Below are 43,990 nucleotides of genomic sequence, written 5' to 3' on the forward strand. Positions count from 1 at the left end.
CCTCTCTGGACGAATTGGATAGTTTGGTAAAAGGCGCGCTGGCATCGGTAAAAGGGCTGGACCTGCATGAAGAACCAGTGCCTGTCTCCCTGGAGCAACTGCTTGAAGAACTGGCCGAGGCGCTTAGCTTGCAAGGGGGGGAGGTCAAGATTGAGCGCCAGAGTGCCGTCAACATCGAGCCGATTGTTGCCAAGCCTCTAGCGCTAAAGCGTTGCCTGGCCAATTTGCTTGAGAACGCGATTTTTTACGGTAAGCAGGCGGATATCTATCTGTTTGATGAGGAGGAAAGCGTCACCTTACAGATACGCGATTACGGCCCGGGCATTCCTGAAAAGCAGCTAGAACGCGTGTTTTCGCCCTTTGTAAGGCTGGAACCCTCTCGCAGCCGCCATACCGGTGGTAGCGGCTTGGGGTTAGGCATTGCCAAGCATATCGTCCGGGCACACGGTGGCAATATTCAGCTTGCCAACCATGCCGAACAAGGCCTAATCGTGACCCTTACGCTACCGCGTCAGGAAACTATTACGGGTTTGTAATAAACCTCCAACACTATGCAGCACTCGGTAACTCACGTTGCTGCTTTTCCTGGAGTAACCTTCTAAAGGCCGACCGTCCGAGAGGACAATAACAATATCAGGAGCGACGCAATGCCGATGTTTAAGAAAACCACCCTCGCACTCGCCTTAGCCGGGGCTACACTTGCCGCGACAGCTCACGCCGATGACGTCGAAGTACTTCACTGGTGGACCTCCGGCGGTGAAGCCCGCGCTGCCAACGTGCTTAAAGAGCTGATGGAAGCGGAAGGTTATGGCTGGCAGGATTTTGCTGTCGCCGGGGGCGGTGGTGAAACGGCGATGACCGTGCTCAAGTCGCGTGCCATGTCTGGGAATCCTCCTTCAGCGGCTCAAATCAAGGGGCCTGAAATCCAGGAGTGGGGCGAGCTGGGTCTGTTAGGTAATCTTGATGATGTCGCAGACGCCGAAGGCTGGAATGAACTGCTGCCTGAGGTTGTCGCCAATATCATGCGCTATGACGGTCAGTATGTGGCGGTACCTGCTAACGTCCACCGGGTGAACTGGCTTTGGGCCAACCCTGAAGTACTGGACGCTGCTGGGGTTGAAATGCCAACGACCCTGGACGAGCTGTTTGTCGCGGGAGAGGCCATTCGCGAAGCGGGCTTTGTGCCGCTGGCGCACGGTGGCCAAGCCTGGCAAGACGCTACGGTATTTGAAAGCGTGTTATTAGGTGGTCAAGGCAGTGAGTTTTACCAAGCGGCGTTGGTGGATTTAGATCCGGAAGCGCTGGGCGGCGATCAAATGATCGAGTCGCTGGAAGACTTTAAGCGTCTGCGTGAGCTAATGGACGAAGGTATGCCTGGGCGTGACTGGAACATTGCCACTGCGATGGTGATTGAAGGCGTGGCAGGTATGCAGTTGATGGGCGACTGGGCCAAAGGTGAGTTTACCGCGGCGGGACTGACAGCCGGTGAAGAGTATCTGTGTGCAGCGGCACCCGGCACTGAAGACGCATTTACCTTCAACATTGATAGTCTAGCCATGTTCCGGGTGACGGATGACGGCGAGCGTGAGGCACAACAGGCATTGGCACGTTTGGTACTTGAACCTACTTTCCAGGAAGCCTTCAACCTGGCGAAAGGCTCAATCCCAGCGCGTCCTGATCTGGAGATGAGCGAGTTCGATAGCTGTGCCCAGCAGTCGCTGGCCGATTTTCAGCGCACCGCTGAAGAGGGCGGTTTAGTGCCCAGTATGGCGCACGGTATGGCCGTTCGTGCGGATGTACAAGGGGCTATTTTTGACGTAGTAACTAACTACTTCAATAGCGCTGACATGACCGCTGAAGAAGCCGCTGAACGTATGGTAAGCGCAGCGCAAGCGGCTTCATTCTAACGCACTTTTCGCTTGGCTTAGCCTGACCCAGATAGGGGGCAGGCAATGCCGCCAGGAAATGCTGTAGGGCGCCGCCGCAACGGCGGCGCTTGAGTTTACGGGTAAGCCACTTCTTTTTATAAGAGTTACCTCCCCATGAAAAATACCTCTGCGCTGCGCTTAGGGCCTGGTGCCAAGCGGTCAACATCTTCTGGTGGTTTGCAGGCGTGGCTTCCGCGCCTGGTGTTGGCGCCGTCGGTAGCAATTTCGCTGTTTTTTGTTTACGGCTTTATGCTGTGGACCTTCGTGCTCTCGTTGACCAGCTCGCGCATGCTGCCCAGCTACGATTTTGTAGGCTTTGGTCAATATGCCCGTTTAATGGCGAACGATCGCTGGTGGGTTGCCTCCACTAACTTGATGATATTTGGCGTGCTGTTTGTGGCCATTTGTCTGGTGATCGGTGCGTTTTTGGCCATTTTGCTGGATCAAAAAATTCGCCAGGAAGGCGCACTGCGCACCATTTATCTCTACCCTATGGCGCTGTCATTCATCGTCACTGGCGTGGTGTGGAAGTGGTTGCTTAACCCACAGCTGGGTATTCAAGCGATGGTGCAGAGCTGGGGTTTTGAGTCCTTTCGCTTTGACTGGATTATTGACCCGGATATGGCGATCTACACGCTGGTCATTGCTGCCGTATGGCAGGCATCCGGGTTTGTCATGGCGCTGTTTCTGGCCGGGCTGCGCGGCATCGACGACAGCATTGTCAAAGCGGCTCAGTTAGATGGTGCAAGCCTGCCGCGCATTTACTGGCGTGTGGTAATGCCCTGCCTGCGCCCGGTGGTATTTAGTGCCGTAATGATTTTGGCGCATATTGCGATCAAAAGTTTTGACCTGGTAATTGCACTCACTGGCGGCGGGCCTGGGTACGCGACTGATTTACCGGCCACCTTTATGTATGCCCACGCGTTTAATCGCGCCCAGATTGGCTTGGGGTCTGCGAGTGCCATGCTCATGCTCGGGGGCGTGCTGGCGATTTTGATTCCTTATCTCTACTCCGAATTAAGGAGCCGTAAGCATGGATAATGTCATTCGTCGCCAAACCTTCGCGGCACGCTTGGGCCGGGGTGTGCTGTATGGCGTGCTGATTCTTGCTGCGCTGTTTTATATCCTGCCGCTTATCGTGATGTTGATGACCTCGGTGAAGCCGCTTAGTGAAATCAGCGCCGGGACACTTTTATCGTGGCCACAAAATCCGACCCTCGCGCCCTGGACAAAAGCCTGGGGAGAAGCCTGTACCGGCATGCGTTGCGATGGCGTCGGCGGTTATTTCTGGAACTCCTTTGCGATCGTTATACCCGCGGTATTGATCTCAACCACCATCGGCGCCCTTAACGGCTACGCGCTCACCAAATGGCGCTTTAAGGGGTCCGAATTGGTGTTTGCGTTAATGCTGTTCGGCTGCTTCATTCCCTTTCAGGTGGTGTTGCTGCCCATGGCGCAAACCCTGGGTTGGCTGGGCATTTCCAGCTCACGTGCTGGCTTGATACTGGTGCATGTGGTGTTTGGGATTGCGTTTACCACGCTCTTCTTCCGTAACTTTTATGTGGGTATTCCCAACGAGCTTGTGTCGGCTGCGAAGTTGGACGGCGCCGGATTCTTCCGCATTTTCTGGCGAATCCTGCTGCCGGTTTCTGCACCGATCATCGTCGTCTCGGTGATTTGGCAGTTCACTCAAATCTGGAATGACTTTTTGTTTGGCGTGGCCTTTTCGGCCCACAACACTCAGCCCGTGACCGTGGCACTTAATAATCTTGTCAACACTTCCACCGGCGTACGTGAATATAACGTCGATATGGCAGCGGCGATGATCGCAGCGCTACCCACCCTGGTGGTGTACGTACTGGCAGGCAAATACTTCGTGCGTGGGTTAACCGCCGGTTCCGTCAAAGGCTAGTTCTGAGAAGAGCCTGATAACAAAACAGGGTGTTTTTTATGTCGACATTAGAAATTCGCAACGTTCGTAAAGAGTTTGGCAGCGAGCGAGTGCTGAAAGACGTCAGTATTTCGATTAATTCCGGTGATTTTTTGATTCTGGTCGGGCCTTCTGGCTGCGGCAAGTCCACGCTAATGAACGCGATTGCCGGGCTTGAGCCGGTGACCAGCGGCCATATTTTGATTGATGGCGAAGACGTCACCTTTAACACGCCTGCCGAGCGCGATATCGCCATGGTGTTTCAGTCCTATGCGCTTTATCCCAGCATGACCGTGCGCCAGAACATTAGCTTCGGGTTAGAGATGCGTAAAGTGCCCAAAGCCGAACGCGAAGCCTCGGTAGAGCGCGTGGCAGATTTACTGCAAATCACTCACTTGCTGGAGCGCAAGCCTGCCCAGCTTTCCGGGGGGCAGCGCCAGCGGGTGGCGATGGGGCGGGCGCTGGCGCGGGAGCCCAAGGTCTATCTGTTCGATGAGCCGCTTTCTAACCTGGATGCCAAGCTGCGCGTTGATATGCGCACCGAAATCAAAAAGCTCCACCAGCGCCTAGGCACTACGATTGTTTACGTTACTCATGACCAGGTAGAAGCAATGACGCTGGCCGACTGCATTGCCGTCATGCGTGATGGCAATATCCTGCAGCTTGGCAGCCCTGATGAGGTTTATAACAATCCGGTCGATATGTTCGTGGCGGGCTTTATGGGGTCGCCCTCCATGAACTTTATTCGCGCGATGCTGGAAAAAGAGAACGGCCGCTACCAGCTGCGAATTACAACGCCAGGTGAGATGGATCTGCTGCTTCCCTGGCCTGAAAGCCGTGCGACGCCCGGTATGGATGAGCGTCTTAATCAACCGGTCATTCTTGGCCTGCGCCCAGAACACTTTAGCGAAGAGGATGTGCGTCTAACGGCGCAGGCTGAGGGCACGCTGCTGAACGCACATATCAGCGTGGTAGAGCCGACCGGCGCGGATATCCTGCTGCGGTTGCCGCTGGGCGAGCAGGAAGTTACTGCCCGCGTTGGTCCTAAATGCCCGGTTGTCGCCGGAACGCGCCTGGCGCTGCGTATTGATATGGAACAAGCCATTCTGTTTGATGCGGTGAGCGAGCAGCGAATCGCTTAGCCAGTGACTACTCCCTGGCCCGTGTGGCCGGGGCAGGCTCTTTATCCAACCGTTTGATCTGACGCCAGAGGTCCTGGCGCAGGTCGGCCATTCTGGGTTGCTCTTCGGGTATAAAGGCTACCGGGCGGCAGAGGCGTTGGGCGCGTAGCCCCAAACGGGCGCTGAGCAGCCCGGTGGCCAGGCCTTGGCTTGCGCGAGTGGAAATTCGGCCAGCCAGGTGCAGCGAGAGCATATCCATACTGGCATCGGCGGCGAGTTCGCTTACGCCTGCAAACGCCATGTTGCGCAACACATTTCTAAACAGACGTAAGCGGCTGGCGTAACCAAGTTCCAGGCCGTAAAGCCGGCATAACCTGTCGACCATGGCGAGACTGCGCCAGGCTACCAGCGCCATATCCACCAGCGTAAGGGGGCTGATTGCCACCATAATGGCGGTTTCCCCCGACATACGGGTTATCAGACGCTGCGCCTCACGATCGCGGGGTGCCAACAAGTGGTGGCGCAGCAGCGCCTGAACTTCCTCTCCGTTATGATGCGGCTCACAGGCGCGCTCAAACGCTTGCCAGTGGGGATCGTCCGCTGAAAGCTTTAATTGCTGGCGAAGCGCTTCGGCCATTTTCTTTGCCTGATGGGGCGAGCGTTGGGGCAGTTCAGCTAAATCGCTACGCAGTCGATCATGGCGTTTCAGACGCCTTAATCGGCCGAGTTCTCTGATCAGTGACATGCCCCCTAAGCCAATCAGACTGATGCCAAACAGCTGCCACGCCAAATTCATCCACGCTGACTGGGAAAGCGCATCGGGAATGCCGGTGGCCAGTTCGATGATGCCCAGCGTGGCTCCACCTGCCAAGGCAAACATTAACCCCCAGCGGCGTTTGCGTGGGGCGCCCAGGCTGGTAGCGGGCAACGCCTGTTCCTCGGCCGCCGTTATAAGGGGCTGGTCATCGTCGGTTGCTTCAAAGCGCTGCTGCTGGCGTAGGCGGGTTTCCTGCTCGGTAACCGTGTCGGGCGTATCGTGCAGGCGAAAATTACGCCGTGGCTGTGGGTCGGTCATGCGAGTTTATCTCCAATCAGCCAATCAATGGCGGCGTCCATTCGAATATGTGTCAGTGCATCCGATGTCGATGGCATGGGTCGAAAGCTGGGGAAGTCAAAGCCCTGGTGCTGCCAGAAGTTGGCATTGGGCAGGCGGGTCGGGACATCGCCTGGGTAAACCAGCACGTCTTCGCCCTCAAGCGTCGTGCCGCGTAGCGCCGAGGAGCGTTTTCCATCTTGCAATACTTCGCGTGCCTCGGTGGCCCGAATAGCAGCAAGCGACAGTGCTTTTACCGGCACGTTGGCAAAGCGTAAATCCTTCAGCGGTTCGGCTAGCAGCGCTTCCAGTAACTGTACAACATGGCCGTGCTGGTCTGGCGTTACGTGATCCGCTTTGGTGGCGGCGATGGCCAAACGGTCAATTTTGGGTGCGAACAGACGCGATAGCAGGCTGCGTTTGCCGTAGTCGAAGCTTTGCATTAATTGACGCAGCGCACGGGAAAGGTCCTCAAACCGTTCTGGCCCGGCGTTCAGTGCACCCAGTACATCGACCAGTACAATCTGGCGATCAAAACGCCTGAAATGATCACGATAGAAGGGCTTCACCACCTGTTGCTGATAGTAGCGAAAACGGGCAGCAAGCGTGGCGTAAAGGCTGCTTTGGGGCAGGTTGTTGAGCATTTCCCTGGAAGCATCAAGATGGGGCAGGGGGAAAAACTGCAGCACCGGGGCGCCCGCCAGCTCACCGGGAAGCAAAAAACGCCCTGGTTGAAGGTCCGAAAAGCCCGCTGCCTTGGCACGACGAAGCCCTTGCGCATAGGCATCAGCCAAGTGCGCCAGTTGCGCTTCGTCCGCTTCAGCAGCGGGGTCTAAAGCTTTCACCGCGTCTAACCACTCGCTGAAGAGTGCGCGCCGCTGCTCGCCTTCCAACAAGGGCTGGGCCTGGCACCAGCTGTAAAAATCGTGCTGCAGCAGCGGTAAATCGAGCAGCCATTCGCCCGGGTAATCAAACAGGTCCAGAGTTAAATGGGCGATATCCGGTGACAGCCAGCCGTTTTGCGCAGGCCGATAGCGCAACTGCAGGCGTAATTCGCTGATGCCCCGTGTCGGTTCGGGCCAGCGCGGCGGCGTATCGCGCAGTGCTGCCATGCCCGGGTCGTAGGGGAAGCGGGGGACGCCAAGATCGGGTTGATTAAGCCGCTGTGCGCCCAGTAAGCGGCCATCTCGGGCGGCGGGCAGTAAATCCAGCCTTGCCTCGACGCCCGCATGACGTAGCTGGTTCACCAACGAGGTTAAAAACGCCGTTTTGCCCGCTTGTGATAGCCCTGTTACCGCTAAGCGCAGCTGACGGTCTCGGCCTCGTTCCAGTAAGTTACTCAGTTCGCGGCTTAACGGCTGGCGCATCCTGGCGTTCCTTTTGTTAATCCTGAATTCAGAAGTCATGGGGCCGTGGCCGTAAGCGGCTCACGTAGTGAGCGAACATTAGTGGCTGGCGGCGTTGCAAACGTAATGGCTAATTTGGTTGCTAGCATAGTGAATAGCATAGCCAAGGGTTGATGAACCGTGCATTAACCGCGACTTAGCGTTGTCCCCAGCAGGTGCTGGGCGCCTGGTACCAGCCACACCGGGTCAAGGCGCGTGTTGGCGGCTTCAATGCACAAAAAATGGCGCGCGGCGTCAGCAGGTGTGTCGCCGGGAGGGTTCGCACCGGGGTGCCACACCACGGTTGAATCACTTGACTGCTTGGCAACGCGCAAGCGGCGCACGCCATCATCTAGAAGCACGGCTTCATTGCTGTGATAAATTCGGTCGATGCCGCCACGGATAGCCAGCGTGCCTTGTTGCTCGGACTCCGCAAAATCACGCAGTTTGTCCAGGTAACGGGCGCCCGCAAGACCTTCCACACGACACTGATGCACGTCATCAACGGCTAAATAGGTGTGCAGTGCACCGCTGGTTTTAACCGGCGCATCGCCGATATTTTCACTGATAAGCTCAACATTTAAGCGCTGCGCGTTGGCCTGAACCACCACGCGTGCGGTGAGTTGGTTGTGCAGAGGGTGCTCGGGAGAAAGGTGCACCTCAATTCCCTCTGCGTGCTCATCAACGGCGTCCAGCCGCCAACTGGCTTGGCGAGCCAAACCGTGGAATGGGCCGTCGCGCTCAGGACTTTCGTCGGCGTAGCGCTCGTCTGCAAACCAGGGCCAGCATAATGGGATGCCGCCGCGTATAACGTCGGGCATTGCGGGCGGTGTCGGTGTTACCCAAAGCCAGCCGGTATCATTGGCAGGTTTGAAGTGAAGCACTTGAGCACCTTGTAGGCTAATGGCAAGTTCGCCCCAGGGCATATTGAAAAGAGCGACATTGCGTCCTTCCCACGTCGCTATTTGCTGGCCGTCTACGCTAGCCATAAGAGTTACGAGTGAATCAGGGGTCATGAGCGTTCCTTAAAAGGGTGTGTATCAAATCAGGCAGGATTGTCGCGCTGTGTGCTATGGTAGGACAAGCATAATGAGTAGGTAAAACGCCTAGGTTGGCAGGTAAGAGACATAGGTAAAACCCTGAAAAGTGGATATCAAGGAGGCACTATGGGCTTTATTGCGTGGTTAATTATTGGTGGTTTGGCTGGCTGGATCGCTGGCAATATCATGCGCGGCGGCGGTTTCGGCATCCTGGGCAATATCGGTGTGGGTATCGTTGGGGCCGTGTTAGGTGGCTTTTTGTTTAGTTTGCTAGGCTTGCAGGCGGGCGGCTTTATTGGCTCGCTAGTGACCGCTACGGTAGGGGCTGTCGTACTGCTGTGGGTTATTAGTAAAGTGCGAAGTGCGTAGCGTTAAATAAAAGACGCCGTGCTTAAGCGGCGCACTGGTTCGATATCATTTGCTGCCCGGCCTTGTGTCGGGCAGTGTCGTTTTGCACCAATCGGTCAGTTTAGCTATCGGTCTTGCCACCACTTTCCGTTACACTAAGGCGCTTTGCTCTAGCGCACTGCTGGTAGATTTTTTGTTTCGAGGTGTCTCTTGGTCGACGCGTTAAACGCTTGGTGGGCCCAACAGCTGGTGCTGTGTGATTGGGCATTTACCCCGCATCCGCTCTCGGTGGATACGCAAGCTGCTGAGCAGCGTTTGCTGCAACTGGGTATTACCAGCCGTAACGAGCTGGCCGAACAGCTTTTTCATGCGTTAGGCGCTTCGACAGGAGAAGCGGACCGCTTATTGGGTGCGCTTGAGTGGTCGGCGTTGGCCGGGGCAGCAGGGTGGTTAAATGCCGATCAGGCTCATGCCTGGGCGCACCATGTTATCCGCCGTATTACCGCTGACTACAGCGATTTACGCGGCTGGCTTTCAGAGCTGCGCCGGGTGCTGGGCGCCAAGGGCTGGGAAACCGGCGCGGATGATCGTTTTATTGACGCCTGCCAGGCACTCTCAGCACTGGAAAGCGAAGACGAAGGGATTACCTGGCAAAGGCTTGAACATACGCTGGCACAGTTGCCCGCACCGGCGCCGTTATGGCCCCAGGCGACAGAAGCGCAGGTGTGGCGTTTATGTGCGCTGTTTCGCCCCATTATTAGCTACCCCGCAAACCGAGCCGATTGGCCGGAAGCCGACCACTGGCTTGAGCGCATTTGGCAGATCAATGACCGCGAGCAGCTACTCGAAGTGGCGCTATGGTTGAGCGCTCAGGGAGAGCGTCAGCGCTGGGATATTGAAGCTCGTGAGCTGCTGGGGATGGATAACGCCCAACGGCTTGCTTGGCAGCAGGATGAAATAGAAGACTCGCCCTACGCGGGTGTCCTCAACGCGTTTGTAAGCCAAGGCGAGCCGCTTGAGTGGGCCGCGTGGGACTGGCTGCGGCTGGTGGAGATTGCCTGGGCCGGTGCTTGCTGTGGTTGGTTAAGCCAGGCAGAAGCGGATGATCTTGCATGCCACGCAGCGGACCTAATGAATCATCGCTACCACGACTGGCGCGCTATTCTAAAAGCCTATATGCGCGGTCAGAGCCTTTTTGAGGGTGTCGACCGACGCGATATGACGCCTAATCCTCATCACGTCTTACTGCTCAACGCCGCACATAGCCCATGGGCCTGCCCGCCCTCTACGCTGTTGAATGAGACGAGTCGCCAAGCATCACAACAGCGTGTCAAAGCGTGGCGCAATACGTCCCATCACTGGCTGCTGGCGTTAGCGGGGGTACGTGAACCCGATGTCATGCTGCGCCAGCTAAACCCCGGCGCACCCATTGCCGAACAGCGCCGAGCAGATGCCGCGCTTTACCTTCAAGAGTCACTTGGCCTGCATGCGGATGAGGGCCCTGCTGTTCTAGCCCGTTACTGGCTGCCTGCCCAGGCACATCATCTTAATCAGTTAGCGGCCGATGCGGTGCACGGCGTGTTGCCACCATCACACACGCTGTTTGGTCAGCCCACGTCAGACGAGTTGAAGCAGCGTAATGCGGTGAAGGGTGTCAGCCGTCATGCGGCCACTATCCATATGGCGGAAAAGTTTGCCTTCTATTTGCACATGTCGCTGGATAGCGGTTTATTCGAGCGTGAGCCGCTGCTTGCTTATGCCCGTGAACTACGTAGCTGCTTGTGCCGTTTTTACCCTAACCCCAAGCGGTTGCTGGAAGCCTGGTTTGCCTGGGAAAGCTGCTTGCCGGAGCCTGAGCATACCTCGTTAATTAACGAGATCGCTTGGCACCTGGATGATCCAGGGAGCCTCTTTTACTGGCTGGACTGGCGCCCCGATGTCTGGTGCGAGCCAGGCGGGCGGCCAACGCTTACCCATTTTACGGCCATGTCACTGGTTGGGCCGCTTAATAGCGCCGTGTGGAGTGAGCCTCAGCCAGAAAGTGCGCGCGAGTGCGCGGACATTAAAGAGTGGGTGGAGAGTCACTATCACTTGAGTAGTGCCGCCGATATGCAAGAGTTTCTAACCTTTATGTTGGAGGCTGGCGACCGCCAGGAGTATCAGATCAACTATGCCCCCTATACGCTGAACCCGGAGCGTCTAGAGGCGGAAATCGCGATTCTGGAATCGGGTGACTGTGCCGAAGAAGATCGCCACCATCTGCTTCGCCTACGGCGTGTGCAGGGTAATGAAGATAGCTGTAATGATGTTGACATGGCCGCATGGGATATTGCTCAGCTTGTCGATTTGGCGATCGCTGCCCGGCAGTTGGGTTGGCTGGAAAGCCAGGCATTTGCCGAGGTGCTGGACCGTGCGCACCATTTGGCGGCTAATCACTATGCTGGCTGGCAAGAGTATGCCGCAGGAATGTATGCTGGATTCTCGTTTTTTATGGGTGAAACACCCGAACGTGACAGCTTTTTAGCCGGATTTCGTCAAGCCATGGTGGCTTGGGTGTGCGGTGCACCGATCCTTGCGGGCCCTTGGGCAAGCCTCGATTTTCCGGGTAATAAACCGCGCCATTTTGCGCCGCTGCATATCGACACCTTACCCGGTGATTCACGAACATTACATTGAGACTCGCCAACCATGCATTGTCTAGCTTATAGTTTAACGCGTGTTAATTACCCTACCTTCACCATAATAGTACGAGGTTAATCGCATGGTTGCGTTGCCACACCCCGCTGTGACCGCTGTCCGTGTTGTAAGTGTTTGTGTTGTCATTGCTTTTCTGACTGGCTGTGCAGGCTCTTCGCATCAATCTATCGAGCCGCCCGAGGACTATTTCTCGATGACGCTGCCAGGAATGGCGAAAGGCGTTAGTCCTCAGATGTCACCCGTCAGTAATTCATTAGACCAGCTACGTAGTTTTCAGACACCACCACCGACTCTGGTGCGCCAGGCACTACTGGAACAGCACCAGCGATGGTCGGGGACGCCTTACCGCATCGGCGGGACGTCAGAGCGAGGAATCGACTGTTCGGCGCTGGTACGTAATGTTTATCGCGATACGTTTAATTTAGAACTACCCCGTTCCACTTCGGGCCAGATACATGAGGGACGCTCGATCGACCGCCAAGAGCTGCAGGCGGGCGATCTGGTTTTCTTCCGTCCGCCAGGGCGTTATAACCATGTGGGTATCTATGTCGGAGATGGCTACTTTTTACATGCCTCTACCTCACAAGGCGTCATCATTTCCAGTTTGGATAACAGCTACTGGCAGCGTTATTACTGGCAGTCACGTCGGGCGCTGGAACCCACCAACCTTGCTTATTTAGGCAGTAACTTCACGCCGTGAAGGGGCAGGGCTGTTGGCGTTTCGCTTCCAGCCCCGCAAGTTGTCTACTCCTGGGAATGGCATGATTGAAGCCAAAACACGCGCTTGGTGGCGAGCAACAGTGGCCCTGTGTTTAGGGTCATTTCTGGTATTTATTAATCTGTATGTTCCTCAACCGTTACTGCCCGAGCTTAAAACGGCCTACGAGGTGTCTACCTTAGGCGTCAGCCTGCTGATGTCGGTTGCTACGCTGTCGCTTGCCTTGTCCCTGTTGGTCTTTGGACCGCTTTCCGATGCGATAGGCCGTGAAGGCATTATGCGTATCACGCTACTACTGGCGGGGGGCTGTTCGCTGGCGCTGGCATTTGCTCCGAACTTTGAAAGTCTGCTACTGCTTCGCTTGGTTCAGGGATTTGTATTAGGCGGTCTACCCGCCGTTGCCATTGCCTGGATGGGCGATGCCTTTGAAAAGTCTGCGCTGCTAAGCGCCGTAGGGCTCTATATTGGCGCCAATACGTTGGGCGGTATTAGCGGTCGGGTCGTAGGGGGTGCCGTCGCGGAGATAGGTGGGCCCTCTGCCTCCTTTATTGTGGTTGGGGTGATGACTCTGGTTGGCTGCGCGGTATTTTGGCGCTTATTGCCTAATAGCCATGCGTTTGAGCCCAAGCGTTTTCAGCTTCGCCGCGCGCTGGCAGACCTGGCCGGGCATTTGCGCAACCCGGTGCTGCTTGCAGCCTACTGCCTGGGCGGCATCAATTTTCTTATCTTTATCAATCAATATAGCTACATCACCTTTCGCTTGGCCGCTACTCCTTATGCGCTGGCAGCGAGCGGACTGGGGCTGATTTTCCTGACCTATTTGGGCGGCACTTTTGCATCGGCTATTTCTGGCCGACTGGCCGAGCGCACGTCTCCTGCTACCTGCATGATGGCAGGCGTGGCGATTCTGATGGCAGGTACCGCCGTTACTCTGAATGATTCGCTGGTGCTAATTATTGTCGGTCTAACGATTAATGCGTTTGGTTTTTTCTTAACGCACTCACTGGCGTCCAGCTGGGTGGGGCGCTATGCCCAAGGCGCGCGTGGCAGCGCATCAGCCCTTTATCTGGTGTTTTATTATGTAGGTGCAAGTCTCGGCGGCTTCTGGCTGGAGCCTTTCTGGCAGGGAGCTGGCTGGCTTGGTGTGGCCTGGGCTTCGTGGATTCTATTAACGGTTACGTTAACCATCACGCTAGGAATGCGCTATTTCGAGCGCCGTTGCTGCCTTTAAAGAAGGCATAAAAAAGGCAGCCCGCAGGCTGCCTTTTTAGCAAACGTGGGCACTTAGTGCTCAACGCCACCTTCGCCGTGCACATGACCGTGCTCGGTTTCTTCCTGGCTTGCTTCACGTACGGTTGCAATCTCAACGTCAAAGTTAAGTTGCTGGCCTGCCAGCGGGTGATTGCCGTCAACGATGACGGTATCGCCTTCGATGTTCTTAACGGTCACCATCAGTGGGCCGCCTTGAGTCTGGGCTTGGAACTGCATGCCCGGCTCAATGTTTTCAACGCCCTGAAAAGCATCACGCGGTACTTCTTGTACTAGTTGCTCTTGAACTTCGCCGTAGCCCTCTTCGGGGGATACTTTAACGTTCAGCTTGTCGCCCGCTGCGCGGCCTTCCAGCTCTTTCTCCAGGCCCGGAATGATGTTGCCAGCGCCATGAAGATACGTGAGCGGCTCACGGCCTTCGGAACTGTCGAGCACCTCACCTGCATCGTTGGTCAGGGTATAGTGGAACGCGACAACCGAGTTTTGCGCAATTTGCATTGGATAACCTTTCGGTGAGTGCATGTCCCAATATGGTAACGCGTGAGGCGCGGCTTGTCAGGGGGGGAAGCCGGGTTTTTACGCCTACTCGCTAATAGTGGTGTTGCGCCTTGCAGTCACCGGGGATACCCTAAGCCAACAACTTTTCCCACTTTAAGATCACTCTCACTGGAGCTTGCTATGACAATCTTCTTTATTTGGCTTATTGCATTTGTCCTGATTGCCTACTTTGCTAATCAGAAGTGGAACAATGGCATCAGCCAAGGCCTGGACCGGCTTTTGCCTGACGTGATGAAAAGCCACGGCGATAATCGCTACTTGTGGGTAACGACGCTGGCTGTATTAGGCGCAACAACGCTGGTTCGTCCGGTGGATATTTTGCTTGTGGCTATTTTACTGGCGTTGGTTGGTTGGGTAATTGTGAAGCTGGCCGATTGGGCGAGCAGTATGTCGCACTAATTAAGCTATCAAGCGGCGAATGTCATTGCCGCTATGAAAATAAAAATGCCCGGCTAAAGATAGCCGGGCATTTTTTGCATTAAAACAAATAGCTCACTCAGCGTGGTAAATGTTCATCTTACCTGGCCTACAAGCCCGAGACCTATAAACCCAAGCCTATCGGCGAAGCGCTATTAATACGGAGCGACGCTTACGTTTGAGCCACTACCGATCAGGCGAACGCGCTGGCCTGCCTGGTAGGCGTGATCAGCTCCTTGTACCACCACCACGTCGCTTCCATCATCAAGGCGGATTTCCATTTCCAGTGCGCTGATGCGGTTGGCGCGGTCTTCAGCAGCGGTGCCCGCAATCGTACCACCCAGAGCGCCGGCAACGGTTGCCAACTGACGACCTGAACCGCCACCCACTTGGCTACCCAAAAGGCCACCAATGATGGCGCCGCCGCCACTGCCCAGCAAGCCTCCCGCACGGCTATCCGCCTGAATTTGTACAGGTCTTACCGCTACAATGGTGCCATAGGTAACGCTTTGGCTGGTTTTGGCTTGGTTGCCGCGATACACATCACCTGAGTAGGGAGCTGTATTGGCACACCCGGCCAAGGTCAGGATGCTTAACGCAGCAACAGGTAGTAAACGTTTCATTAAAACCTCCAAAGTATGCAGCTTAAAAAAGTAGTAATCAGGTGCTTCAAGGGTAGAACAATGCTTATAAAAAGTAACTGAATTGACTAATTAAGACCAGAGAATATCAAAAGGCCGTAAATCCCAGTGTAGACAGAGAATAAGAAAACAGTGTGCATGCCTAACAATAAAAAAAGGAGGCTAAAAAGCCTCCTGAGATAAAGATACTTCGTCGTAGAGTGCGTGTACGGCTAAATTAGCCAAACTGGTTCATTGTATTATCTTTGCCGCCTGCTTTAAGCGCTGCGTCGCCGTGGAAGAATTCCTTATGGTCATCGCCAATATTAGATCCTGCCATGTCTTGATGTTTTACCGTGGCAATCCCTTGGCGAATCTCTTCTCGCTGAACACCTTGTACGTAGGCCAGCATACCCTCTTTACCAAAGTATCCCTTGGCCAGGTTGTCGGTTGAAAGCGCCGCAGTGTGGTAGGTGGGCAGCGTAATAAGATGGTGAAAAATACCCGCTTCACGGGAAGAGTCACGCTGGAAATTGCGCGTCCATTCATCCGCCAACTGGCCAAGCTCGGTAGTGTCGTACTCGACACTCATTAGCTTGTCACGTTGATAGGCGGACACATCCTTACCCTCGGCTTGCCAGGCATCGAACACCTGCTGACGGAAATTGAGCGTCCAGTTGAAAGAGGGCGAGTTGTTGTAAACCAGCTTGGCATCGGGCACCACTTCACGGATACGGTTGACCATGCTGGCAATTTGCCCAACGTGAGGCTTTTCCGTTTCAATCCACAGCAAGTCGGCGCCATTTTGCAGGCTGGTAATACAGTCAAGAATGACGCGGTCTTCACCCGATCCAGCTTTAAACTGATATAGCCCTGATGCCAAACGCTTGGGCTTGACCAGCTTGCCGTGTTGCTTGATAACCACATCGCCATTATTGATATCGGCAGCATTCTCGATAACGTCACCATCCAGAAAGCTGTTGTACTGATCGCCGAGGTCGCCTGGCTCATGGGTCACGGCAATCTTCTGGGTCAGCCCGGCGCCCAGCGAGTCCGTACGAGCAACGATAACGCCATCTTCCACGCCGAGCTCAAGAAACGCGTACCGGACAGCGTTAATTTTGGCTAGAAAATCCTCGTGCGGAACCGTGACCTTGCCATCCTGGTGGCCGCACTGTTTCTCGTCGGACACCTGGTTTTCGAGCTGAATGCAGCATGCGCCGGCTTGAATAAACTTCTTCGCTAGCAGGTAGGTGGCTTCCGCATTACCAAAACCGGCATCAATGTCGGCAATAATAGGCACGATATGAGTATCATAATTGTCGATTTTGCTAATGACTTCCTGCTCTTTGGCGCTGTCACCGCTGGTTTTTGCGTCGTCCAGGGCGCGGAAAAGATGGTTAAGCTCCCAGGCATCGGCCTGCTTCAAGAAGGTGTAAAGCTCTTCAATCAGATTGGCGACCGAGGTTTTCTCATGCATGGACTGGTCGGGAAGAGGGCCAAATTCGGAACGTAAGGCAGCGACCATCCAGCCGGAAAGGTAGAGGTAGCGGCGTTTGGTGGTGCCGAAATGCTTTTTGACGGAGATCATCTTCTGCTGACCAATAAAGCCGTGCCAGCAGCCTAGTGACTGCGTGTACTGTGCCGTATCGGCATCGTAGGCAGCCATGTCATTGCGCATTATTTCGGCGGTATAGCGCGCAATATCGAGCCCTGTATGAAAACGGTTTTGAGCACGCATCCGCGCTGCATGTTCAGGCTTAATCGCCTCCCACTTGCCGCTTTGGGCCTCACGTAATTGAGCGATGGCTTTAATATCGTTAAGTAGTCCAGACATGAGCAATTCCTCCAGGGTTAAATAGCACTTCGCAAGGTTGTGTGTTGGTGCTGCACTTGCGAAAACGTTATCAGCGGCTACCGGCTGTAAGGCGTGGTTTCTGTCTAGGCAGAGATACCTGGTAGCGCTGCAGTGCAATAACTATTGACGACAAGGAGGGATTCAACAATTGACACTTGGAGGCAGACGGGGTTGTAACTTGACGACAGAGGGTTAACAAAATGGTGTGTTTGTGTAGTCGTTTTTCGTCAGGTGTGTAACTGGCCCATAAAAAAACGCCACCCGAAGATGGCGTTTAGCACTCAATATTGAGAGGCGTTGGGTAGGTGCTGAATCTACTCTTCGTCCTCCTCTTCATCCATGAAGCCCATGCTGCCAGTGTTAACCAACTGGGTAAGTAACGCCGCCGCACCGTCAAGCTCAAGAACGTCTTCATAGAAGGGAGCCGATTCTGACAGGCGCTTGGCAAGCGCTTCAGAGCAGGAATGGCCATCGCCATCGACAAACAGCGTGGTACCGCGCGAATCGCTACGCCAGGCAAAGCGTGAACCGGGCATTGCAAAAAGCGGTTCACCCGCTTGCAGGTGCGCTACCAGCGCTGCTTCATCCAACGGCGACTCCAGCGGGGCGACCTGATCCATGTATTTGGGTTGCGTCATCACGCGGCCAAACCACTGCGCCATTTGCTCAGGGTTGTCCAGCGTCGAGAGCATAAACTGGCGCATGCGCTCGATAGCCGCATCATCCAGCTCACCGGCCTGGCTTGCGGGCGCCATGCCTGCATCGCTGTAGCGCTTTGAAGCAGGCAACTGCTCGCCCAGGTAATCCGCGTAAGAGGTAATGGACTCATCGGCAGACGGTGCGCGAAAGCCTACCGAAATCGTCATGCAGTCATCGGTCTGGCTGACGCCGTGATGCGCCCAACCTGGTGGAAGATAAAGCATATCGCCTGGTGCCAATGTCCAGTCTGAGTCTGGTTCAACCTCAAAGGTTTCTAGAATACGCAGGTCAATGCCCTGAATAATCGGGGCATCATCGGATTGCTTACCCCCTAGCTGCCAACGACGGTGACCGCTGGCTTGTAGTAAAAAGACATCGTACTGGTCGATATGCGGGCCGACGCTGCCACCCGGCGGTGCATAGCTGATCATAATATCGTCTAACCGCCAGCGTGGCAGAAAGTCGAACTCATCCATCAGCGCAGCAACCGACGGTACATAGTGGTCAACCGCCTGTACTAACAGGCTCCAGTGGCCTTCAGGCAGGCGCTCAAACGTAGCTTCATCAAGCGGGCCATGAGAAACCTGCCAGGCACTGTCGGGGCCTTTTTCTTCTACCAGGCGCGCTTCTACACCCGGTTCACAAGCAAGGCCCGCCAGTTCATCAGGATCAATCGGGCTTAGAAAGTCAGGTATAGCGCCACGAATCAGCAGCGGCTTCTGTTGCCAGTAGTTGGCCAGGAAGTCCTCGGGCGTTAAATCGCCCAGCAGGGTAAGTGGCTTATCGTGTTGGCTCATGGCGGTATCCTAATTGAGTGGCCGCAGCGCTTATGACAAGCTGCCCAGGCGTTGAGTAAGTGCTTCAGCTTGCGCTTGTGCATTACCAATATAGCTTGCTGGGGAAAGCTCTTTTAGCGCTGCTTTAACGTCGTCTGGCAGCTCAAGGGTATCGATGAAGGCGGCAAAGCCTGCCTGATCAATACGCTTGCCACGTGTCAGCTCTTTAAGTTTTTCATAGGGCTTTTCAATACCGTAGCGGCGCATAACGGTTTGAATCGGCTCGGCCAGCACTTCCCAGCTGTTATCCAGGTCGGCGGCCAGGCGCTCAGGGTTGGCTTCCAGTTTGCTGATGCCTTTTAAGCTGGCGTGATAGCCAATCAGGCCATACGCCAAACCTACCCCTAAATTGCGCAGCACGGTGGAGTCGGTCAAGTCGCGTTGCCAGCGGGAAATGGGCAGTTTTTGCGACAAGTGAGCAAGTACGGCGTTAGCCAGGCCGAGATTGCCTTCCGAGTTTTCAAAGTCGATAGGGTTAACTTTGTGCGGCATCGTGGATGAGCCGATTTCGCCTTCAACCGTGCGCTGCTTGAAGTAACCCAGCGAAATATAGCCCCAAACGTCACGATCAAAGTCGATCAAAATGGTGTTGAAACGACATACCGCATCGAACAGCTCGGCAATGTAGTCGTGAGGCTCAATTTGCGTCGTGTAGGGGTTGAAGCTTAGCCCCAGCCCTTCGACGAAGGTGCGCGCATTCGCTTCCCAATCGATGTCGGGGTAGGTCGTCAGGTGAGCGTTGTAGTTGCCAACGGCGCCGTTAATTTTACCCAAAATCTCAACGCGCTCGATCTGCTTGAGCTGGCGCTTTAAGCGGTAGGCCACATTAGCCATCTCTTTGCCAAGCGTGGTGGGGCTTGCCGTTTGGCCGTGGGTGCGCGAGAGCATTGGCTGAGCAGCGTGGGTAATCGCCAGCTTGGCCACTTCATCGGCTACTTCGTGCATGGTAGGCAACAGCGCTTTAAGGCCATCGGCCAGCATTACACCGTAAGAAAGGTTGTTGATGTCTTCCGAGGTGCACGCAAAGTGAATGAACTCGGTCACTGCGTTCAATTCGGCGTTGCCAGCAATTTTCTCTTTCAGGAAGTACTCGACGGCTTTCACATCATGATTGGTAGTCCGCTCAATCTCTTTGATACGTTCGGCATCAGCAATCGAGAACTCACCCACTAACTGCTCCAGAAAGGCGGTCGCCTCGGCTGAAAGAGGCGGTACTTCAACGATTTGATTGTGCTCCGCCATGCGCTGCAACCAGCGTACTTCCACAATTACACGGGCGCGTATCAGGCCAAATTCACTGAAGTGTTCGCGCAGCGCGGACGCTTTGGCGCTGTAGCGACCGTCAACAGGAGAGAGAGCAGTCAAAGCGGAGAGTTGCATGGCATCGTTTCCAAGTAGTTCAAGAACAGGTGAGTCGGGAAAAAGTAAAGAGGCACAATATCCGCCATTTAAAAGCGCTAACCGAGGCTATCCAGCGCACGACGCAGAGCTTTGCGCTGAAAAATCAACTTCCAGCGGCGTCCGCCCTGCTGATGCCATAAGAGCCCAAACCGAATGCCTGACAATAAGCAGGCACGCACGCGTTCCGGCATCATACGGCTTTGCAGTAATGAGGGGTCACCCTGCACTACAATGCGCGTTTTAAACGTGGAAACCGTCTCTTTGTAAGCTTCGCCGAGGCTTGAGATGACGTTTTCATGGGTAGCGCTAAAGTGTTCGGCCTGACCCTGAATGCGGGTAAGGTGCTGGCCCAGAGAATCCATCATGTCGTTGTTGGTGCGCAGCTTATTCATGACCAGTAAAATCGTAAAACCGTAGCGCAGCACTACCGGATTGGCCTGCTTACGGCCTACCAGCGCCTCAAGCGTTTCAAGGCCACGGCGCAGGTTGTTGGGATGGCCACCATAGATCGCTTCAAAGCTTTCGGGGTTGGTATCCACGGTCGCTTCAATCAGCGTGTCCCAGGAGCGGGTATCCACTTGGCCGGTGCGCGCTAGCTCATCCACCAGGCTGGCCGCTTGAAACACTCCGGCCAGGGCAAGCGCCTGGCGTATAGCGGGTGAGTCAGGCGCCCGGTGAATGGGAGTGGGGGTGCTCATGCGGCAGTCTCCGTGGCATTCCAGGTCGCGCGAATAACGCCGCCGCCCAAGCAGATATCGCCATCGTAAAGTACCAACGATTGGCCGGGCGTCACCGCCCACTGCGGGTCATCGAACGTCACTTCAACGCCGCCATCGGGCAACGTGCGCATTTCGCAGGGGCAGTCGCTCTGCCGGTAGCGGGTTTTGGCGGTAAACCGGCCTGACGCCGCGGGTGGTTCGCCTGCGACCCAGTCCATGGCCTCGGTGGCCAACGTATCCGAAAAAAGCAGCGGATGATGCTTGCCTTGTACCACGACCAGTACGTTGCGCTCTAAATCTTTTGTCGCTACGTACCATGGGTCTTCGGAATAGTTGGCCAGCCCGCCAATCCCCAGCCCTTGGCGCTGGCCCAGGGTGTAGTACATCAGCCCCATGTGGTCGCCAATCACATCGCCTTCAGGCGTTTCAATTTTGCCGGGTTGCGCGGGTAGATACTGCTGTAAAAAATCACGGAAGCGCCGTTCGCCGATAAAGCAGATACCCGTGGAGTCTTTCTTCTTGGCAGTGATCAGGTCGTGCGCTTCGGCAAGCGCACGAACGGCGGGTTTTTCCAGCTCGCCTACCGGGAATAGCGTGCGGGCAATGGCCGCTTCGGGCACCGCGTGCAGGAAGTAGCTCTGGTCCTTATTGCCGTCCAGCCCTTTAAGCAGGCGCGGGCGAACACCACTGGTGCCTTGGCGGACCCGTCCTTCACGCACATAGTGACCGGTGGCGATCTTCTCGGCACCCAGCATCTCGGCGTATTCAAGAAATACCTTAAACTTGATCTCTCGGTTACACAGAATGTCGGGGTTGGGCGTACGCCCGGCCTTGTACTCTTCCAGGAAGTGCTCAAACACGTTATCCCAGTACTCGGCGGCAAAGTTGGCTGTATGCAGCTTGATGCCCAGCTTGGCACATACTGCTTCGGCATCGGCAAGGTCTTCCTTTGCCGTGCAGTATTCAGTGCCGTCGTCTTCGTCCCAGTTCTTCATGAACAGGCCTTCCACCTCGTAACCCTGCTGCTGCAGGATAAGAGCGGAGACAGACGAATCGACGCCACCCGACATGCCGACAATTACTTTGCCTGCGGCGGGCGCCTCGGTAGTGGGCGAGCCATTGGTGGATGTCATTGGCATCCTCGGTTGAAGTGATATGCAATTGGGCGGTGATTATACACGATGGGGGGTTGGTGCTTCGAGTGCTTCACTCTTGAATGACGCTTAATGGATAGCAGCGTTCGCAGATAGCGTCCTCAATGCGTTTGAGTACCAAGGGGCTTCTTAAGCGGTTTTCGTCTTTTAATGCGCGAATTTCGTCAAGCGTTAGCCAGTGGGTCGCCACAATGTCACGGTCCAGTGGGGTGTTTAGCTGCTTAAGCGGCTCGGCAAGAAACCCGTGGCTGTGAAAGGTCTGGCCATTCTTTGCGTGAAAAACATATAGCCCCAAATAGCCCGTAAGCGTCACCTGCCAGGCCGTCTCTTCTTGCACTTCCCGTACTATTGCCGCCATAGGGCCTTCGCCCAACTCAATATGTCCCGCCGGTTGGTTAAAAACGGTATTTAGGCCGCCCTTGGCTTCTTCAACCAGTAAAAAGCGGTCGTTGCGCTGAATAACACAGGCGGCCGTGCTGTGAATGGCACTGCTTCGAGTAGCGCTCATGAGGGCTTTCGCTGGCGCGAGGCAGGCGGTTTGCCCGAGCGCTGGGGGCCTGGCGCCTTTCTTGGGGCATGCAGGGTTTCCTTGCGCCATTCACCAGGCTGTAAATCACCCAACTGCCAGGCGCCTATCGAGGCACGAATCAAGCGTAGCGTGGGAAACCCGACGTGGGCGGTCATTCGGCGTACCTGGCGGTTACGGCCCTCGCTAATGGTCAGTTCCAACCAGCTAGTGGAGGGGTGGCGCTTGGGGTCGATGGCCGGTTCGCGGGGGGCAAGTGCCGGTGGCGCTATTAGTCGAGCTTTGGCAGGGCGGGTAGGGCCATCCTTCAGCGTAATCCCGGCCCGCAACGCATTAAGCGCGGCGTCGTCGATCAGGCCTTCAAGCTGTACCCAATAGGTTTTGGGTTGCTTGTGGCGAGGGTGCGCAATTCGATGGATGAGCGCGCCGTCATCACTGAGTAACAGGAGACCTTCAGAGTCATAATCAAGTCGCCCAGCCGCATAAATACCGGGCACGTCAATAACATTAGCCAGGGTGGCTCGCCCTTCGTTATCGGTAAATTGGGAGAGCATGCGGTAGGGTTTGTGGAGTAAATATAGGCTGCTCATAAAGTCTCTTACATCGTGCGCCAGATTTGTCGACAATCTCTCATGCGGTTAAAGTGCAGCGCTGGTATACTCCTGCGTGACCGCTGGAGTCGTCGTCAACACCACCGAAGTGATATCAAGGCAGCCAGATTGAGCTGCTCAGCGCGCTTCGCGGCACGGTCTATCGTCGAATGAGCCGCGTAGCTTAGGATTTTATAACTAAAGCGACAGAGAAAAGAGGTTAACGCAAAAATGTCCCAAACGCCGAAGATCATTTATACGCTTACCGACGAAGCCCCTGCGCTCGCGACATATTCCCTGTTACCGATTATCGATGCTTTTACAGACCCGGCCGGGATTGAAGTCGAGACACGCGACATTTCATTGGCGGCACGTGTTCTGGCCCAGTTCCCTGACCTGCTTAACGACGAGCAGCGCGTTAGTGATGACCTGGCAGAACTTGGCAAGTTAGCGACTACGCCTGAAGCCAATATTATTAAGCTGCCCAATATCAGCGCCTCTGGCCCGCAGCTGAAAGCCACAATCAAAGAGCTTCAAGGCCAAGGCTACCCGCTGCCGGAGTACCCGGAAGAGCCTAAAAACGACGAAGAAAAAGCTATCAAGGCGGCTTACGACAAGGCCAAAGGTAGTGCGGTAAACCCGGTGCTGCGTGAAGGTAACTCTGACCGCCGTGCGCCGAAGTCGGTCAAGAACTACGCGCGCAAGTACCCGCATCGCATGGGCGAGTGGAGCGGCGACTCTCAGTCTCACGTGGCTCACATGAGCGAAGGCGACTTCTACGGCAGCGAGCAATCCGCCGTCATGGAAAAAGCGGGCAAGCTCAAGATCGAACTGCAGCAAAAAGATGGCACTAAAACGGTCTTGAAAGAAGGCCTGGCCGTTCTTGAAGGCGAAGTGATTGACGCGGCCTCCATGAGCAGCCGCCGCCTGCGCAGCTTTATTGACAGCGAAATCAACGATGCCAAGGCGCGCAACGTGCTGTTCTCGCTCCACCTGAAAGCCACCATGATGAAGGTTTCCGACCCGATCATGTTTGGCATCGTGGTTGAAGAGTTCTACAAAGCCGCACTTGAAAAGCACGCCGATGCGCTGAAGTCAGCTGGCTTTAACCCTAATAGCGGTATTGGCGATCTCTACAGTGCCATTGAGTCGCTGCCAAGTGACCAGCAAGACGCTATCAAAGGTGATATCGAAGCGCTTTATAAAGAGCGTCCGCCGATGGCGATGGTGAACTCCCACAAGGGCATTACCAACCTTCACGTACCTTCTGATGTGATCATCGATGCCTCCATGCCGGCGATGATTCGTGATTCCGGTAAAATGTGGGGCGCTGACGACCAACTGCACGACACCAAAGCGGTTATTCCGGATCGTTGCTACGCGACGATCTACCAGGCCGTGATTGAAGATTGCAAAAAGCACGGCGCGTTTGATCCGACCACGATGGGTAGCGTGCCTAACGTGGGCCTGATGGCGCAAAAAGCCGAAGAGTACGGTTCCCACGATAAAACCTTCCAGATCGATGCCGACGGCACCGTAGTGGTTACCGATGAAAACGGCAATACGCTGTTTAGTCATGACGTTGAAGCGGGCGACATCTGGCGTATGTGCCAGGCTAAAGACGCACCGATTCAGGATTGGGTGAAGCTTGCGGTGACGCGTGCGCGCGAAAGCGGCATTCCGGCTATTTTCTGGTTGGATGCTAATCGTGCCCACGATGCACAGCTGATCAAAAAGGTAGAAGCGTACCTTAAGGATCACGATACCAACGGCCTGGATATTCGTATCCTGGCGCCGGTCGATGCCATGGCCGTATCGCTTGAGCGTATCCGCAAAGGCGAAGACACCATTTCTGTCACCGGCAACGTACTGCGCGACTACCTGACCGACCTGTTCCCGATCATGGAGCTGGGCACCAGTGCGAAGATGCTGTCTATCGTTCCGCTGATGAATGGTGGTGGTCTGTTTGAAACTGGCGCGGGCGGTAGTGCTCCCAAGCACGTTCAGCAGTTCCTGGAAGAGAATCACCTGCGTTGGGACTCACTGGGCGAATTCCTTGCGCTGGCGGCATCGCTTGAGCACCTGGGCAGCACCTTCGGCAACGCACGTGCCACCGTGCTGGCGAAAACGCTTGATGAAGCCAACGGCAAGTTCCTGGATAGCAACAAGTCGCCTTCACGTAAGGTAGGTGAGCTTGATAACCGTGGTAGCCACTTCTACTTGGCGCTTTATTGGGCAGAAGCGCTGGCCGCTCAGAATGACGATGCTGAACTGAAAGCACTGTTTGCTAAGTTGGCCGAGAAGCTGGAAGCCAATGAGCAAACCATCGTTGCAGAACTTAACGATGTTCAAGGAAAAGCCGTTGATATTCAGGGCTATTTCCGTCCGAACGGTGAGCTGGCAAGCCAAGCCATGCGCCCGAGCAAAACGTTAAACGATGCGTTAGCCGTGGTGGCAAAAGGTTAAGGCCAAAATGCCCTCGTTAATGGGGGCGTGAAAGCGAAACCCTCGTTCCAATAAAGAACGGGGGTTTTTGACTTTTGAAGTATGATATTTTGGATGCCATGTGAACCCTTGTAGAACTTAAGCGTCATAGTCTTTGACGGGTTACCCTTGCGGCTGCAAAGGTGGAGTCGTTCCGACTAGGTCGTTTTATGCGTCTTGAGAGAACCAACAGTGCGATCTATGTCTATTCCAATGTTTGATATGACAATGTTCGGTATGACGACGGTTGATGTAACCGCAATGTCATATGCGATGGCTGGCATGACGCGGCCCGAAATGCCTGATGATGGGGATGTAGCGACTCAGTCTGCTGAGCCCGCTTTAGCGCAACCGCCTCTATACAAGGTCGTGCTGCATAACGACGACTACACGCCCATGGATTTTGTTATTGAAGTGCTGCAAGAATTTTTCAGTATGGATAGCGAAAAAGCGGTGCAAACGATGCTGGCGGTGCATACCCAAGGAAAAGCGACCTGTGGTGTCTTTACGCGAGACATTGCAGAGACCAAATGTCATCAGGTTAATGAGTATGCACGTGAGTGCGAACACCCGTTAATGAGTGATATTGAAGCCGCAAATTGAAAGGGTTGATAAAAATTTGTTGGTGAGGCTTGCAACCCTGCCATTTGTACCCGATGTTGAAAGTGCCGGTCGACTAAATTGATCCGACGCAAGTCCTAGGTGGCGAAATGCCCTAGGTAGTAGCGAAAAGGGGACTGCCATGCTGAGCAAAGAACTTGAACTGACCCTGAACACGGCTTTTACCGTGGCACGCTCAAAGCGCCACGAGTTCATGACCGTTGAGCACCTACTGTTAGCGTTGCTGGATAATGCCTCAGCAGTTGATGTCTTAAAAGCGTGTGGGGCAAACCTCGACAAGCTGCGGTCCGATCTGCAGGATTTTATTAATTCAACCACACCGCTTATTCCCGAAGGCAGTGGGGACCGTGAAACGCAGCCAACGCTTGGTTTTCAGCGTGTGCTACAGCGGGCGGTTTTCCATGTTCAGTCGTCAGGCAAAAGCGAAGTTACCGGCGCCAATGTATTGGTAGCCATTTTTTCTGAGCAGGAAAGCCAAGCGGTCTATTTCCTCAAGCAGCAAAGCGTTGCCCGTGTCGATGCGGTTAACTACATCGCCCACGGCATTTCCAAAGTAGCAGGCCATGGCCAAGCGCAGCCATCATCACCGCAAGAGGGTGAGGACGTTGAAGAAGGCACAAGTGAAGGTGGTGCACATCCGCTGACGGGATATGCCACTAACCTGAACGAGCAAGCCCGGCTGGGAAAAATTGACCCGTTAATTGGCCGCGACCACGAGCTTGAGCGCGTTGTACAGATTCTGGCGCGTCGGCGTAAAAACAACCCGCTGCTAGTGGGTGAGGCTGGCGTGGGCAAGACTGCTGTGGCCGAAGGCCTTGCCAAACGTATCGTTGAAGAAGATGTTCCAGACGTTATTGCAGACGCCGTGGTTTATTCGCTGGATATGGGCGCGCTGCTTGCCGGAACCAAGTACCGCGGCGATTTTGAAAAGCGTTTGAAAAGCCTGTTGAGCGAGCTGCGCAAGCAGCCCAATGCTGTACTGTTTATCGATGAAATTCATACGATTATCGGTGCGGGCGCCGCGTCCGGTGGCGTAATGGATGCCTCTAACCTGCTGAAGCCGTTGCTTTCCTCGGGCGAGCTGCGCTGTATTGGCTCCACGACGTTCCAGGAATTTCGCGGTATTTTTGAAAAAGATCGTGCATTGGCGCGTCGCTTCCAGAAAGTCGACGTACTCGCGCCCACGGTTGACGATACGATCAAAATTCTTAAAGGCCTGCGCTCACGCTTTGAAGAGCACCATGAGCTTAAGTACACCGATGGTGCGCTGGAAAGCGCGGCACGCTTGGCTGACCGTTACATCAACGACCGTCATTTGCCGGATAAGGCCATTGACGTCATTGACGAGGCGGGCGCTCACCAGCGGCTATTGCCACCTGAAGTGCGCAAAAACACCATTGATGTAGAGCAAGTGGAAGCCATTGTGGCCTCTATTGCGCGTATCCCGCCGAAGAGCGTTTCAAGCTCGGACCGCAAGCTGCTTGAGAAGCTCGATCGAGACCTGAAAATGCTGGTGTTCGGTCAGGACGAAGCCATTGATACGCTCTCTGCCGCTATCAAGCTTTCGCGTGCAGGGCTTAAATCCCCCGATAAGCCGGTAGGTAGCTTCCTGTTTGCTGGGCCGACGGGTGTAGGTAAAACCGAAGTGGTCAAGCAGCTTGCCCATATCATGGGTATCGAGCTTGTGCGCTTTGATATGTCGGAGTACATGGAGCGTCACACCGTATCGCGCTTGATCGGTGCGCCTCCCGGCTATGTCGGGTATGACCAGGGCGGGCTTTTAACCGAAGCAGTGACCAAGCAGCCGCACTGCGTACTGTTGTTGGATGAAATTGAGAAAGCGCACCCTGAAGTCTTTAACCTGCTGCTGCAGGTAATGGATCATGGCCGCCTGACCGATAACAACGGACGTGAAGCCGACTTCCGCCATGTTATTGTCATCATGACGTCTAACGCAGGTGCTGAGCAGGCCTCGCGTCGCTCTATCGGTTTCCAAAGCCAGGATCACTCAACCGATGCGATGGAAGTCATCCGCCGTACGTTCTCGCCGGAGTTCCGTAACCGCTTGGACGGTATCATTCAGTTCCATGCGTTACCGACGTCTGTTGTGCGCAACGTGGCCGACAAATTCTTGATTGAGCTGCAGGCGCAGCTGGACGAGAAGCGTGTACAGCTCGAGGTTGATGATGCGGCTCGGGATTGGTTGGCCGAGAAAGGCTACGATCCGGATATGGGTGCTCGCCCCATGGCGCGCTTGATTCAAGAGAAGCTGAAAAAGCCGCTTGCCGAAATGATTCTGTTTGGCGAGTTGGCCGATAATGGCGGTATTGTGCATGTCAGTCTGGAGGAGGGGGAACTGCATCTCTCCACCGAGACTGAGATGGCGGATGCGCCCTGAAAAGGGCGCTAAGATCGCCTTAATGTGTAGCGCCTAATCATACCGTAATGCACAGCGCCCTGTCTTCGACGGGGCGTTGTCGTATACAGGTAACGGCGCCGTACTGCGTGCTGGCTGAAAAGGCGTTATAAAGGCTTAGCGCGAACGGTAGACAATGCGGCCTTTGGAAAGATCGTACGGCGTTAGTTCCACTTTCACTTTATCGCCCGTCAGAATGCGGATATAGTTTTTACGCATTTTGCCGGAGATATGAGCGGTTACAACGTGACCGTTCTCAAGCTCAACACGGAACATGGTGTTGGGAAGGGTATCAACGATAACACCTTCCATTTCAATATGATCTTCGCGTGCCATATAGGCAGATCCTCACTTATTTAACGTAGTTAGCAAACCAAAACCGTTTCAGGTTTTAAGGGCCAGAAGGCTGACACTTAAGAAACAGCGCTATATTGTGCCGTAAGCCCGTCGTCAAGGCAAAAAAGCTGGCTTAATTTGCTGGCTTTAGCGAATTAAGGGCCGCCAATAACGCCCATCCAGTACTTCAATGGGAGAAAAATCCTGCTTGTAGCGCATTTTACGGCACTCTTCGATCCAGTACCCTAAATACAGGTGGGACAGGCCTTTTTCACGCGTCAGCGCAATGAGCTGAAGGATAGCAAGGGTGCCTAAAGAGCGCCTGTCTAGTGCATCGCCAACGCCAAAAAACGTGTAAATGGCCGAAAGACCATGCTCTAGCTGATCAAATGCCGATACGGCCACCAGCTCCGAGCCTGCATACATCTCCAGCAGGTAGGCATACGGCTCCTCCAGAGTTAAAAACGTGCGGTACTGTTCACGATTGGGTGGGTACATGTCACCATCGGCATGGCGATGGCGAATATAGTGTGCATAGAGCTCATAGTGTCGCGCCTCATAGCGTGCAGGGACGACGCGGGTAGTGATATCTGCGTTCCGGCGCCACACCTTGCGCTGGGAGCGGTTGGGCGCAAAGGGCTCCACAGGAATACGCACGGACTGGCAGGCATTACAGTTTTCACAGTGGGGCCGGTAGAGATGCCGACCACTGCGCCGAAACCCGAGTAGCGCCAGCGAGTCATATACGCCCCGAACGGGAGACTCTTGCGGGTCAAGAAAAAGCGTTGTCGCTTCTTTGCCGAGTAAATAGCTGCAGGCATGAGGCACGGTAAGGAAGAAGCGCAGGTCCCGCACCGGCCGACGCGGAGTATTACTACTCAAAGCTTGCCTCCTTGATAAATTAACCCAACCCAGCCAGCATCACGGGGTGTTATAGCGCGATACCGCTTCTAGCCAGGGGGATGCAGGCACTGACAATGCCTCATGTGATGACACATTAAACGCCGCTTCGGGCAACCACTGTTCAAGATAGTTGATGAACGTCTCTCGGGCGACTGTTGTCGCACCCATGCTTGCAAGGTGCGGTGTGTGCATTTGGCAATCAATCAACTTGCCGCCATGTGCCTGCATAGCGCCCGCCAAGTGAGCAAGGGCCACTTTAGAGGCATCGGCGATGTTTGAAAACATCGATTCGCCGAAAAATACCGGTCCCATCGCTAAACCATAAAGGCCACCTACCAATTGGCCGGCGTGATGGACCTCGATACTGTGTGCAATCCCTAGACGGTGAAGCGCTACGTAGGCATTGTACATATCAACGGTGATCCAGGTGCCTGCGTCTTCATCGCGTGGCGCAGCACAGGCATTAATGACGTGTTCAAACTGTTGATTAACGGTGATGTTAAAGCCCCCATTGCGCAGTCGTTTTGCTAAGCTACGCCGCAGCTTGAACTGCTCAGGGCGTAGTACCATGCGCGGATCGGGGCTCCACCATAAAATGGGGTCGTCATCGCTGTACCATGGGAAAATACCGCGCCGGTACGCTTCCACCAGCCAGCGCGGAGAAAGCTCGCCACCTGCTGCCAGCAGCCCATTGGGCGAGTCCATGGCAATGCGGGTAGGCGGAAAGGTTGGGTATGGCGAAGAAAGCCAAGGTAGCATTACTTGCTCCTGTTACTGAGCACTTGATGAGAAGCTCTGTGACGGCGCAAGGATGCTCGGTATGATGCAAACTCGCAAGTGGATTAAAGACACCATTGAGGTGTAAAGGGAGAATCGCTTGAAAGTGAATAAGGCGGTAGACAAGCGAACGCAGCGTAATTCGCGTCAAGCACCATCTTCGGCCTCTTCTGCGCGGGTTAAAGCCGCGAAAGATAAAGCTCGCCGGTTCGGTCTGCGCTTGCAAGGCTCGGTGCGTGAAGGCGTAGTAGTGGTACTGCTGGCGCTGTGCGTTTTTTTATTATTAGCACTGTTTAGTTATCATCCGGAAGATCCTGGTTGGTCTTATCAGGGGCCTGAAACGGACGTTCGCAACTGGATGGGACCGGTCGGCGCTTGGCTTGCGGATGTCCTGTATTCGCTGTTGGGGGCTAGTGCTTTGTGGTGGCCGGGTATGTTTGGCTTTACCGCATGGTGGCTAATGCGCTCGCGCCAGGTGCGCTTTGAGTTCGACCCCGTGGCGGTTGCCGTACATGCTGGCGGTCTGGTGCTGTTGATGTTTGGCACGACCATGCTGGGTGCGCTGCACTTTTATCACCCTAACAGCATTTTACCCTATGCCTCCGGCGGTATTTTGGGGGAGGGGTTGGTCAATACCCTCAAACCACTGGTCGGCAGTGGTGGTGTGGGGCTAATTGCTGCGGCCTTGATACTGATTGGCTTCCCGCTGTTTAGCGGTACGTCCTGGCTGCGGGTGGCGGATGAAGTAGGTCGCCGCTTATGCCGTGTTGGTGGCTGGTTGAGTGCCCGCCGGGAAAAAAGTCGTGAGAAACGCCGCGAGCGGGCTGCGCTGCGCGCCTCTTTAAAGCCTGCGCCAAAAGCGGAAGAGCCTCCACGAGCACCTAAAGCCAAAACCAGCCGCGATACACATCGTGAACGTCGCGAGCCCGAGTTCTCGGCACCGTCTGCCGCGCAAGAAACGCCTGCGGCGACCACAAACGATACGTCGATTCCTTGGGCAGCGAGCGCTTTTTCAGCGGCAACGACGGCTGCCGAAACACAGACCAAGCCTGCGGTGGTAACGGCCACTGAGCCTGACGCTGTACCGCAGCCAGATGCAGCACCAGAACCCGCGCAAGCGCCAACGCCTGAGGCAGAGAGCCCCGCAGCAGCGCAGAGTGATGAGCCAGTATCGATCAACGCTGATCGCACTTCAGAGCTCAATTCAGAGCCACCCAAAGCGCGTCAACCTGAGGTCATCCCAGAGCCCACGCCTGACAGCGACGCTGCGCCAGCCGCTGAATCATCAACGTCTGAAGAGCCGATGTCGTTACGCGCTTCTCGTGAAGACGATGCTGCGGTGCCCGCTGTCTCGCACTTCTTCCGTCAAGAAGAGGACGCCGAGGAAGCGCAAGACGATGAGCAGGGCTTGAAAACGGAGGAGTGGCAGCACGATGGCTGGGATGAGCAAGAGCAGGCGGTTCAGGAAGACACGCCTCTGCGCCCTGAGCCCAGGCTAAGCGCGTTTGATCAGCCTGAGGCGGCGCCTCAAAGTGAGCCTTCACTTGCCGCTACGCCTTCATATACTGAGCCCCGCCGTGAGCGGGTGCCTGAAGTCGTTCCTGAGCCGGTATGGGAAGAGGATGAAGATGAGCCTTTGCTTAGCCCTACGTCTTTGCCCACCAACACTGCACGCCATGAGCCGACCTTCTCTGCGGATAACGTGGTCAATGAAGCCGACAGCGGGCCGACGCTCTGGACGGTTGAGCACCTGCAAAATCAGCGGCCTGCTTTTGAGACGTTGCCAGAACCGGAAGGCGATGTGCCTAGCCTTCAACTGCTAACGCCCGCTGAGCCGCATCAGCCGAACTACACAGACGAACAGCTGGCCGATATGGCAGAACTGCTGGAAGTGCGGCTGCGTGAATATGGCGTAAAAGCAGAAGTAGTCGATACATGGCCTGGCCCCGTCATCACGCGATTTGAAATCAGGCCTGCGGCAGGGGTGAAAGCGTCCAAAATCAGCAATCTTTCCAAAGACCTGGCCCGCTCGCTAATGGTAAAAAGCGTGCGCGTGGTTGAGGTGATTCCTGGGCGGCCTACCGTTGGGATAGAGATTCCCAACCCGCATCGGGCAATGATTCGTCTGCGTGAAGTCATCGACTCCGAGCGCTACCAGCAGGAAACCTCACCGCTAACCATGGCGCTTGGCCAGGATATCGGTGGTGGGCCTGTGATTGCCAACCTCGGCAAGATGCCCCACCTGCTGGTGGCGGGCACCACCGGTTCAGGTAAATCGGTGGGCGTTAACGCAATGCTGATTTCGATGCTGCTGAAAGCCACGCCAGATGAGCTTAAGCTCATCATGGTGGACCCTAAGATGCTGGAGCTTTCAGTCTACGACGGTATTCCGCATCTGCTGGCGCCGGTCGTGACCGATATGAAAGAGGCCGCCAATAGCCTGCGTTGGTGTGTCGCTGAAATGGAGCGCCGCTATAAGCTGATGGCCGCCATGGGCGTGCGTAATATTGCCGGCTTTAACGGCCGATTGGATGAAGCCGAGCGCGCAGGTGCTCAGGTAGCCGACCCGCTTTGGGAGCCGCAACCCTGGGAAATGCACCAAACGCCCCCAGTGCTTGAGAAGCTGCCCTATATCGTGGTGGTCATCGATGAATTTGCCGACATGTTTATGATCGTCGGCAAAAAGGTGGAAGAGCTGATTGCCCGCCTGGCGCAAAAAGCGCGGGCAGCCGGTATTCACCTTATCCTGGCCACCCAGCGCCCCTCGGTGGACGTGGTAACGGGCTTGATCAAGGCGAATATTCCTTCGCGCATGGCATTTCAGGTCTCTTCACGGATCGATTCTCGTACGATTTTGGACCAGGGCGGCGCTGAAAGCCTGCTGGGTCATGGCGACATGCTGTATTTGCCTGCGGGCTCTGGTCCGCCTAATCGAGTGCATGGCGCGTTTGTTGATGATGACGAAGTGCACCGTGTGGTTGAGGATTGGAAGCGCCGCGGTACCCCTGAGTACATTGAAGAAATTTTGTCGGGCGGCGTCTCGGCTGATGCGCTAACGGGGCTTGAGGCAGAAGGCAGTGACGGCGACGATGCTGAACAGGACGCACTGTATGATGAAGCGGTTCAGTTTGTGACCGAAACCAAAAAAGCCTCGATTTCTGCGGTACAGCGGCGCTTTAAGATTGGTTACAACCGAGCCGCGCGCCTGGTAGATGCCATGGAGGCGGCACAGATCGTTTCTGCCATGGGCAGCAACGGCGCCCGCGAAGTATTAGCACCACCGCCGGTGGGGCATTAATGCCGCAATTAGTAATTCTGCATTTAGTAATCGTGCATTTAGTAATCGTGCAAGAAGCGTGAAAATCGCGCCGCGGATGAAACCCCGTGGCGCGTTTCGCGTCTGAAGAATCACATGGACGTTGTTGAAAGTCCTCAGCATTGGTTTATCTGTACTGGTTCATCTGTACTACTTTTATCAGCTTCAATCCGGCAGCGTAGGTCTATTCAACTCGACAACGTATGCCCAGGGAGAACACTATGCGCGACACGCAAACTCTGCTTTCTTCACCCTTGTCATTGGCCGCGGCCGCTCTTGGATTGACGTTTGCTACCCCCGCTGCATGGGCCAATGATGCCGCTGAGCGTTTAACCGAGCGCCTAGAGCCCCTGGAAAGCTATCAGGCGACCTTTGAGCAGCAGATTCTTGATGGTAGTGGCCAGCGTTTGCAAAGTGCGCGTGGCGAAATGTGGCTCTCACGCCCAGGCATGTTGCGTTGGGAAGTCGAAGCGCCTTATACGCAGGTCGTCGTGTCCGATGGCAACGATGTGTATCTCTACGATCCGGACCTTGAACAGGTAACGGTTCAGCCGATGGATGACCGCGTAACGCACACGCCTGCGCTTCTGCTCTCTGGCAGTATCAATGACCTGACGGCAAGTTATGATGTGGTGTATGAGCAGGAGAGCGGTGAAGATGTGTTCACGCTGATCCCAAACTCGGCAGACACGCTGTTTGAAGAGTTGAGCATGGTATTTGACAATGACATGCTCACTGAGCTTTGGATGATGGACAGCACTGGTCAAAAAACGCTTATTCGGTTTAGCGATATCACCCAGAACGGGTCTATTGACCGTGGCCTGTTTAACTTCGAAATTCCGGAAGGCACCGACGTTATTCGTGAAGAGCTCTAAAACGTCGGCGGTTTACCCGTGAATGATCAGGCGCCTTAGGGCGCCTGATCTGCTTCCTGGTCACGATTTTCCCGCCAGGCCATTATCTCGCCGAAGCGCTTCTCCTGGCCAAACTGGCTAGGCTCAAAAAAGCGCGCTTTGGGCAAATCCTCTGGCCAGCAGTCGTGAGCGCTACCCGCGGGATAGCCATCAGGCTCGTTATGCGCGTAGCGGTAGCCTTCGCCATGGCCTAGCTGCTCCATAAGCCTGGTGGGCGCATTGCGTAAATAAGTGGGTACCTCTATTTGAGGCTGCTGACGCGCGTACTGTTTTGCAGCGTTCCAGGCGCGGTCAATTCGGTTGCTTTTGGGCGCCACGGCCAAATGGATGGCTGCATGGGCAATGGCACGCTGGCCTTCGTAGTCTCCCAAGCGAAGGTAGGCGTCCCAGGCCGCTATCACCAACGGAAGCGCACGTGGGTCGGCATTACCAACATCTTCTGACGCAATGGCGCTAAGCCTGCGAACCACATCCAAAGGATCACCGCCGCCCTGAATAAAGCGCGCCATATAAAGTAACGCTGCGTCAGGGCGTGAAGAGCGTATGGATTTATGAATCGCTGAGAGCAGGTCGTAATAAGCGTCGCCCTGCTTATCAAATGCGCTTGCCTGATGGCCAATAACATCTGCCAATACCGACATGTAAAGCACCTCCTGGCCACTCTCTGGCTGGGTAAAGTCACAAGCGGTTTCTAAAAGTCCCAACGCGCGCCGGGCATCGCCCGCACTTGCGTGCGCTAGGGCAGCAAGCACATCGTCCTCCACGATAATCGCACGTTTGCCAAGACCGCGCTGCTCGTCAGTCAGCGCTTGGCGCATGACGGCTATCAACTCCTCTTGCGAGAGTGCCTTCAAAACGTAAACTCGAGCGCGAGATAGCAGGGCAGAGTTGACCTCGAAGGAGGGGTTCTCCGTGGTGGCGCCAATCAGGGTTAGCAGCCCCGACTCTACGTGAGGCAGCAAGGCATCCTGCTGGCTCTTGTTTAAGCGATGGATCTCATCCAGAAACAGAATCACCGGTGAGGTATGCTGCTGGGCGCGCTCAACCACGCCGCGTATCTCTTTAACGCCTGCCATCACCGCGCTTAAATGCTCCAGATGTGCGCTGGATGCGCGCGCGAGCAGCTCGGCCAGGGTTGTTTTGCCAACGCCTGGCGGCCCCCACAAAATCATTGAGCGTACCAGGCCTGCTTCGGCCATGCGACGAAGCGGCTTGTCGTGACCCACCAACGCTTGTTGGCCGACGTAGTCATCAAGCGTCTGCGGGCGCATCCGATACGCCAACGGCGCGTCATCGCTGGGTGTTGCACGCTGAGAGTCGAAAAGATCCATGTAAACTTCCGTTGTAAATCGAGATGTTGAGTAATGAGGTAATCATAAGAGCGTATGGCAAATGGCGTATTGCCCGACTACCTTTTGCATAGCTTCCATAAAAACTGATACAAACGATATGCTTGTCAGGGTGGCGCCTTAAGCGCATGGTGACATCTAACCATAATACGTAGCGGTACCTACATGACGATAGCGCTTAGCCATCGCCCATAGGCGTAGTGTAGTAATACCCGCTTATGATTGCGTGCCCAACGCCACTTCAGAGTTAAGGCGGCAGGCATGACACCACACAGGAGACGGCACGATGTTAAACCAACTGCGTCTAGATCATGCCAACATGGCACGAATGCTTCATGTCTTGCAGCTTAAACAAAAGACCCTGGCTCAGGGTGAGCGACCCAATTTCCAGCTAATGCGTGAAGTCGTGGATTACATTTTGTCTTACATGGAAGGTTTCGCGGCCCCGTTAGAGCGTATATGCGTTGATCGTTTGGAAACCCAAGCGCCCGAGCATCTGGAATTAATGGAGAAAATGACCAGCGATTATCTTGAGCTCAAGCCGCGCCTTCAACGTTTGTCCGACAACATCGATACGATCCTGATGGACAACATCTTGCCGATGGATCGTTTTGCCGAGGATTTAAAAGCTTACCTTGAGGCGCATAGGGCGTATCTACGCCAGGAGCGTGAAGGTCTTTTCCCTCTTATTGATCAATATTTTAGTGAGGAAGATATGCAAGAGCTGCTGCACGCGCTGCCAGAAGGCGCTGAGCAGGAGCTTGAGCGCCTGCAACAGGATTACCCAGAGCTTTACGCTGAACTACGCGGCGCGGACATACCCGCGATCTAATCAGCAGAGCGTTCCTTTGGCTGCCAGCGGGGCGTGTTAAACTAGCGCCCCGTGAATGAGCGGCTGATGGAGAAGCAGGTGTGCTTATCAAAGCAAACGGCAAAGGGGCAGTAATGGCGGGCCCCGTGCTGATTTTTGACTCCGGCGTGGGTGGGCTTTCGGTCGCCCGCTCACTGCGTCAGTATTATCCTGATACGGCGATGTGCTACGCCTGCGATAACGCGTGGATGCCTTATGGGCTGCGTGATGACGTAACGCTTTCAGCGCGTATCGTGTCGGTTTGCCAGGCCGCCGTTCAGGCCTGCCAGCCAAGCGTGCTGGTCGTTGCCTGCAATACGGCCAGCACACTCGCGCTGGATGGTTTGCGCAACGCCCTGACGATCCCTGTGGTCGGCACGGTACCCGCCATTAAACCCGCCGCCGCCATTAGCCAAACACGCCATATTGGCCTACTGGCTACTCGCGCTACTGTGGGTAGGCCCTACACGCAAAAGTTGATTGAAAACTTTGCCAGCGATTGCCTTATCACCCGGGTAGCCGCCGATGCGCTGGTGCTGGAAGCCGAGGCGCTACTTGGCGGCGGCCAGCCAGACCGCCAACGGCTTCAGCAAGCCCTGGCGCCGCTTTGGCAAACGTCGAACACTCAGCCACCAGTGGATACCGTTGTGCTGGGCTGTACGCATTTCCCCCTGTTAAAACCCTGGCTTGAAGCACTCGCCCCCACACCCGTGAATTGGATTGACTCCGGTGATGCGATCGCTCGGCGTGTCGGCCAGATCGCGCCGCCGTTAAAAAAAGGGCAAGATGGCCGATTTTTTACCACTGCTTCTGCCGATGCGCTAAGCCCAGGCTTTGCGCAGTTTGGATTTTCTGTTCCTGGCCGGTTGGCGTTAAGCGCTTAGGGCGCGTATTTTCAGCCTGAGCCGACACGACTGTTATTAGCATTGATATTAATACCGTTTATGAAAAAAGAGGCGCCGACTTGGCTATCCCCGTGATACAACCCGAACGTTATGACGAGCAGCTTGCCGAGAAGCGTGCTTACCTGGAAAGCACTTTTGCGGTGTTTAATCCGCCCGCACTTGAGGTCTTTGCCTCACCGCCCAGTCACTATCGCCAGCGCTGTGAGTTTCGTATCTGGCATGAAGGCGATGATCTTTACTACGCCATGTTTGAGGTCGACCCAGCCGACCCTAAAAACAAGCAGGTCGTGCGGTTTGATCAGTTTGACGTCGCAAGCGAGTCCATCAATGCGCTAATGCCGCGTCTGCGCGAGGCGTTTCTGGCCAGTGACGAACTGCGTCGGCGCCTATTCCAGGTGGAGTTTCTTACTACGCTGTCAGGCGAGGCGCTAGTCACGCTGATTTACCACCGCCCGCTAGGTGACGCTTGGGAGCAAGAAGCACGCGCCCTGGAAGCCGAGCTTGGCATTATGATCATTGGCCGCTCACGCAAGCAGCGCCTGGTGCTTACCCGTGACCACGTGTGGGAGCGTTTAACGGTTGATGGGCGCTCGCTTGACTATCAGCAGGTCGAAAACAGCTTTACCCAGCCCAATGCGCATATCTGCCAAACGATGCTGAGCTGGGCGCGGGAAGTGACGGCCGGACGTCAGGATGAAGACCTCGTCGAGCTTTACTGTGGCAACGGCAATTTCACCATCGCCCTGGCCGATAATTTTCGGCGCGTACTGGCCACTGAAATTTCGCGCACGTCGGTCGCCAGCGCTAACGTCAACCTTGAAGCCAACAAGATCACCAATGCTCATGTAGCCCGTATGTCAGCCGAAGAGTTTGCGCTGGCGCTTAAAGGCGAAAAAGGCGGGCGGCGCGTGGCTGAAATGGCATTGGACGAATATCGCTTCTCCACGGTGCTGGTTGACCCGCCCCGCGCTGGGCTGGACGCGCAGAGCTGCCAGCAAATCAGTGAATATGACCAGATCGTCTATATTTCATGTAACCCGGCAACACTTGCCGAGAACCTGGCGCTGCTCACTAAAACGCACCAGATAGAACGCTTTGCACTATTTGACCAGTTTCCATTCACCGACCATTGTGAATGTGGCGTATGGCTCACGCGGCGCGAGGATGGTCAATAGGGCGCATAATGCGAAAGAGGTATACACCATGAAGAACATGCCAGATGGATAGAGTGATGATCCAGGGTGGCGTAAGCTAGTCGTTATATTGGCCTAAAGGCCTATCGTTCCACGTTTTTTCCGGCAGTCGAGGTGATGGATGCAATACGTTGCGAGTGAAGAGAGTCGGCAAGACCTTTTAAAGCAGCTATTTGAGCGCTTGGAAGCGCGGCTGGAACCGGAGCGAGCAACGGCGATAGAGGCGTTTGCACGACGTTTTTACGCGAGCGTGCCGTTAGAGGATCTTGTTGATCGCCGCTTGGACGATCTGTACGGCGCCACATTATCCATTTGGCAGTTTCTACAGCACCACGATGCGAAGCGCCCTAAAGTGCGCGTTTTCAACCCTGACTTTGAAGAGCATGGTTGGCAGTCGACGCATACCTTTGTGGCGGTACTGCATGAAGACATGCCTTTTTTGGTCGACTCGATACGCATTGAACTGAATCGCCAAGGGCTTACCGTCCATGCGATCCAAAATTCCGTATTTGCCGTGGCCCGCAATGAGCAGAATCAGTTGCAAACACTGACCTCACCTCGTGATGCCAACGCCCCAGAGGCGCGTGAGTCGCTCATCGTTATCGAGGTTGATCGCCATACGGACCCTGACGCGCTGTCGAATATCGAGAAAAAGCTCTATCAAGTACTGCGTGATGTACGTACCGCGGTTGATGACTACGACGCGATTACCCGTCAGATTACCGCTGCGATCCAGGAGCTTGAAAAGAACTGCCCTCCGCAAATCGACCCGGACGACCATGAAGAGGCCATCGCCTTTTTAGAGTGGCTGGTTAAGGATAATTTCACTTTCCTGGGGTATGACGAATACCTGTTGGGAGGCGATGAGCTGCAGCGCGACCCGAATAGCGTGCTTGGGGTCTTCCGCCTGGACGATCCACGCTACGATGAGCGCATTCGTGCCGAAGAGGGCATTGACGAGCACGGCAACTATGAATTGGTGCCCCAATTGCTCTCGTTTGCCAAAAGTGCCCACCACTCGCGGGTACACCGCCCGACCTACCCAGACTACATTACCGTCGACCGCTACGACGACGACGGCAATGTGATCGGCGAGCGTCGCTTCTTTGGTTTGTTCACCTCGACGGTGTACAACGAGTCGCCGCGCAATATTCCGCTGCTGCGCCGTAAACTAAAAGCTGTCTCGGATATCGCCGGGTTTAACCCCCAAGGGCATAACGGTAAGCAGCTTCTACAGGTGCTTGAAGTTTATCCCCGCGATGACCTGTTCCAGATCAGTACGGATTCACTAGCGCATACCGCACTGGGCATTCTTGATATTCGGGAACGCCGCCAGGTACGCCTGTTTATCCGTGCCGATGTTAGCGGCAAGTTCTACTCGTGCCTGGTGTTTGTGCCTCGCGATGTGTTTTCAACCGATTTGCGTCAACGTATTCAAAACCTGTTGTGTGACGAGCTTGACGCGCACTTTGGCGATTTTAATACCTACTTGTCAGAGTCGGTTCTGGCGCGTATTCAACTGATTCTACGCTTTAACGGCGATGCACCCAGCCAGTACGACCTTAAACGCCTGGAAAGCAAGGTTGCCCGCTTGGCACGCAGCTGGCGCGACGAGCTGATGGCCGCGATGATTGAGGGTTTTGGAGAAGAGCGCGCCAATCATCAGATGGAGCAGTTCCAAAGCGCCTTCTCGGCAAGCTATCGCGAAGACTTCAATGCGCGCACCGCAGTATTCGATATACAGCACTTGCTGGCACTGGATAACGGTGAGGCGCTGTCGCTGTCGCTTTATCGGCCGCTGGAAGAGCAGGGCAGTGGCGTAAACCTGAAGCTTTTCCATCGTGGTTCGCCGATCCCGCTGTCTGATGTGTTGCCCATGATGGAGAACCTGGGGCTTCGGGTTATTAGCGAGCGCCCCTACGACATTAGTGCGCCGCAGCAGCATTACTGGATTCACGACTTTGAGCTTGAGCACGGTAATAAAGATGTCAGCCTGGGTGAAATGCGCGAAACCTTCAGTGAAGCGTTTAAACGTATTTGGGCGGGCGAAGCGGATAACGACGCCTTTAACCGGCTGATTATTGCGGCAGGGCTGGACTGGCGCGAAGTCGCCATGCTGCGTGGATACGCACGTTATCTCAAGCAAATCCGCTTTGGCATGTCTCAAAACTACATTGCTGCGACCTTGGCCAACTACCCGGCCATTACTCAGTTACTGGTAGAAATGTTCCGTCTGCGCTTTGATCCTGCGCTGGACTCACACGATACCGACGAGTGCATCACGCGGCTTAATGAGCAGTTGGAAGCCGTTGCCAGCCTAAACGATGACCAACTGTTACGTCGTTTTATGGAGCTTATTCAAGCGACACTGCGCACCAACTACTACCAGCGTGCTGAAGACGGCCGCTTTAAAGATTACATCGCCTTTAAGCTTGAGCCTTCCAAAGTCACCGGAATGCCCAAGCCACGGCCGATGTTCGAGATTTTTGTCTGCTCGCCACGCGTGGAAGGTGTCCACCTGCGCGGTGGCAAAGTAGCCCGCGGTGGTTTGCGCTGGTCTGACCGCCATGAAGATTTCCGTACCGAAGTGCTGGGGCTGGTAAAAGCGCAGCAGGTCAAAAACGCGGTGATCGTGCCGGTGGGCGCCAAGGGTGGTTTTGTATGTAAGCGCATGCCTGAAAATGCTGACCGTGAAACGAAGCAGAACGAAGGCATTGCTTGCTATAAAACGTTTATCCGTGCGCTGTTAGATGTGACCGATAATCTGGATGGCAGCGACGTTGTTCCGCCTAAAAACGTGGTGCGCCACGATGAAGACGATGTCTACATGGTGGTTGCCGCCGATAAAGGAACGGCAACATTCTCGGATATCGCCAACGAAATCTCTATCGAGTATGGCCACTGGCTAGGGGATGCGTTTGCCTCCGGCGGGGCGAACGGATATGACCATAAGAAAATGGGCATTACCGCGCGTGGTGCCTGGCAGTCGGTTAAGCGTCACTTTAAAAACCTCGGCGTAGATACCCAGCGGGATCTGTTTAGCGTCGTTGGTATTGGTGATATGGCGGGCGACGTATTTGGTAACGGCATGCTGCTTTCCGACAAGATTCAGTTGGTGGGTGCGTTCAACCATCTGCATATCTTTGTCGACCCCAACCCTGAGGCTGATGCGGCCTTTGCCGAGCGTACAAGGCTATTTAACCTGCCGCGCTCCAGTTGGGAGGATTACAGTGCTGAGCTGATTTCGCAGGGCGGAGGTGTCTTTAACCGCAGCGCCAAGTCCATCGCGATTACCCCGGAAATGCAGCAGGTCTTTGGTATTCAGGAAGAGCACCTGTCGCCGAATGAATTGATTCGCGCCATGCTCCAGTCAAAGGTCGACCTGGTCTGGAACGGCGGTATCGGCACCTACGTGAAAGGCTCGGATGAAACCGATGCCGATGTCGGCGATAAAGCTAACGATGCGCTGCGCATTAATGGCGAAGACCTTAACTGCCGCGTAGTGGGCGAAGGCGGCAACCTGGGGATGACTCAACGTGGCCGAATGGAAGCCGCGGCCAAAGGTGTGCGCGTTTACACTGACTTTATTGATAACGCAGGTGGCGTTAACTGCTCTGACCACGAGGTCAATATCAAAATATTGATCGATGATGTGGTGAAGCGCGGCGACATGACCGACAAGCAGCGCAACGACCTGTTGGCAGAAATGACCGATGAAGTTGCTGACCTGGTGATTCTTGATAACTACCGTCAGGCTCAGGCGCTGGACCTCTCCGAGATACTGTCATGCCAAGGCATCGGGCCGTATCGCCGCTTTATCAGCGAGCTGGAGTCTGCCGGGCAGATTGATCGTGAGCTTGAGTTCCTGCCCACCGATGAGACCTTAAAAGAGCGTGCCGCCAATCAGCAGGGCATGCGCTTGCCGGAGCTGTCGGTACTGATTTCCTACGCCAAGAGCACGCTAAAAGACGACCTGATCACCTCTGATGTGCCCGATGATACGTATATCCACCGCCATCTTGAGCGTCTGTTCCCGTCTGTGCTGACAGAGCGCTACCAGACCGAGATGTATGAACACCGCCTGAAGCGTGAAATTGTGGCAACGCAAGTTGCGAATGACTTGGTTGATCACATGGGTGTCGTGTTTGTCCGTCGGCTACGCGACTCTACTGGCGCTGGTCGGGCAGATATTGCGCGTAACTATATTATTGCGCGGGATAGCTTCAACCTGCTGTCACTTTGGGCACAGATTGAAGACCTGGATAACCAGATCCCCAGCGACGTGCAGCACTCCATGATGCTGGACCTGATGCGCCTGATCCGCCGCTCGACACGCTGGTTCCTGCGCCAGCACATGGGGCTTTCGACTCAGGATGCCATTGAGTACTTCGCGCCTCGGTTGGCGCAGCTGCAAGAAGAGATGGGCGAACTGTTAAGCGGCGAAGAGCTTGAGGCCTGGCGCCAGCGTCGGGATGAGCTGCAGGACGCGGGCGTGCCGGAAGCGCTGGCCTCTACCGTTGCTGCCGCGCCTAGCCTGTATGCCGGGTTGGGGATCATTCAGGCGGCACGGGTTACCAATGAGAAGCCCCAGCGCGTTGCTGAAGTGTTTTACGAAATTGGCAGCCGTTTGGAGCTTCCCTGGATGAGCCAGCAGGTAACGCAGCTGGGAGTGCGTGACGCATGGCAGGTGCAGGCCCGGGAAACGTTCCGGGATGATATCGACCGCCAGCAGTTGGCCTTAACCACCAGCGTACTGAAGTTGGAAGCCGGTAGCCGCGATACTCAGGAGCGTGTGGACCAGTGGCTTGAGCAGCATGCTGACCTGCACCGCCGCTGGTGCCGTTTGATTGATGAGGTGCGTAGCGGTAGTGAAGGTGGGTTTGCGCTGTTTGCCGTCGCCGTACGCGAACTGGTGGACCTTGCCGAAAGCGATAGCGAGGCATAATCGCCTAAGCGTGCGCTAACACAGCGCATACTTGCTGTAAGAAGTAACCGTGCCTGAGGTAACTCAGGCACGGT

At 55.2% G+C, this 43,990-nt stretch carries 35 protein-coding genes; 19 read left to right on the forward strand and 16 right to left on the reverse strand.

Translation table 11 applies throughout. From position 1 onward, the window contains the following. From ACT3R4_RS14980 to ACT3R4_RS15000, 5 genes are all read left to right on the forward strand, one after another. Nucleotides 1–536 (forward strand): sensor histidine kinase (locus tag ACT3R4_RS14980; protein WP_496201228.1); only part of this gene is annotated, 536 nt, incomplete at its 5' end. Between the two features lie 111 nt (nt 537–647). Then, nucleotides 648–1,907 carry an ABC transporter substrate-binding protein gene (locus tag ACT3R4_RS14985; protein WP_441679561.1) on the forward strand — a complete coding sequence of 420 codons (1,260 nt, stop codon included), beginning with the start codon at nt 648–650 and terminating at the stop codon, nt 1,905–1,907. A 135-nt stretch (nt 1,908–2,042) separates the two neighbouring features. Next, nucleotides 2,043–2,969, forward strand: a complete 927-nt coding sequence (locus ACT3R4_RS14990; protein WP_192527813.1) for a carbohydrate ABC transporter permease — start codon at nt 2,043–2,045, stop codon at nt 2,967–2,969. After that, nucleotides 2,962–3,840, forward strand: coding sequence for a carbohydrate ABC transporter permease (locus tag ACT3R4_RS14995; protein ID WP_441679560.1), 879 nt, complete (start codon nt 2,962–2,964; stop codon nt 3,838–3,840). The genes ACT3R4_RS14990 and ACT3R4_RS14995 overlap by 8 nt, the downstream gene beginning before the upstream one ends. A 38-nt stretch (nt 3,841–3,878) precedes the next feature. Beyond that, nucleotides 3,879–5,000 (forward strand): ABC transporter ATP-binding protein, encoded by a 1,122-nt coding sequence (locus tag ACT3R4_RS15000; RefSeq protein ID WP_172117196.1) that lies wholly within the window; start codon nt 3,879–3,881, stop codon nt 4,998–5,000. 7 nt (nt 5,001–5,007) lie between these two features. Here the strand turns inward: ACT3R4_RS15000 and ACT3R4_RS15005 are convergent, their stop codons facing one another. The 3 genes from ACT3R4_RS15005 to ACT3R4_RS15015 all read right to left on the reverse strand — a co-directional run bounded on the left by ACT3R4_RS15005 (nt 5,008) and on the right by ACT3R4_RS15015 (nt 8,473). After that, nucleotides 5,008–6,054, reverse strand: a complete 1,047-nt coding sequence (locus ACT3R4_RS15005; RefSeq protein WP_441679558.1) for a YcjF family protein — start codon at nt 6,052–6,054, stop codon at nt 5,008–5,010. Next, nucleotides 6,051–7,439 (reverse strand): YcjX family GTP-binding protein, encoded by a 1,389-nt coding sequence (locus tag ACT3R4_RS15010; protein ID WP_441679556.1) that lies wholly within the window; start codon nt 7,437–7,439, stop codon nt 6,051–6,053. Before ACT3R4_RS15010 ends, ACT3R4_RS15005 begins: the two co-directional genes overlap by 4 nt. A 164-nt stretch (nt 7,440–7,603) precedes the next feature. Continuing rightward, nucleotides 7,604–8,473 (reverse strand): D-hexose-6-phosphate mutarotase, encoded by an 870-nt coding sequence (locus ACT3R4_RS15015; protein WP_441679554.1) that lies wholly within the window; start codon nt 8,471–8,473, stop codon nt 7,604–7,606. A 150-nt stretch (nt 8,474–8,623) separates the two neighbouring features. Here ACT3R4_RS15015 and ACT3R4_RS15020 point away from each other — a divergent pair, with 150 nt between their 5' ends. The 4 genes from ACT3R4_RS15020 (at nt 8,624) to ACT3R4_RS15035 (ending at nt 13,491) form a co-directional block, all read left to right on the forward strand. Next, the gene (locus tag ACT3R4_RS15020; RefSeq protein ID WP_192527808.1) at nt 8,624–8,866 is read left to right on the forward strand and encodes a GlsB/YeaQ/YmgE family stress response membrane protein; all 243 of its coding nucleotides are present in this window, start codon (nt 8,624–8,626) and stop codon (nt 8,864–8,866) included. Between the two features lie 189 nt (nt 8,867–9,055). Next, a complete protein-coding gene (locus ACT3R4_RS15025; protein WP_441679553.1) occupies nt 9,056–11,521 on the forward strand; it encodes a DUF1266 domain-containing protein in 2,466 nt (821 codons plus the stop codon). A gap of 85 nt (nt 11,522–11,606) precedes the next feature. After that, nucleotides 11,607–12,242, forward strand: a complete 636-nt coding sequence (locus ACT3R4_RS15030; RefSeq protein WP_441679552.1) for a C40 family peptidase — start codon at nt 11,607–11,609, stop codon at nt 12,240–12,242. A 61-nt stretch (nt 12,243–12,303) separates the two neighbouring features. After that, entirely contained in the window at nt 12,304–13,491 is a 1,188-nt protein-coding gene (locus ACT3R4_RS15035) for an MFS transporter (RefSeq protein ID WP_441679551.1), read from the forward strand. A 53-nt stretch (nt 13,492–13,544) separates the two neighbouring features. Here ACT3R4_RS15035 and ACT3R4_RS15040 read toward each other — a convergent pair whose 3' ends face one another. After that, nucleotides 13,545–14,027: an FKBP-type peptidyl-prolyl cis-trans isomerase gene (locus ACT3R4_RS15040; RefSeq protein ID WP_087106225.1), complete on the reverse strand. Its 483-nt coding sequence runs from the start codon at nt 14,025–14,027 to the stop codon at nt 13,545–13,547. Between the two features lie 180 nt (nt 14,028–14,207). On the opposite strand from ACT3R4_RS15040, the gene ACT3R4_RS15045 reads away from it, so the two are divergent. Then, nucleotides 14,208–14,486 (forward strand): hypothetical protein, encoded by a 279-nt coding sequence (locus ACT3R4_RS15045; protein WP_087106223.1) that lies wholly within the window; start codon nt 14,208–14,210, stop codon nt 14,484–14,486. Between the two features lie 173 nt (nt 14,487–14,659). On the opposite strand, the gene ACT3R4_RS15050 is transcribed toward ACT3R4_RS15045, so the two are convergent. From ACT3R4_RS15050 to ACT3R4_RS15085, 8 genes are all read right to left on the reverse strand, one after another. After that, the gene (locus ACT3R4_RS15050) at nt 14,660–15,127 is read right to left on the reverse strand and encodes an outer membrane lipoprotein (RefSeq protein ID WP_087106221.1); all 468 of its coding nucleotides are present in this window, start codon (nt 15,125–15,127) and stop codon (nt 14,660–14,662) included. 235 nt (nt 15,128–15,362) lie between these two features. Further along, nucleotides 15,363–16,961, reverse strand: coding sequence for an isocitrate lyase (locus ACT3R4_RS15055; protein WP_441679549.1), 1,599 nt, complete (start codon nt 16,959–16,961; stop codon nt 15,363–15,365). Nucleotides 16,962–17,296: 335 nt separating this feature from the next. Next, complete coding sequence (locus tag ACT3R4_RS15060) at nt 17,297–18,478, reverse strand: JmjC domain-containing protein (RefSeq protein ID WP_441679547.1); 1,182 nt, start codon at nt 18,476–18,478, stop codon at nt 17,297–17,299. 30 nt (nt 18,479–18,508) lie between these two features. Then, nucleotides 18,509–19,897: an adenylosuccinate lyase gene (gene purB / locus ACT3R4_RS15065; RefSeq protein WP_087106214.1), complete on the reverse strand. Its 1,389-nt coding sequence runs from the start codon at nt 19,895–19,897 to the stop codon at nt 18,509–18,511. 77 nt (nt 19,898–19,974) lie between these two features. After that, the gene (gene hflD, locus ACT3R4_RS15070) at nt 19,975–20,616 is read right to left on the reverse strand and encodes a high frequency lysogenization protein HflD (protein ID WP_087106212.1); all 642 of its coding nucleotides are present in this window, start codon (nt 20,614–20,616) and stop codon (nt 19,975–19,977) included. Beyond that, complete coding sequence (gene mnmA / locus ACT3R4_RS15075) at nt 20,613–21,770, reverse strand: tRNA 2-thiouridine(34) synthase MnmA (RefSeq protein WP_441679546.1); 1,158 nt, start codon at nt 21,768–21,770, stop codon at nt 20,613–20,615. The genes hflD and mnmA overlap by 4 nt, the downstream gene beginning before the upstream one ends. Before the next feature lie 73 nt (nt 21,771–21,843). After that, nucleotides 21,844–22,299, reverse strand: coding sequence for an NUDIX hydrolase (locus ACT3R4_RS15080; protein ID WP_441679544.1), 456 nt, complete (start codon nt 22,297–22,299; stop codon nt 21,844–21,846). Next, nucleotides 22,296–22,907: a pseudouridine synthase gene (locus ACT3R4_RS15085; protein WP_441679542.1), complete on the reverse strand. Its 612-nt coding sequence runs from the start codon at nt 22,905–22,907 to the stop codon at nt 22,296–22,298. The genes ACT3R4_RS15080 and ACT3R4_RS15085 overlap by 4 nt, the downstream gene beginning before the upstream one ends. A 231-nt stretch (nt 22,908–23,138) precedes the next feature. Here ACT3R4_RS15085 and ACT3R4_RS15090 point away from each other — a divergent pair, with 231 nt between their 5' ends. The 3 genes from ACT3R4_RS15090 to clpA all read left to right on the forward strand — a co-directional run bounded on the left by ACT3R4_RS15090 (nt 23,139) and on the right by clpA (nt 28,410). Beyond that, nucleotides 23,139–25,373: an NADP-dependent isocitrate dehydrogenase gene (locus ACT3R4_RS15090; protein ID WP_441679540.1), complete on the forward strand. Its 2,235-nt coding sequence runs from the start codon at nt 23,139–23,141 to the stop codon at nt 25,371–25,373. Nucleotides 25,374–25,688: 315 nt separating this feature from the next. Next, entirely contained in the window at nt 25,689–25,994 is a 306-nt protein-coding gene (clpS, locus tag ACT3R4_RS15095; protein ID WP_087106453.1) for an ATP-dependent Clp protease adapter ClpS, read from the forward strand. A gap of 139 nt (nt 25,995–26,133) precedes the next feature. After that, complete coding sequence (gene clpA, locus ACT3R4_RS15100) at nt 26,134–28,410, forward strand: ATP-dependent Clp protease ATP-binding subunit ClpA (protein WP_441679538.1); 2,277 nt, start codon at nt 26,134–26,136, stop codon at nt 28,408–28,410. Between the two features lie 135 nt (nt 28,411–28,545). Here clpA and infA read toward each other — a convergent pair whose 3' ends face one another. The 3 genes from infA to aat form a co-directional block, all read right to left on the reverse strand. Continuing rightward, nucleotides 28,546–28,764, reverse strand: a complete 219-nt coding sequence (gene infA / locus ACT3R4_RS15105; protein ID WP_007111068.1) for a translation initiation factor IF-1 — start codon at nt 28,762–28,764, stop codon at nt 28,546–28,548. A gap of 147 nt (nt 28,765–28,911) precedes the next feature. After that, nucleotides 28,912–29,646, reverse strand: coding sequence for an arginyltransferase (locus ACT3R4_RS15110; protein WP_193056735.1), 735 nt, complete (start codon nt 29,644–29,646; stop codon nt 28,912–28,914). Between the two features lie 39 nt (nt 29,647–29,685). Next, nucleotides 29,686–30,426, reverse strand: a complete 741-nt coding sequence (gene aat, locus ACT3R4_RS15115) for a leucyl/phenylalanyl-tRNA--protein transferase (RefSeq protein WP_193056734.1) — start codon at nt 30,424–30,426, stop codon at nt 29,686–29,688. A gap of 118 nt (nt 30,427–30,544) precedes the next feature. Between aat and ACT3R4_RS15120 the strand changes: the two genes are divergently transcribed. Both ACT3R4_RS15120 and lolA read left to right on the forward strand, forming a co-directional pair. Beyond that, nucleotides 30,545–33,742, forward strand: coding sequence for a DNA translocase FtsK (locus ACT3R4_RS15120; RefSeq protein WP_193056733.1), 3,198 nt, complete (start codon nt 30,545–30,547; stop codon nt 33,740–33,742). Between the two features lie 239 nt (nt 33,743–33,981). After that, nucleotides 33,982–34,635, forward strand: a complete 654-nt coding sequence (gene lolA / locus ACT3R4_RS15125) for an outer membrane lipoprotein periplasmic chaperone LolA (RefSeq protein ID WP_441679537.1) — start codon at nt 33,982–33,984, stop codon at nt 34,633–34,635. A 35-nt stretch (nt 34,636–34,670) separates the two neighbouring features. On the opposite strand, the gene ACT3R4_RS15130 is transcribed toward lolA, so the two are convergent. Then, a complete protein-coding gene (locus tag ACT3R4_RS15130) occupies nt 34,671–36,005 on the reverse strand; it encodes a replication-associated recombination protein A (RefSeq protein WP_441679536.1) in 1,335 nt (444 codons plus the stop codon). A 304-nt stretch (nt 36,006–36,309) separates the two neighbouring features. On the opposite strand from ACT3R4_RS15130, the gene ACT3R4_RS15135 reads away from it, so the two are divergent. The 4 genes from ACT3R4_RS15135 (at nt 36,310) to ACT3R4_RS15150 (ending at nt 43,916) form a co-directional block, all read left to right on the forward strand. Further along, on the forward strand, nt 36,310–36,855 hold the full coding sequence (locus ACT3R4_RS15135; RefSeq protein WP_172117174.1) for a hemerythrin domain-containing protein: 546 nt from the start codon (nt 36,310–36,312) through the stop codon (nt 36,853–36,855). A 113-nt stretch (nt 36,856–36,968) separates the two neighbouring features. Further along, nucleotides 36,969–37,757 carry a glutamate racemase gene (gene murI / locus ACT3R4_RS15140; protein WP_441679565.1) on the forward strand — a complete coding sequence of 263 codons (789 nt, stop codon included), beginning with the start codon at nt 36,969–36,971 and terminating at the stop codon, nt 37,755–37,757. An 80-nt stretch (nt 37,758–37,837) separates the two neighbouring features. Continuing rightward, a complete protein-coding gene (trmA, locus tag ACT3R4_RS15145; RefSeq protein WP_441679534.1) occupies nt 37,838–38,953 on the forward strand; it encodes a tRNA (uridine(54)-C5)-methyltransferase TrmA in 1,116 nt (371 codons plus the stop codon). Nucleotides 38,954–39,092: 139 nt separating this feature from the next. Beyond that, the gene (locus ACT3R4_RS15150; protein WP_441679532.1) at nt 39,093–43,916 is read left to right on the forward strand and encodes an NAD-glutamate dehydrogenase; all 4,824 of its coding nucleotides are present in this window, start codon (nt 39,093–39,095) and stop codon (nt 43,914–43,916) included. Nucleotides 43,917–43,990: the final 74 nt, after the last annotated feature.

The sequence above is a fragment of the Halomonas sp. AOP7-E1-9 genome, from assembly GCF_052376035.1.
Classification (GTDB): Bacteria; Pseudomonadota; Gammaproteobacteria; order Pseudomonadales; family Halomonadaceae; genus Vreelandella; species Vreelandella citrativorans.

Coding starts and splice junctions, on each gene's coding strand:
- murI (WP_441679565.1), top strand. CDS start 36,969: ATGGCGGGCCCCGTGCTGATTTTTGACTCCGGCGTGGGTGGGCTTTCG.
- ACT3R4_RS15020 (WP_192527808.1), top strand. CDS start 8,624: ATGGGCTTTATTGCGTGGTTAATTATTGGTGGTTTGGCTGGCTGGATC.
- clpS (WP_087106453.1), top strand. CDS start 25,689: ATGCCTGATGATGGGGATGTAGCGACTCAGTCTGCTGAGCCCGCTTTA.
- ACT3R4_RS15040 (WP_087106225.1), bottom strand. CDS start 14,027: ATGCAAATTGCGCAAAACTCGGTTGTCGCGTTCCACTATACCCTGACC.
- ACT3R4_RS15060 (WP_441679547.1), bottom strand. CDS start 18,478: ATGAGCCAACACGATAAGCCACTTACCCTGCTGGGCGATTTAACGCCC.
- ACT3R4_RS14985 (WP_441679561.1), top strand. CDS start 648: ATGCCGATGTTTAAGAAAACCACCCTCGCACTCGCCTTAGCCGGGGCT.
- ACT3R4_RS15080 (WP_441679544.1), bottom strand. CDS start 22,299: ATGAGCGCTACTCGAAGCAGTGCCATTCACAGCACGGCCGCCTGTGTT.
- ACT3R4_RS15045 (WP_087106223.1), top strand. CDS start 14,208: ATGACAATCTTCTTTATTTGGCTTATTGCATTTGTCCTGATTGCCTAC.
- ACT3R4_RS15030 (WP_441679552.1), top strand. CDS start 11,607: ATGGTTGCGTTGCCACACCCCGCTGTGACCGCTGTCCGTGTTGTAAGT.
- ACT3R4_RS15015 (WP_441679554.1), bottom strand. CDS start 8,473: ATGACCCCTGATTCACTCGTAACTCTTATGGCTAGCGTAGACGGCCAG.
- ACT3R4_RS15055 (WP_441679549.1), bottom strand. CDS start 16,961: ATGTCTGGACTACTTAACGATATTAAAGCCATCGCTCAATTACGTGAG.
- ACT3R4_RS15150 (WP_441679532.1), top strand. CDS start 39,093: ATGCAATACGTTGCGAGTGAAGAGAGTCGGCAAGACCTTTTAAAGCAG.
- ACT3R4_RS15090 (WP_441679540.1), top strand. CDS start 23,139: ATGTCCCAAACGCCGAAGATCATTTATACGCTTACCGACGAAGCCCCT.
- ACT3R4_RS15135 (WP_172117174.1), top strand. CDS start 36,310: ATGTTAAACCAACTGCGTCTAGATCATGCCAACATGGCACGAATGCTT.
- lolA (WP_441679537.1), top strand. CDS start 33,982: ATGCGCGACACGCAAACTCTGCTTTCTTCACCCTTGTCATTGGCCGCG.
- ACT3R4_RS15035 (WP_441679551.1), top strand. CDS start 12,304: ATGATTGAAGCCAAAACACGCGCTTGGTGGCGAGCAACAGTGGCCCTG.
- ACT3R4_RS14990 (WP_192527813.1), top strand. CDS start 2,043: ATGAAAAATACCTCTGCGCTGCGCTTAGGGCCTGGTGCCAAGCGGTCA.
- ACT3R4_RS15010 (WP_441679556.1), bottom strand. CDS start 7,439: ATGCGCCAGCCGTTAAGCCGCGAACTGAGTAACTTACTGGAACGAGGC.
- ACT3R4_RS14995 (WP_441679560.1), top strand. CDS start 2,962: ATGGATAATGTCATTCGTCGCCAAACCTTCGCGGCACGCTTGGGCCGG.
- ACT3R4_RS15085 (WP_441679542.1), bottom strand. CDS start 22,907: ATGAGCAGCCTATATTTACTCCACAAACCCTACCGCATGCTCTCCCAA.
- clpA (WP_441679538.1), top strand. CDS start 26,134: ATGCTGAGCAAAGAACTTGAACTGACCCTGAACACGGCTTTTACCGTG.
- ACT3R4_RS15130 (WP_441679536.1), bottom strand. CDS start 36,005: ATGGATCTTTTCGACTCTCAGCGTGCAACACCCAGCGATGACGCGCCG.
- ACT3R4_RS15000 (WP_172117196.1), top strand. CDS start 3,879: ATGTCGACATTAGAAATTCGCAACGTTCGTAAAGAGTTTGGCAGCGAG.
- ACT3R4_RS15005 (WP_441679558.1), bottom strand. CDS start 6,054: ATGACCGACCCACAGCCACGGCGTAATTTTCGCCTGCACGATACGCCC.
- aat (WP_193056734.1), bottom strand. CDS start 30,426: ATGCTACCTTGGCTTTCTTCGCCATACCCAACCTTTCCGCCTACCCGC.
- hflD (WP_087106212.1), bottom strand. CDS start 20,616: ATGAGCACCCCCACTCCCATTCACCGGGCGCCTGACTCACCCGCTATA.
- mnmA (WP_441679546.1), bottom strand. CDS start 21,770: ATGACATCCACCAATGGCTCGCCCACTACCGAGGCGCCCGCCGCAGGC.
- infA (WP_007111068.1), bottom strand. CDS start 28,764: ATGGCACGCGAAGATCATATTGAAATGGAAGGTGTTATCGTTGATACC.
- purB (WP_087106214.1), bottom strand. CDS start 19,897: ATGCAACTCTCCGCTTTGACTGCTCTCTCTCCTGTTGACGGTCGCTAC.
- ACT3R4_RS15050 (WP_087106221.1), bottom strand. CDS start 15,127: ATGAAACGTTTACTACCTGTTGCTGCGTTAAGCATCCTGACCTTGGCC.